This is a genomic window from Arthrobacter sp. efr-133-TYG-104, assembly GCF_030208915.1.
Lineage (GTDB): Bacteria > Actinomycetota > Actinomycetes > Actinomycetales > Micrococcaceae > Arthrobacter.
This window is the reverse complement of the sequence record NZ_JARVTA010000023.1, coordinates 1-55344: the sequence shown is the minus strand read 5'-3', so window position 1 is coordinate 55344 and position 55344 is coordinate 1. Positions and strand designations below refer to the sequence as shown.

The 55344-nt window shown below is 63.1% G+C and carries 55 protein-coding genes and 1 pseudogene (1 of these 56 only partly in view); 25 read left to right on the top strand and 31 right to left on the bottom strand.

What is annotated here, in order from left to right; all coding sequences use genetic code 11:
* Together QRN04_RS15410 and QRN04_RS15405 are read left to right on the top strand one after the other, a co-directional pair.
* Positions 1 to 253 carry the 3' portion of a hypothetical protein gene (locus QRN04_RS15410; RefSeq protein WP_284976903.1) on the top strand. Its footprint begins 53 nt before the window's first position, so 253 of the gene's 306 nt are visible here — the last part of the coding sequence; the start codon falls outside the window, past its left edge; its stop codon occupies positions 251 to 253.
* Between the two features lie 85 nt (positions 254 to 338).
* Positions 339 to 719, top strand: coding sequence for a VOC family protein (locus QRN04_RS15405; protein WP_284976902.1), 381 nt, complete (start codon positions 339 to 341; stop codon positions 717 to 719).
* Positions 720 to 776: 57 nt separating this feature from the next.
* Here the strand turns inward: QRN04_RS15405 and QRN04_RS15400 are convergent, their stop codons facing one another.
* Entirely contained in the window at positions 777 to 1226 is a 450-nt protein-coding gene (locus QRN04_RS15400; RefSeq protein ID WP_284976901.1) for a DUF5997 family protein, read from the bottom strand.
* Between the two features lie 33 nt (positions 1227 to 1259).
* Between QRN04_RS15400 and QRN04_RS15395 the strand changes: the two genes are divergently transcribed.
* From QRN04_RS15395 to QRN04_RS15385, 3 genes are all read left to right on the top strand, one after another.
* Positions 1260 to 1985: a LysR family transcriptional regulator substrate-binding protein gene (locus QRN04_RS15395; RefSeq protein WP_284976900.1), complete on the top strand. Its 726-nt coding sequence runs from the start codon at positions 1260 to 1262 to the stop codon at positions 1983 to 1985.
* A gap of 25 nt (positions 1986 to 2010) precedes the next feature.
* The gene (locus tag QRN04_RS15390) at positions 2011 to 3603 is read left to right on the top strand and encodes a 5-oxoprolinase subunit B/C family protein (RefSeq protein WP_284976899.1); all 1593 of its coding nucleotides are present in this window, start codon (positions 2011 to 2013) and stop codon (positions 3601 to 3603) included.
* A gap of 130 nt (positions 3604 to 3733) precedes the next feature.
* Positions 3734 to 5059, top strand: a complete 1326-nt coding sequence (locus tag QRN04_RS15385) for an amidohydrolase (RefSeq protein WP_502868807.1) — start codon at positions 3734 to 3736, stop codon at positions 5057 to 5059.
* A 9-nt stretch (positions 5060 to 5068) separates the two neighbouring features.
* Here the strand turns inward: QRN04_RS15385 and QRN04_RS15380 are convergent, their stop codons facing one another.
* From QRN04_RS15380 to QRN04_RS15370, 3 genes are all read right to left on the bottom strand, one after another.
* On the bottom strand, positions 5069 to 6310 hold the full coding sequence (locus QRN04_RS15380) for a D-arabinono-1,4-lactone oxidase (protein WP_284976898.1): 1242 nt from the start codon (positions 6308 to 6310) through the stop codon (positions 5069 to 5071).
* Positions 6311 to 6396: 86 nt separating this feature from the next.
* A complete protein-coding gene (locus tag QRN04_RS15375) occupies positions 6397 to 7407 on the bottom strand; it encodes a bile acid:sodium symporter family protein (RefSeq protein ID WP_284976897.1) in 1011 nt (336 codons plus the stop codon).
* 89 nt (positions 7408 to 7496) lie between these two features.
* Positions 7497 to 8603 (bottom strand): GTP pyrophosphokinase, encoded by a 1107-nt coding sequence (locus QRN04_RS15370; protein ID WP_284976896.1) that lies wholly within the window; start codon positions 8601 to 8603, stop codon positions 7497 to 7499.
* Between the two features lie 110 nt (positions 8604 to 8713).
* On the opposite strand from QRN04_RS15370, the gene QRN04_RS15365 reads away from it, so the two are divergent.
* Positions 8714 to 9541 carry an alpha/beta hydrolase fold domain-containing protein gene (locus QRN04_RS15365; RefSeq protein ID WP_284976895.1) on the top strand — a complete coding sequence of 276 codons (828 nt, stop codon included), beginning with the start codon at positions 8714 to 8716 and terminating at the stop codon, positions 9539 to 9541.
* Positions 9542 to 9581: 40 nt separating this feature from the next.
* On the top strand, positions 9582 to 10517 hold the full coding sequence (locus tag QRN04_RS15360) for a carbohydrate kinase family protein (RefSeq protein WP_284976894.1): 936 nt from the start codon (positions 9582 to 9584) through the stop codon (positions 10515 to 10517).
* A gap of 35 nt (positions 10518 to 10552) precedes the next feature.
* Here the strand turns inward: QRN04_RS15360 and QRN04_RS15355 are convergent, their stop codons facing one another.
* Positions 10553 to 11452 (bottom strand): LysR family transcriptional regulator, encoded by a 900-nt coding sequence (locus QRN04_RS15355; RefSeq protein WP_284976893.1) that lies wholly within the window; start codon positions 11450 to 11452, stop codon positions 10553 to 10555.
* 111 nt (positions 11453 to 11563) lie between these two features.
* On the opposite strand from QRN04_RS15355, the gene QRN04_RS15350 reads away from it, so the two are divergent.
* Both QRN04_RS15350 and dctA read left to right on the top strand, forming a co-directional pair.
* The gene (locus QRN04_RS15350) at positions 11564 to 12721 is read left to right on the top strand and encodes a PrpF domain-containing protein (protein ID WP_284976892.1); all 1158 of its coding nucleotides are present in this window, start codon (positions 11564 to 11566) and stop codon (positions 12719 to 12721) included.
* A 57-nt stretch (positions 12722 to 12778) separates the two neighbouring features.
* Entirely contained in the window at positions 12779 to 14089 is a 1311-nt protein-coding gene (gene dctA / locus QRN04_RS15345) for a C4-dicarboxylate transporter DctA (protein ID WP_284976891.1), read from the top strand.
* Between the two features lie 187 nt (positions 14090 to 14276).
* On the opposite strand, the gene QRN04_RS15340 is transcribed toward dctA, so the two are convergent.
* A complete protein-coding gene (locus QRN04_RS15340) occupies positions 14277 to 15338 on the bottom strand; it encodes a glutathione S-transferase family protein (RefSeq protein ID WP_284976890.1) in 1062 nt (353 codons plus the stop codon).
* 83 nt (positions 15339 to 15421) lie between these two features.
* Here QRN04_RS15340 and QRN04_RS15335 point away from each other — a divergent pair, with 83 nt between their 5' ends.
* Positions 15422 to 16231 carry an HAD family hydrolase gene (locus tag QRN04_RS15335; protein ID WP_284976889.1) on the top strand — a complete coding sequence of 270 codons (810 nt, stop codon included), beginning with the start codon at positions 15422 to 15424 and terminating at the stop codon, positions 16229 to 16231.
* 48 nt (positions 16232 to 16279) lie between these two features.
* Here the strand turns inward: QRN04_RS15335 and QRN04_RS15330 are convergent, their stop codons facing one another.
* Complete coding sequence (locus tag QRN04_RS15330) at positions 16280 to 16783, bottom strand: GNAT family N-acetyltransferase (protein WP_284976888.1); 504 nt, start codon at positions 16781 to 16783, stop codon at positions 16280 to 16282.
* 148 nt (positions 16784 to 16931) lie between these two features.
* On the opposite strand from QRN04_RS15330, the gene QRN04_RS15325 reads away from it, so the two are divergent.
* Positions 16932 to 17324: a low affinity iron permease family protein gene (locus tag QRN04_RS15325; RefSeq protein ID WP_284976887.1), complete on the top strand. Its 393-nt coding sequence runs from the start codon at positions 16932 to 16934 to the stop codon at positions 17322 to 17324.
* Positions 17325 to 17360: 36 nt separating this feature from the next.
* Here QRN04_RS15325 and QRN04_RS15320 read toward each other — a convergent pair whose 3' ends face one another.
* Complete coding sequence (locus QRN04_RS15320) at positions 17361 to 18251, bottom strand: SDR family oxidoreductase (RefSeq protein ID WP_284976886.1); 891 nt, start codon at positions 18249 to 18251, stop codon at positions 17361 to 17363.
* Between the two features lie 121 nt (positions 18252 to 18372).
* On the opposite strand from QRN04_RS15320, the gene QRN04_RS15315 reads away from it, so the two are divergent.
* Genes QRN04_RS15315 through QRN04_RS15305 form a run of 3 tightly spaced genes read left to right on the top strand, consistent with a single transcriptional unit; the run spans position 18373 to position 20641 of the window.
* Entirely contained in the window at positions 18373 to 18621 is a 249-nt protein-coding gene (locus tag QRN04_RS15315) for a hypothetical protein (protein ID WP_284976885.1), read from the top strand.
* A gap of 37 nt (positions 18622 to 18658) precedes the next feature.
* On the top strand, positions 18659 to 19438 hold the full coding sequence (locus QRN04_RS15310) for a glycerophosphodiester phosphodiesterase family protein (protein ID WP_284976884.1): 780 nt from the start codon (positions 18659 to 18661) through the stop codon (positions 19436 to 19438).
* A gap of 60 nt (positions 19439 to 19498) precedes the next feature.
* On the top strand, positions 19499 to 20641 hold the full coding sequence (locus QRN04_RS15305; protein WP_284976883.1) for a glycerate kinase: 1143 nt from the start codon (positions 19499 to 19501) through the stop codon (positions 20639 to 20641).
* A gap of 3 nt (positions 20642 to 20644) precedes the next feature.
* Here the strand turns inward: QRN04_RS15305 and QRN04_RS15300 are convergent, their stop codons facing one another.
* Positions 20645 to 20887: a DUF2630 family protein gene (locus QRN04_RS15300; RefSeq protein WP_284976882.1), complete on the bottom strand. Its 243-nt coding sequence runs from the start codon at positions 20885 to 20887 to the stop codon at positions 20645 to 20647.
* A gap of 89 nt (positions 20888 to 20976) precedes the next feature.
* On the opposite strand from QRN04_RS15300, the gene QRN04_RS15295 reads away from it, so the two are divergent.
* Positions 20977 to 21420 carry a YdeI/OmpD-associated family protein gene (locus tag QRN04_RS15295; protein ID WP_284976881.1) on the top strand — a complete coding sequence of 148 codons (444 nt, stop codon included), beginning with the start codon at positions 20977 to 20979 and terminating at the stop codon, positions 21418 to 21420.
* A gap of 5 nt (positions 21421 to 21425) precedes the next feature.
* On the opposite strand, the gene QRN04_RS15290 is transcribed toward QRN04_RS15295, so the two are convergent.
* From QRN04_RS15290 to QRN04_RS15275, 4 genes are all read right to left on the bottom strand, one after another.
* Positions 21426 to 22169 (bottom strand): MBL fold metallo-hydrolase, encoded by a 744-nt coding sequence (locus QRN04_RS15290; RefSeq protein WP_284976880.1) that lies wholly within the window; start codon positions 22167 to 22169, stop codon positions 21426 to 21428.
* Positions 22170 to 22175: 6 nt separating this feature from the next.
* Entirely contained in the window at positions 22176 to 22727 is a 552-nt protein-coding gene (locus tag QRN04_RS15285) for a dihydrofolate reductase family protein (protein ID WP_284976879.1), read from the bottom strand.
* Between the two features lie 13 nt (positions 22728 to 22740).
* Positions 22741 to 23067, bottom strand: coding sequence for a hypothetical protein (locus QRN04_RS15280; RefSeq protein ID WP_284976878.1), 327 nt, complete (start codon positions 23065 to 23067; stop codon positions 22741 to 22743).
* 139 nt (positions 23068 to 23206) lie between these two features.
* Complete coding sequence (locus tag QRN04_RS15275) at positions 23207 to 23785, bottom strand: type 1 glutamine amidotransferase domain-containing protein (RefSeq protein WP_284976877.1); 579 nt, start codon at positions 23783 to 23785, stop codon at positions 23207 to 23209.
* A gap of 230 nt (positions 23786 to 24015) precedes the next feature.
* Here QRN04_RS15275 and QRN04_RS15270 point away from each other — a divergent pair, with 230 nt between their 5' ends.
* Positions 24016 to 25047 (top strand): aldo/keto reductase, encoded by a 1032-nt coding sequence (locus QRN04_RS15270; protein ID WP_284976876.1) that lies wholly within the window; start codon positions 24016 to 24018, stop codon positions 25045 to 25047.
* Positions 25048 to 25060: 13 nt separating this feature from the next.
* On the opposite strand, the gene QRN04_RS15265 is transcribed toward QRN04_RS15270, so the two are convergent.
* Positions 25061 to 26416: a uracil-xanthine permease family protein gene (locus tag QRN04_RS15265; RefSeq protein WP_284976875.1), complete on the bottom strand. Its 1356-nt coding sequence runs from the start codon at positions 26414 to 26416 to the stop codon at positions 25061 to 25063.
* A gap of 237 nt (positions 26417 to 26653) precedes the next feature.
* On the opposite strand from QRN04_RS15265, the gene QRN04_RS15260 reads away from it, so the two are divergent.
* Entirely contained in the window at positions 26654 to 27259 is a 606-nt protein-coding gene (locus QRN04_RS15260; RefSeq protein WP_284976874.1) for a malonic semialdehyde reductase, read from the top strand.
* A gap of 101 nt (positions 27260 to 27360) precedes the next feature.
* On the opposite strand, the gene QRN04_RS15255 is transcribed toward QRN04_RS15260, so the two are convergent.
* The 3 genes from QRN04_RS15255 to QRN04_RS15245 form a co-directional block, all read right to left on the bottom strand.
* On the bottom strand, positions 27361 to 28845 hold the full coding sequence (locus QRN04_RS15255; protein WP_284976873.1) for an MFS transporter: 1485 nt from the start codon (positions 28843 to 28845) through the stop codon (positions 27361 to 27363).
* 150 nt (positions 28846 to 28995) lie between these two features.
* Entirely contained in the window at positions 28996 to 29847 is an 852-nt protein-coding gene (locus QRN04_RS15250) for an SDR family oxidoreductase (protein WP_284976872.1), read from the bottom strand.
* 79 nt (positions 29848 to 29926) lie between these two features.
* Positions 29927 to 30283, bottom strand: coding sequence for an LPXTG cell wall anchor domain-containing protein (locus QRN04_RS15245; protein ID WP_284976871.1), 357 nt, complete (start codon positions 30281 to 30283; stop codon positions 29927 to 29929).
* Between the two features lie 39 nt (positions 30284 to 30322).
* Between QRN04_RS15245 and QRN04_RS15240 the strand changes: the two genes are divergently transcribed.
* Positions 30323 to 30961: a TetR family transcriptional regulator gene (locus QRN04_RS15240; RefSeq protein ID WP_284976870.1), complete on the top strand. Its 639-nt coding sequence runs from the start codon at positions 30323 to 30325 to the stop codon at positions 30959 to 30961.
* Here QRN04_RS15240 and pgm read toward each other — a convergent pair.
* Positions 30951 to 32624: a phosphoglucomutase (alpha-D-glucose-1,6-bisphosphate-dependent) gene (gene pgm / locus QRN04_RS15235; RefSeq protein WP_284976869.1), complete on the bottom strand. Its 1674-nt coding sequence runs from the start codon at positions 32622 to 32624 to the stop codon at positions 30951 to 30953. The genes QRN04_RS15240 and pgm overlap by 11 nt on opposite strands.
* A gap of 101 nt (positions 32625 to 32725) precedes the next feature.
* Complete coding sequence (locus QRN04_RS15230; RefSeq protein ID WP_284976868.1) at positions 32726 to 33481, bottom strand: SDR family NAD(P)-dependent oxidoreductase; 756 nt, start codon at positions 33479 to 33481, stop codon at positions 32726 to 32728.
* Positions 33482 to 33697: 216 nt separating this feature from the next.
* On the opposite strand from QRN04_RS15230, the gene QRN04_RS15225 reads away from it, so the two are divergent.
* The gene (locus tag QRN04_RS15225; RefSeq protein ID WP_284976867.1) at positions 33698 to 34327 is read left to right on the top strand and encodes a DUF4190 domain-containing protein; all 630 of its coding nucleotides are present in this window, start codon (positions 33698 to 33700) and stop codon (positions 34325 to 34327) included.
* A 111-nt stretch (positions 34328 to 34438) separates the two neighbouring features.
* On the opposite strand, the gene QRN04_RS15220 is transcribed toward QRN04_RS15225, so the two are convergent.
* Positions 34439 to 35938, bottom strand: a complete 1500-nt coding sequence (locus QRN04_RS15220; protein ID WP_284977014.1) for a peptide MFS transporter — start codon at positions 35936 to 35938, stop codon at positions 34439 to 34441.
* A gap of 67 nt (positions 35939 to 36005) precedes the next feature.
* Complete coding sequence (locus QRN04_RS15215; RefSeq protein WP_284976866.1) at positions 36006 to 37454, bottom strand: amidase; 1449 nt, start codon at positions 37452 to 37454, stop codon at positions 36006 to 36008.
* A 157-nt stretch (positions 37455 to 37611) separates the two neighbouring features.
* Between QRN04_RS15215 and QRN04_RS15210 the strand changes: the two genes are divergently transcribed.
* From QRN04_RS15210 to QRN04_RS15200, 3 genes are all read left to right on the top strand, one after another.
* The gene (locus tag QRN04_RS15210) at positions 37612 to 37938 is read left to right on the top strand and encodes a rhodanese-like domain-containing protein (RefSeq protein WP_284976865.1); all 327 of its coding nucleotides are present in this window, start codon (positions 37612 to 37614) and stop codon (positions 37936 to 37938) included.
* A gap of 41 nt (positions 37939 to 37979) precedes the next feature.
* Positions 37980 to 38912, top strand: a complete 933-nt coding sequence (gene pheA / locus QRN04_RS15205) for a prephenate dehydratase (RefSeq protein ID WP_284976864.1) — start codon at positions 37980 to 37982, stop codon at positions 38910 to 38912.
* Between the two features lie 114 nt (positions 38913 to 39026).
* Positions 39027 to 39260, top strand: coding sequence for a hypothetical protein (locus tag QRN04_RS15200; protein WP_284976863.1), 234 nt, complete (start codon positions 39027 to 39029; stop codon positions 39258 to 39260).
* Positions 39261 to 39288: 28 nt separating this feature from the next.
* Here QRN04_RS15200 and QRN04_RS15195 read toward each other — a convergent pair whose 3' ends face one another.
* Positions 39289 to 40350, bottom strand: a complete 1062-nt coding sequence (locus QRN04_RS15195) for a diacylglycerol/lipid kinase family protein (RefSeq protein WP_284976862.1) — start codon at positions 40348 to 40350, stop codon at positions 39289 to 39291.
* Positions 40351 to 40469: 119 nt separating this feature from the next.
* Between QRN04_RS15195 and serS the strand changes: the two genes are divergently transcribed.
* Positions 40470 to 41750: a serine--tRNA ligase gene (gene serS / locus QRN04_RS15190; protein ID WP_284976861.1), complete on the top strand. Its 1281-nt coding sequence runs from the start codon at positions 40470 to 40472 to the stop codon at positions 41748 to 41750.
* Positions 41751 to 41785: 35 nt separating this feature from the next.
* Here serS and QRN04_RS15185 read toward each other — a convergent pair whose 3' ends face one another.
* The 9 genes from QRN04_RS15185 to purU all read right to left on the bottom strand — a co-directional run bounded on the left by QRN04_RS15185 (position 41786) and on the right by purU (position 54258).
* Positions 41786 to 42652, bottom strand: a complete 867-nt coding sequence (locus QRN04_RS15185; RefSeq protein WP_284976860.1) for an HAD family hydrolase — start codon at positions 42650 to 42652, stop codon at positions 41786 to 41788.
* Positions 42653 to 42746: 94 nt separating this feature from the next.
* A complete protein-coding gene (locus tag QRN04_RS15180; protein ID WP_284976859.1) occupies positions 42747 to 44243 on the bottom strand; it encodes an MFS transporter in 1497 nt (498 codons plus the stop codon).
* A gap of 180 nt (positions 44244 to 44423) precedes the next feature.
* A complete protein-coding gene (locus tag QRN04_RS15175; protein ID WP_284976858.1) occupies positions 44424 to 45236 on the bottom strand; it encodes an IclR family transcriptional regulator in 813 nt (270 codons plus the stop codon).
* Positions 45237 to 45496: 260 nt separating this feature from the next.
* A complete protein-coding gene (gene fdhA / locus QRN04_RS15170) occupies positions 45497 to 46714 on the bottom strand; it encodes a formaldehyde dehydrogenase, glutathione-independent (RefSeq protein ID WP_284976857.1) in 1218 nt (405 codons plus the stop codon).
* A gap of 58 nt (positions 46715 to 46772) precedes the next feature.
* A complete protein-coding gene (locus QRN04_RS15165; protein WP_284976856.1) occupies positions 46773 to 49115 on the bottom strand; it encodes an FdhF/YdeP family oxidoreductase in 2343 nt (780 codons plus the stop codon).
* Between the two features lie 13 nt (positions 49116 to 49128).
* Complete coding sequence (locus QRN04_RS15160) at positions 49129 to 50028, bottom strand: bifunctional 5,10-methylenetetrahydrofolate dehydrogenase/5,10-methenyltetrahydrofolate cyclohydrolase (RefSeq protein WP_284976855.1); 900 nt, start codon at positions 50026 to 50028, stop codon at positions 49129 to 49131.
* A complete protein-coding gene (locus QRN04_RS15155) occupies positions 50025 to 50651 on the bottom strand; it encodes a cyclodeaminase/cyclohydrolase family protein (protein ID WP_284976854.1) in 627 nt (208 codons plus the stop codon). Before QRN04_RS15155 ends, QRN04_RS15160 begins: the two co-directional genes overlap by 4 nt.
* Positions 50652 to 50783: 132 nt before the next feature.
* Positions 50784 to 53276 (bottom strand): GcvT family protein, encoded by a 2493-nt coding sequence (locus QRN04_RS15150; RefSeq protein ID WP_284976853.1) that lies wholly within the window; start codon positions 53274 to 53276, stop codon positions 50784 to 50786.
* 49 nt (positions 53277 to 53325) lie between these two features.
* A complete protein-coding gene (purU, locus tag QRN04_RS15145; protein ID WP_284976852.1) occupies positions 53326 to 54258 on the bottom strand; it encodes a formyltetrahydrofolate deformylase in 933 nt (310 codons plus the stop codon).
* Positions 54259 to 54378: 120 nt separating this feature from the next.
* Here purU and QRN04_RS15140 point away from each other — a divergent pair, with 120 nt between their 5' ends.
* Positions 54379 to 55059, top strand: coding sequence for a GntR family transcriptional regulator (locus QRN04_RS15140; protein WP_284976851.1), 681 nt, complete (start codon positions 54379 to 54381; stop codon positions 55057 to 55059).
* Between the two features lie 167 nt (positions 55060 to 55226).
* Positions 55227 to 55344 (top strand): annotated as a pseudogene (locus tag QRN04_RS18240) (pyridoxal 5'-phosphate synthase lyase subunit PdxS); the annotation flags it as partial.

Sequence of the window (55344 nt, the reverse complement as noted above, 5' to 3'; positions counted from 1 at the left end):
CCACCCGGACCGTGTGCCCGGCCGTCCAGGCGGCGAACCGGTGGGATTCGGTTTCAGCACCGGTGTCCGCAGTGCGAGAGTCGCCCTCGGATTCGCCGTGTATGCGCTGATTCTCGGGACCACGCTGGTGGTCACCGGCGCCGTTGTCTTCATCGCCCAGCGCCAGTGGCTGCTGCTGGGATTGATGGTGCTTGTCGAGGCAGTGTTCGTCTATGGCTTCATTCGGTTGGCCCGCCAGGCGCGTAATCGGTGATCCTCTCACTAGGATCGAGCGCGCGGCGTCACAACGGTTCGACGCCCGACCTCGGTCCACGCCCAATGCAACTAGCCTTGGCATCATGAGACTGAAAATGTGCAGCATCCACGTCAAGGACCCGGCCGCAGCCCACAAGTTCTACACGGAGACCCTGGGTTTCGACACACTAATGGCGATGCCCGAGTACAACCTCTTCATCATCAAGGATCCAGGCGCCGGTGCCGGCTCCACAGGCCTGTTGCTGGAACCGAGCGACAACCCGATTGGTGCGAACTACATGAACGCCGTGTACGACGCCGGAATGCCGGCTGTGGTGCTGGGCGTACCCGACGTCGAGGCCGAGTATCAGCGGTTGCTCGCCGCAGGGGTGACTTTCAAGGGCGCACCTGCCCAAGACCCGTCGGGTATCAGTGCCGTCTTCGATGACGGTTGCGGCAATTTCGTTCAACTCCACCAGGACTAGTCCGGGTTAAACAGCCGTGGCCGGGACTGGTGTCCCGGCCACAACGTGTGAAAGGTCCTACGCGTGGTTGCGCTTGGTCCCCTTGGGGGCTTCGCGTTTGGCTGCTGCGTTCTCCTTGGCTTCCTTGGTGGCGGCCTTCTTGTGTGCCTCGTCCTTGACGCGCTGCGCCTCAGCGCGGACAGCAGCGTGTGTTGCGCGCTCGATGACCAGCCACTGCGGCGGAGACTGCAGCAGTTCGGTGATTTCCGCCGTCGTGAGTGCTTCCTCGATGCCGCCGCGTGCGAGGCCGCTGATGGAGACGTTCAGCTTGTGGGCCACGACTGGGCGCGGGTGCGGCCCGTTGCGGCGCAGTTCAGCCAACCACTCCGGGGGGTTGGCCTGGAGTTCGGCGAATTCGTCGCGGGAGATGGATGAATCCTGGAACTCCTGGGGTGTAGCCGGCAGGTAGATGCCGAGTTTCTTGGCAACGGTGGCCGGCTTCATGGACTGGGAGTCTTTGGGAGTCATGCTTCAAGGGTATCTGGCCGGTACTGTGAGTGTGTGCCAGACGCTGAAGAATCACCCGAGTCACCCGAGCCCCAACCAGGGCTGCGCTTCGCATACGTTGCTGGAGTGACACCCGGGAAGTGGATCCGGCGTTGGGAGCAGCGTATGCCCGATGTGCCGTTGGAGGCGTTCATGTCCGACGACGGCGCGCAGCTTTCGGTGCTCCGGGACGGCTCGGCGGATCTTAGTTTTGTCCGCCTACCCGTGGACCGCGAAGGCTTGAACGTTATTCCGTTGTATGAAGAGCAGCCGGTGGTGGTTGCTCCCAAGGGGCACGAGATCTCGGTGTTCGAGGAAGTGGCACTGGCAGATCTCGCCGAAGAAAATTTCCTGGATGTGGACGAGATGGGCGGCCCGGACATGGCCCTCCAAGTGGTGGCCTCGGGTGCGGGCTTGGCGATCTTGCCGATGTCCGTGGCACGCCACCTGAACAACAAAGAAACCGTCATGCGGCCGCTGACCGGAGCTCCGGGTTCCCAGATTGCCCTCGCATGGCTTGTGGGCACGGAGGGCCCGGTGGTCGAGGAGTTCATCGGGATTGTCCGCGGCCGCACAGCCCAGAGCTCACGGCAACCCTCGGCCCAGCAAGAGAAGCCCAAGAAGGCGCCCAAGCCGGACCGTCGCGGAGGCGGCCCCAAGAAGCCCGCCGTCGCCCAGCGTTACGCCCCGAATCCGGACAAGGGCCGCGGCAAGGGTTCGCGGAAGAAGGGCAAGCGCTAACGTCCCGCGGAAGGCTGGAGGGGAGTTGGAAGTCGACACACAAGGCAGCAAGCCCAGGAGAATTCGCGCCCTCCGGCCAGTGGGTACGCGCGCAGTGTTGGCCGAGTTGGACGGCCTAAAGGACGTACTCGCCTTGCAGGACATGCTCACCCGGGCACCGTTGCCGGGGCAAGTGGACGTGGTGGCCGCGGCAGAAACGGTCATGGTGGTGGGCGAATCGGCGTCGGCAATCCGCGCGATCCGGACCCGGTTGCTTGAAATGGACATCGTTACGCCCGAGGTCACCGGGTCCGGCTTGGTGGTCATCGATACCGTCTACGACGGCGAGGACCTCACCGACATCGCCGGCATCACTGGACTGAGCCCGGACGCCGCCGTAGCCGCCCACACCGGACAGGTGTGGACCGTGGCCTTCGCCGGTTTCGCGCCTGGATTCGCCTATATGGTGGGCCAGAACGATGTCCTGACCGTTCCCCGCCGCCCTTTGCCCCGGACCGCTGTACCGGCTGGATCCGTGGCGCTTGGCGGCCCATACTCGGCCGTGTACCCCCGCAGTTCACCGGGAGGCTGGCACCTGATCGGCCGCACGGGCGCCCGGATGTGGGACTTGGAGCGAACGCAACCGGCGCTGGTGAGGCCCGGCGACCGCGTCCAGTACCGGGCGGTCCGCGAGGTAGTGAACGTCGCCGCTGTTTCCGCGCATCTTCCCGAATCCGAGCAGCATCTTGGGTCTGGCCTGTCCGGACTGCGTATCCTCAAACCCGGTGCGCAGAGCCTCGTGCAGGACCTCGGCCGCCGCGGCTACGGCCCTCTCGGTGTTTCCGCTGCCGGAGCCTTGGATCGGGCGTCCCTGCGCCGGGCCAACCGGCTCGTAGGGAACGCCGCTTCAGCTGCTGCCATCGAGTCCGTCAACGGTGGCCTCGTGGTGGAGGCTGTGGGGGACCAAGTGGTGGCGGTGACTGGAGCCCCGAGCAGCCTGACCGTCCGCTCGTCGTCGAACCGGACCGTTCCGATGGCGACCCCTTTTGTGTTGCTCGACGGCGAAGTGCTGACTGTCGGTCCTCCCGAATCCGGCTTCCGGAGCTACTTGGCCGTCCGTGGGGGAGTGGATGTTGTGGAGGTGCTGGGCAGCCGCTCGGCAGACACGATGTCCGGCATCGGGCCGGCGCCTTTGGTTCGCGGCCAAGTGCTGCCGGCTGGTGGCAACACGGTATCGGCTGCAGTGGGGAGCCCTGAGCTTCAACCTGATTTTCCGCGCACGGGGGTTACGGTCCTTGAGGTAGCGCCAGGACCGCGGGATGACTGGTTCGACTCGTCCGCCCTTGAATCGTTGACGAGCCAGGAATGGTTGGTGACCCCACAATCCAACCGGGTGGGGATGCGCCTTGACGGCACGCCCCTCCAGCGAACCCGGAAGGGCGAGCTGCCCAGTGAAGGAACTGTGGCAGGCGCACTCCAGATACCTCCCGCCGGTTTGCCCGTTCTCTTTCTGGCGGACCATCCCATCACCGGCGGCTATCCCGTGATCGGCGTGGTTCGCGAGGAAGATCTGGATTTGGCCGCCCAAGTGCCCATCGGGGGCCGGATCCGGTTTCGTCTGGCCACGTTCGCTCCGTAGGCACGCAGCCCAACCACTGATCTTTCGTTGCGTCTTTCGTTGCGCGCAACGACTGTATTGCGGTGCAGCGACGAGTGCGCCAAGTTTATGTAGGGATGGCAGGGACGACAGCCGCGCGGAAGGAATGGCTATGGACGGAACCGGGCAGGGTGGAGCGTTGGGCGGGGCGCATGCGAGCGTGCCGGACCAGGGCGGAGTTGCGATGGTCCTTGCCGGCCAAGAAGGCATGACCGGCTGGCAAGAGGAGCTGTACAAGGACCTTCATCAGCATCCTGAACTGGGCAACCAGGAGAGCAGAACGGCAGCCATAGCTTCCGGGCTCCTCCAGGAATTCGGCTACGAGGTGCACTCCAAGATCGGGTCCACCGGCGTGGTGGGCATCCTCAAGCACGGTGAAGGCCCCACCGTGCTGGTGCGGGCGGACATGGACGCGTTGCCTGTTGCCGAGGACACCGGCCTTCCGTACGCGAGTAAAGAGTCTGCGACCGACGACGACGGCGGGCAGGTCCCTGTTGCTCATGCCTGCGGGCACGATGTGCACGTGGCCTGCCTTCTCGGTGCGGCACGGTTGATGGCGGAGCGACCGTCCGGATGGTCCGGAACGTTCATCGCGTTGTTCCAACCGGCGGAGGAACTGGCCAATGGTGCACGGAAGATGCTCGACGGCGGTTTGGCCGCCTTGATCCCGAAGCCGGACGTCGCCATGGCGCAGCACGTCCTTGCATTTCCTTCCGGGCACCTGGGGACCCGGCCCGGCGCCTTTCTCTCCAGCGCTGACAGCATGCGGATCACGGTTTATGGTCGGGGCAGCCACGGCTCCATGCCGCAGCTCAGTATTGACCCCGTGGTCCTGGCTGCTTCGATCGTCCTGCGCTTGCAGACCGTAGTCTCCCGCGAGGTTGCCCCCGGGGAATTCGCGGTCCTGACCATCGGCCGGATGAGCGCTGGGACCAAGAGCAATATCATCTCCGACCGAGCCGTGCTGGAGCTGAACATCCGTACCTTCGACGACCGAACGCGGACCCTGCTTTTGGATGCAATCAGGCGGATTGTGGTCGGAGAATGCAGCGCCGCCGGTTCGCCGAAGGATCCGGAGTTCGAGCTTTACGATCACTACCCGCTGACCCAGAACGATCCGGAAGTCACGGCCCGGGTCGACGCGGCCTTCCGCAACCACTTCGGCGAAAGGGCTTCCACCCTTGACCGGCAACCTGCCAGTGAGGATTTCAGCGAGCTACCGGACTCGTTCGGCATTCCTTACACCTACTGGGGACTCGGCGGGACCGACCACACGCTGTACGCGAAAGCCGAGGCCGCTGGAGCTGTCTCCAGCGAAATCCCGGCCAACCATTCGCCGCACTTCGCTCCGGTCATCAGCCCAACGCTGGAGACCGGCACCGCCGCCGTCGTCGTTGCCGCCTTGGCGTGGCTGGGACGCCCGGCGAGTTCGCGGTAGAGCGGGACTTCAGGAGTCGCGCTGCAGAATCCCGTCCAGCAAAGCGTTGCTGAACTTGCCCGAAGGATCGTGGGCGAGCACCAGCTTCCGGAAATCCTCGAACCGTGGGTAGAGGGCGGCGAAGTCGTACTGGTCCGGGGTGAAGAGCTTGCCCCAGTGCGGGCGGGTCCCGAAGGGTCGGAGCGCGTCCTCAAGTTCGGGGAGGATCTCCTCAACCTCGGACTGCAGCGGCTTCCAGGTGAAGTGGAGTGCCACGCTCTGTTGCTCGTAGAAGGGGCTCAACCAGAAGTCGTCGGCAGCAATGGTGCGGATTTCGGAGATGAAGAGCAAGGGTGCCAGTTTGCCTGCCAGGTTCCGGACGGCGCGGAGCGCTGCCGGCGCCTGGTCGAGGGAGAGCAGGAATTCGCTCTGCAGTTCTTCGCCGTTACTGGGAGTGAACTCATGGCGGAAATGGGGCAACCGGTCCAGCCAAGGGCCAGCCACGTCCAACTGTTCCGTGCAGTTCTCTGCCGACATGTCCGGGAGGGGATGCATCGCCACGGTGGCCGGGATCGCTCCGAACATGTCAGCAAGGGGCGCATCAGTATCGAGCGCTTTGATCCACACCTGGGGGATGGTCTCGCCTGTGAAGTTGGTGAAGAAGCTGACGCTGTATGCGCTCGAGGCGATCTCTTGGAAATTGGCCAGCGCCTCGTTCCAGGACAAGCCTGTCAGTACCCGCTGCCGGACTTGGAAGGTCGGCTGTATGGCCAACTCAAGCCCAGTGACGATACCGAGGGCGCCGATTCCCACCACGCTGGCGCGGAACTCGTCGTCGTCGGCGGTGAGCGTTACCAACTCGCCGGAGGCGCGCACCAGATCGATACTGACGACGGCGCCGGCCAAGGAGGGGTTGTTGACCCCGCTGCCGTGCGTGCCTGTTTGGATCGCGCCCGCGACGGAGATGTGCGGAAGCGAGGCAAGGTTATGGATGGCATAACCCTGGTCCTCAAGTGCTCGTCCAAGGGCGCCGTAGCTGATGCCCCCACTTACCTTGACCGTGCCTTTTTCCTTGTTGAGGACTATTTCCTGCGGCAGCGCATCAAGGAGCAGGTGGGTGCCGTCCGTGTCGGCAACAGTGTTGAAGGAGTGTCGCGAACCGAGGGCCTTGACCTTCGCGGCGCTGGCCACGAGCTCCTGCAACGCGACCACCGAGGTGGGGCGGTGGACCTCTGCCGAGGAGTACTCAAGGTTGCCTGCCCAGTTCTTCATTCAACTTCTCCCCGCGATGTAAACGTCTGTCCCAGAAATTGTGAACGCTCACAAGACCTGCGTCAAGGAAACTATCCACAGGAGAGCTAGCCTCGGGCGGCCTTGTCCCTCAATGGGCGGCGAGCCAGGAAAGCAGCCACGATCGCGCCGGAGACGTTGTGCCACAGGGAAAACACTGCTGAGGGCAATGCGGCAAGCGGGCTGAAGTGTGCAGTGGCCAGCGTGGCGGCGAGGCCGGAATTCTGCATACCCACTTCGAATGCGAGGGCACGGCGTGCTTTGTCGTCCAAGCGGCCGAGCTTGCCGGCCAAGTAACCCAGGCCGAGCCCGAAGCCGTTGTGGAGGACGACTGCCAAGAACACGATGCCGCCTGCGGCGACGATCTTGCCCGCGCTCCCGGCCACAACAATCGCCACAATCAGGGAAATCACGACGGCGGATGCCCAAGGAAGTGCCGGAAGAACCTTCGCGACGAGCTTCGAGAGGAAAAGCCGTGCTAGCACACCCGCCACCACGGGAACCAAGACGGTCTTGACGATGTCCAGGAACATGCCACCGGCGTCGATGTGGAGGAACGACCCGGCCAGGAAGAGCGTCAACGCAGGGGTGACCAACGGCGCGATCAGCGTTGATACCGAGGCGACGGCCACGGACAAAGCCACATCACCCTTGGCGAGGAAGGCCATGACATTGGAAGCGGTGCCCGAGGGTGCGCAACCAACCAAAATGACTCCCACCGCAAGTTCGGGAGGGAGCTGAAGAAGGACCGCGATCAGCCATCCCGCACCGGGCATGATGACGTAATGCGCAATGATGCCCAAGGCAACGGCCCACGGTCGGCGGGCAACCGACGCGAAATCCGGTGGGGTCAACGTGAGGCCCATGCAGAACATGATGATGCCCAGCAAATACGGAACAGACGTTCCCATGGGTTTGAACAGCTCCGGAATAAGGAATCCGAGGATGCCCGCAAGGACCACCAGAAGCGGAAAGACCGTGACAGCGATGCGGGCGATGCGTGCCTCGGCGGCAAGGGCCGCATTCAGCGGTTCCGCGGATTTTCCAGCAGTGGACGGTGTGTTGGTTGCCTCAAGCATCCATCCATGCTCACACCTGGCCCGCACAAGGGTCGACTTCGTTACATCCGCAGCGGTGTATATGTCAGCTGCCTTACCGCGGCGTCGTGTTACATCAGCGTCTGGCGGTAGCGCTCAATCTGTTTGAGGCGTCGTTGGAGGCTGTCGCGCCGCGGGTGCGGGACGACGTCGGGCCCCTCCGCGGTGAGGTCGATGTGCTCGGTTCCGTACTGCCACAACAGGAGGTCATCGAGCAGGCGGTCCGGGCCGGGGGAGTAGCGGTGGTCCAAGGCCTTGCGCACCTCGGTGATGCGGTTGGCGCTGAGTAGCCCCGCAAGCTCCACTGTTTTGGTCAGTCCGTGGGCGGCGAGCAGTTCAGCGGCCCACCCCCAGTCATCGTCAACTTTGCGGTCTACGTGGGGCAAAAGCGTACGCCAGACGTCACGCACCCGGTTGGGAGTGAGCGGCATGCTTCCGTCACCCTCAAGGTCCCAATAGGCGCGGACTTCCTCGTAGCGTTCGTGAAGATCGGAAAAGGCACTCTCCACCGTCTCCAACATGGCTGCCGTGGCGGTGAACTGGCGATCGAAGTGGGGCGTCCACGCGCGCGGGTCTTCGGCTTTGAAGCGGATGTCGTGCTCGATCTCGCTCCAAGCATGCGCAAACACGGTCCGGATCTGGCACTCGAAGAAATAGCTGCCGTTGGCAGGCATGTCCGGATTGAAGACGTGCTGGTATTCCTTCACGGTCTCATTCTGGATGGTTCGAAGGATGAGGTGCCGGCTGGAGTATCCGTACGTTCCGGACTCGATGGAACCAATGTCCTTCTCGCGGTCTCCCCGGCAATCAAAGAGCTGCCGTTGGCGCTTGATGATGTTGGCAACCGCCGCATTCTCCGCAGGCAGCTTGGTAATCACACGGATACCCACCATGTCATTCAAGGTGCGGAAGGGGTCCGGGAACTTCAGGAGCCGGGGTCCGCCCGGTTCCAAGGGCTCATCAGTGCGGGAAATCTTCTCCCTGAAAGACTCGACAGTCTTGGTCCGGCCGGTGACGAACAACGGGGTTACCTCGGCGTCGTTCAGCATGTCCCTCAAGGTCAGCAGGACATCGCGCGTGACCTGCTTGAGGGCAGGGCGAACACGCTCATACAGCGCCACGTTCGCGTCCACTGCTTCGCGCTGGTCCTGGTCCAGGCTGTCCCGATTGCTTGCCATGCCCCCAGCTTACGGTGCGCCCCCGACACTAAACCGGGCCGCGCGCCGTCGGGGTGCCTCTAGCCAAACCTGCAGACCGTCACGATAGGCTCGGTACAAAGGAGGGCCCAATGTTGCGGCATAAGTACAGCTACGGCGAACACCCCAGTCAGTGGGGCGAGCTCTTTACGCCCGAACCGAACAACGGAAACCACCACCACCGCGGTACCTCGGCCGTCGCGGGCGGAGTAGCGGTGGTTATCCATGGCGGCTACTGGCGATCGCAGTACGGAGCCGAGCTCGGTGAGCCTTTGGCCCGCGACCTCGCTGCCCATGGCATCACTGCATGGAACCTGGAGTATCGGCGTGCCGGCAACGGTGGTGGTTGGCCGCATACGTTCGAGGACATCCTGGCTGGCATCGACCACCTTTCCCAGATCGCCGGAGACCACGATCTGCAGCTTGGCAAAGTGGTGGCGCTCGGCCATTCCGCTGGCGGCCACTTGGCGGTATGGGCTGCGGGCCGCCAGCGCCTTTCAGCGATTGGAACGCCCGACGCCGATCGCCAACTCGTCCGCACCCTGGAGGCTAACGCCGTGCACCTCACCGGCGTCGTCAGTCAGTCCGGCCTCCTCAACCTGGCTGCGGCGGAGAAACTCAACCTCAGCAACGGCGCGGTGTGCAACCTGATGGGCGGAGATTCAGCCAGGTTCCCCAAGCGGCATAAATACGCCGACCCCATGAGCTTGCTGCCGATCGACGTGCCGGTGTACGCCGTGCATGCCAGCAACGACGAGGACGTTCCCGCCAGCCAGTCGGAGGCGTACGTCGCCGCCGCCACAGCCGCGGGAACTCCGGCCCAGTTGTTGCGCGTCCCGGGCGACCATTTTGACCTGATCGATCCCAGGGCCGTGGCATACAAAAAGTGCCGTGAGTTGGTGCAGCGACTCCTCTCGTAATTGTTGGTCTGTGGCGCCTGTCCTCTGGCAGAGTGTTCCCATGCTGACTGTTATTGGTGAGGCCCTGGTTGACGTGGTTCAAAGTTCCTCCGGCATTGAGGCACATGTCGGCGGGAGCCCGCTCAATGTGGCCGTTGGGCTTGCCCGGCTGGATCATCCGGTGCAGTTCATTGGCCGATACGGCAGGGATCCCTACGGGGACTCGGTGGCCGCGCACTTGCGCTCAAGTTCGGTGATGGTCCCGCTTCCCCCGGACGACAAGCCAACCAGTATTGCCACTGCCCGGATCGACGACGACGGCGCCGCCACCTACGCATTCGACCTCACTTGGGAACTGCCTGGCCTTGGGGCCCGCCTGCCGCTCATGTTGCAGGGCGCCACTTTGCTGCACACAGGTTCGATTGCCACAGCCTTGGAGCCGGGTGCCGCGGAGGTCCTTGCCGCCGTCGAGCATGCACACCCGAGCAGCACCATCAGCTTCGATCCCAACTGCCGTCCCAGCATCATCACCGACGTCGAGTACGCGCGGAACCAAACCGAACGCTTTGTGGTGCTTGCCGACGTCGTGAAGGCCTCCGACGAGGACCTTCAGTGGCTGTATCCCGGTGTGGACCCGCTGGAGTCGGCACGACGCTGGCTGACGTTAGGTGGCTCGGCAGGACCCGCCCTGGTGGTGGTTACGCGCGGCGCGGAAGGCCCGTGGGGGGTTACCAGGGCTGGTGAAGCCGGGATCACCGCACCGGCGGTGGACGTTGTGGACACCGTGGGCGCCGGCGATTCGTTCATGGCAGGGTTGCTGTCCGCTCTTGTGGATCGCGGGCTTGACGGTGCGCAGAACCGCGAGACGCTGCGGGGGATGCCTGCCGAAACCCTGGCCGCAATCATGGAGCACGCCGCCCGCGCAGCTTCTATCACCGTGTCCCGCGCCGGAGCGAACCCGCCCACTCGCGCCGAACTGAACGACTGGATGAGCTGAACGCGGGATGAGCGGGCCTCTGCTCCTGTGTCCCGCTACTTCCCTACCGCCGTCGATCCAAACACCGCCATGGCCTGCTGTGCGGGTGGGCTGAGCCGGCGGTTGGCGAGGTGGGCAAGGAGGATCCTGCGCTTGGGGGCGCCGGCGAGGGGGACTGCGACGACGTCAGGCCTCAGCGCGCTGAGGGCCAGCTGCGGGGCCAAAGCGATACCGATGCCCGCGGCGACCATGCCTTGCGTCTCCTGGTAATCGTTGGCGGCGAAGGCGATCCGTGGCTCGAAGCCCGCGTCGCGGCAGACGCGGCGGAGGACGTCGGCCACGGGGTGTTCGTCGCGGACAATCCATTCATGGTCCCTCAACGTATCGATGCGGACGGATCGGCGTCCCGCGACGGGGTGATCGCGCTGTACCAGAAGCATCGTTGGGTCGTTCATCAGCGTCACCAAGGTTAGGTCTTCATCCTCGATCGGTTGCCACGGGTAGTCCCATAGCAGCGTCAGTTCGATGTCCCGCCGACGCAGCCGTTCCAGCAGCCCCTCCCGCCGTGCACTGATAACTGTGACGGTGACGTCCGGGTGGCGCGCCCTGAAGGCGAGAACGACGTCGGGCATGAGGGAAGCACCCACGGTGGGAAATGTTCCCATCCGCAACTGGCCCCGGCGCATGCCGGCGAACTCTGCCATCTCGGCGTGGGCGGCTTCGATCGTTCTGTCGATCTCGTCGGCGTAGCCCAGGAGGGCCTGCCCTGCTTCGGTGAGCACCACGCCCCTGGGATGCCGATCCACCAGCGCGACGCCCACCTCATGTTCGAGCTTCGCTATCTGTTGCGAAACCGCTGACGTAGTGAAGGAGAGGGCCGTCGCTGCCGATGTCAGTGAACCGGAACGGCTTACCTCGCGGAGCACATGGAGCCGGTGAAGATCGAGATGGGCCATGCTGAGAGTTTAGCAAAAGTATATGGGCATAGAGAATCTTTCGATTGTGCTGAAGTGTTGGATCGCGGATCGTAGAACCAGAGGCGCTGTGAAGCGCAAGATCTACGAGACATGATGGAGAAAACAATGGGACTCCTAGGCCATTGGTACCGGGGCGGCACGAGCAAGTGCTGGCTCTTTGACGCTGAAGACGTCACTCCGCATGCCGGGAACCGCGAGGAGATCCGCTCGCTGCTGGCCGCCGCTTTCGGGGCAGCGGACGCGCGCCAGCTCGACGGCGTTGGCGGCGGGACCTCCACGACGTCGAAGGCCGCCGTCGTCTGGGCCACGCCGAACGGGGAAGCGGATCTTGACTACCTCTTCGCCCAAGTCGGCATCGGAGATCCGACAGTGGAGCTGGGCTCCAACTGCGGTAACTGCGCCACTGCCATTGCCCTATTCGCCGTCCAGTCAGGCATTGTTCCTCCCCGGGAGCGCATCACCCGGGTCCGCATGCGCAATCTCAATACGGGAGCGGTGCTAAGCGGGACGGTTCCAACCCCAGGCGGCACCGTTCCGAGGTCCGGGCTGGCCAGGGTTCCGGGCAGCAGCGCTGCGGGTGTTCCGGTCAGCCTGTCATTCCACGCACCTTGGGGCCGGACCACCGGTGCAGTCTTGCCCACCGGGAACGTGGCCGACCAAATTTGGACGGGCGACAGCAGGCTGACGGCAACGCTGGTTGATGCAGGCGCACCGGCTGCGCTCATACCGGCGGAGGAGATTGGCATCGATCTGTCGTCCATGACCGGCAACCTCTCGGAGCACCTGCCAACGCTTGTCGCCGCACGGGCTTCTGCGGGTCTAGCCATGGGGCTGCGGAAGCCTGAAGACCCTCCGCAGAATGCAGTACCGAAGGTCGGGGTGGTGGCAGCGCCCGGTGATTACATCGCCGCGGACGGAACGGTTATCGCCGAGGACAGCCACGACCTACGAGTGCGCCTGCTCTCGATGCTTGCACCGCACCCCGCCATCGGCCTGACCTCAGCTGTGGCCGTGTCCCTCGCGGCCGCGCTGCCGGGGTCGGTAGTGGCCAACGTGGCGCAACCGGCCCACTCCGCCATTCCGGGAGCCCCACGCTTGCTGCGGATCGGGACACCTGCCGGCGTGATCGTCACCGAAGTCACCACAGATGACAACGGCAACGTCATCGAAGTGGCCCTCCACAGGGCTGCCCGGCACCTTGCTACCGCCGACATCGACGTCGCCCAGACGGCCGACCTGACGGCCTAGCCCCTCAACCGTTGCCCTGCCATCATTGACAGGGCCGCACACCCAGGAAGTTGTTCAATGAAGATCAAATCCATCCTCGGACATCTCTATGTCCAGGTACTCATCGGCGTCGCGTTAGGCGTTCTCATCGGTTCCCTGTGGCCGAACCTCGGTTCCGCCCTGCAGCCGATCGGCGATGGCTTCGTCAAGCTCGTGAAATTCATGATCGCGCCGATCGTGTTCTGCACCATCGTCGGAGGCATCACATCGCTGACCGACACGAAGAAGGTCGGTCCCACCCTGGTTCGCTCGCTCGGCCTGTTCTATGTGCTCACGGCGCTGGCGCTTGCTTTCGGTCTGGCCGCCGTCATGCTGTTCCAGCCGGGCGCCGGCTTGCACATCAACCCGGCACACTTGGATTCCTCGGTCGCCGCAAAGTACACGGGTCAACTGCCCAGCAGCAATCCGGTGGACTTCATTCTCAGCATCATCCCCAGTTCCTTCGTCGGCGCCTTTGCCAACGGCGAGGTCCTGCCAGTGCTTGTCATCGCGCTCTTGTGCGGCTTCGGTTTCAGCAAGCTCGGCGCGCCAGGCCAACAGGCCCTTAGCGTGGTTAGCAGCTTCAACAAGCTCCTGTTCGTCATCTTCGGCTACATCATGAAGGTGGCTCCCTTGGGGGCCTTTGGCGCCATGGCCTTCACAGTCGGCAAGTACGGAGCCCACTCCATCGGCAACCTGGGCATGCTCATCCTTGCCTTCTACGCCGCCTGCATCGCCTTCGTTGCCGTCGGCCTGGGAATCCTGGCCAAGCTCACCGGCTTCAGCCTGTGGCGGATCCTGCGCTACTTCAAGGATGAATTCCTGATCGTCCTCGCTACGTCTTCCAGCGAACCGGTACTACCGCGCCTCCTGACCAAGCTCGAACGGCTTGGCTGTGACCGGAGCGTCGTGGGGCTGGTGGTCCCTACCGGCTACTCCTTCAACCTCACCGGCACAGCTATTTACCTCACCCTCGCCTCGATGTTCATCGCCCAGGCCTGCGATATTCACCTCGGGTGGGACCAGATCCTTCTCATGCTAGGAATGATGCTTCTGACTTCGAAGGGTGCTGCTGGCGTGACAGGCAGCGGTTTCGTGGCCCTCGTCGCGACCCTGACCGTGATGCCGACCCTGCCGGTCGCAGGTGTGGCCCTCATCGTTGGAATTGACCGCTTCATGAGCGAGGCGCGTGCCCTCACGAGCACCGTCTGCAACATTGTTTCCTGCGTTGCGGTGGCCAAATGGCAGGGGGCGCTGAACCTGGAGAAACTTCGTACCGAGCTCCAGGCCGGCTACAAGCCCACCGAACGTGACACGATCCCGCTCGCCGACCCCGTATTAGCTCACTGAGCTGACGGGAATCGGCCCATAGATGTGAGCCCCCCGCTGCATTCCATCGCAACAGGAAACCCGAAGGACGGGCGCGGTGAGGGGGCGCACAAGCAGAGGAGGCAGGCGGTCAAAGAACCGCCGGCCTCCTCTATCAGTTACGTCCTCTACCTGCGTTGTGAGGTACGTTCCGAACTGACAACAAGGGTCAGGCGGCCCCGTGCCCGGCATCCACTTCCTCCCCGGCTTTCACGGGCCCTGGCGGAGTCCCTTCTCCAAAGGGACTGCCGCCGAGTGAGTCCCGCCCGTGCTCGGTCAACCAGCCCGACAGGTCCGGTCCCATCGGTACGATCTGCGTGGGATTGATGTCCTCATGGACGATGTAATAGTGCTGTTTGATCTGCACAAAATCGATGGTGTCCCCGAAGCCAGGCGTCTGGAAGAGGTCCCGGGCATAGCCCCACAATGCCGGCATCTCGCTGAGTTTGTTGCGGTTGCACTTGAAGTGCCCGTGATAGACGGCGTCGAAGCGCGCGAGGGTGGTGAACAGCCGGACATCCGCCTCAGTGATGGAATCTCCCACCAGGTAGCGCTGCCGTGAAAGCCGTTCCTCCAGCCGGTCCATGGCATTCCACAGCCGGGTGTACGCGGCGTCGTAGGCTTCTTGGGACCCAGCGAATCCGCACCTGTAGACGCCGTTGTTAACCTCAGTGAAAACCCGCTTGTTCACTTGGTCGATCTCTTCCCGCAGATGCTCGGGATAGAGGTTTGGGGCGCCGGGGCGGTGGAACTCCGTCCACTCCGTAGAGAAATCCAGCGTGATTTGGGGGAAGTTGTTGGTCACAACTCCGCCCGTGGGGATGTCAACGATGGCCGGGACGGTGATCCCGCGCGGGTATTCGGGGAAACGGCGGAAGAACGCCTCCTGCAAGCGCTCGATCCCGAGCACGGGATCTTTACCGCCGGGGTCAAGATCGAAGGTCCAGGACCGGGCATCGTGGGTGGGGCCGGGCTGGCCGAGGCTGATGACGTCCTCCAGGCCAAGGAGCCTCCGGACGATGACGGTGCGATTGGCCCACGGGCATGCCCGCGCCGCTACAAGCCGGTACCGCCCCGGTTCCACAGGCCAGCCGGGTTCACCGTTGGCACCAGGTCTACCGTCGCGGGTGATTCGATCCTCGATGTAGTTTGTGTCCCGGTTGAACTCGGCACCAGTGACGTACGCGCCGCGGGTGCTGTGCTGTTCGGCTGTGCTGGTGATGTCAGTCATTACCTCAGACTATGCTCTCGATTTGCCCGTGTGCGGGGTCGCGAGGGCAAATTCTCAAATGTGCACCAAAGTAGACTGGCAAGATGCGGCTCATAGCAAGTGATATTGACGGCACCATACTCGGCCATGATGGCAAAATCAGTGACCGGACCATTAAGGCGTTTCAGGCCTGCCGCGAGGCAGGGGTGGAGCTGGTTTTCGTCACGGGCCGTCCGCCGCGGTGGCTGTTCCCCCTCCAGGAACAGCTCGGCCACAGCGGCATCGTCATTTGTTCAAACGGTGCCGTGGTGTGGGATCTTCATACAGGGACGGCACTGTCCTCATCCGCACTGGATGTCCCGTCCGTTCTCGAAGCCCGTCGCATCATCAAATCCCTGCGGCCGGACGCGCTCTTCGCAGTGGAAACGCTGACCGGCTTCCAGCTGGAGCCCGGCTTCATCGAGAACGGGACCAGCGAGCTCCTTTCCGAGTTCACACCCGCCCCCCTCGCCGAGACGCTCGCTGCAGATGACGCCGTCGTGAAGTTCCTGGCCGTTACGCGCAATGGCACGCCGGATGCGTTCCTGGCCGAAGTGCAGCCAGCGGTCGCCCACTTGGTGAGTACCACGCATTCGGCTCCCCGCACAGCGCTGCTCGAGATGTCCGTTCCCGGCATTAACAAGGCCGTCACCCTGGCTCAGTACGCAGAGTCGCTGGGGATCGACGCTGCGGATGTGGTGGCATTCGGGGATATGCCCAACGATATCGAGATGCTCCGCTGGGCCGGTCATGGGTACGCGATGGCCAGTGGGCACCCGGACGCCATCACCGCCGCGGGGCAGCAGGCTCCGCACTTCGACGACGACGGCGTGGCCCAGATCCTCGAGGCAAAGTTGACGGAGCAGCGGGTCTAGCAAGCATCTAATGCGCGACGGCGGATGTTGGGGCATTGCCCGCGCGGCCTAGTGCAGGAGTACCTGGTACAGGTTGTGGTCTTGCCATTTTCCCGCAATGTGGAGGTAGCGGGGCGCCATCCCGATTTGCTGGAAGCCCGCCTTCAGCAGTACCCGCTGCGAGCTGACGTTATGCAAGAGGGTGCCCGCCTCGATGCGGTGCAGCCCGAGTTCCTCGCGGGCCGCGTCTACCATGACCCGGACCGCAGCTGACGCCAGCCCACGCCCCGCGTAAGCGCTATCCATCCAGTAGCCAAGACCCGCGCTTTGGAAGGGACCGCGCACTATTCCCACTAGGTTGAATCGGCCCACCAGGGCGTCGCCCGCGAACAAGCCCAAGGAATAACCCGTCCCAGCTTCTGCCGCCGCCAGTCGGGTGGCAATGTCGGCAGCCTGCCAAGCTTCTGAGTAGAACTCTTCCGGGCGAACCGGTTCCCAGTGGGCAAGGTGCTCCCGGTTCCGCAGATAGGCGGCGGCAAGCGCTGCCGCATCGCTTGGGCGCAATAAGCGCATGGAGACATCTTCAGAAAGCTGACGCGGCTCGAACACCAGTCAACAGTAATGCTTGCCGTCCTCATTTTCCGTCCGGAGAACTCCTGAGGCAGACCGGTCAGCACTAGGCTGAGCTGAAGTGAGCGACTGGATTTCCTAAGGAGCTAGCATGCCAAAGAAAAAAGACCGTCCCGATATCTTTACCCGTTTCACCACCAAGGTGGCCACGGTTCTTGGACATGCGTGGGTTTTTGCGATCGCCGTCGCTGTCCTGATTCTGTGGGGCTTTTCCGGACCGCTGCTTGGATTCTCTGATACCTGGCAACTCATCATCAATACCAGTACTACGATCATCACGTTCTTGATGGTGTTCATCATCCAGAACACCCAGAACCGCGACAGCGAAGCGTTGCACGTCAAACTGGACGCGATCATGTTGGAGCTGCAAGTCAGTAACACCAAGCTTTATAACGCCGAGCACGAAGGCGAAAAGGAATTGGAACGTCAACGCCAGCGCTTGAAAGAAGAAGGCGAATCGCGTTCCGGTTCCGGGCGGTCGTAGTACCGGCCTGACGTTGATCCGGCCCGGAGGCACGGATCACGGATGCCGGACGCCCTCCCCGGCCAGCAGGGCTCGGTACCCCTCAATGTAGGTGGGGTAAGTGAACTCGAAGCCGGTCGAGCGGACGCGTTTGTTCGAGCACCGTTTGTCGCCGGGGCCAGTGCCGGGGCCAGCGCCGAGACCGCCGTCGGGCCCGCTGTCCGGGGCCGCCGTCGAGGGTTCGGGGCATCCCATCTCCGCGGCAAGGAATCGCAGCACCTCGCCCAACTCTGCCGCATGATCGTCCACCCCCACATACACCGGCTCAGGCGCCGCTTCCATAGTGGTGAGGTGAACGATCAGGGCCGCGGCGTCATCCCTGTGGATGCGGTTGGTGTGCCGGGGCTGGGCTGGAATGACGGCTTGGCCGCTGCGCACCTGGTCAATGAGGCGGGTCCGGCCGGGACCGTAAATACCCCCGAGCCGGAGGGAGATGGGTTGTGTTCTGGTGCCTTGTGTCCGGGCGAACAGCAGTTCCTCGGCTTCCACGAGGACCTGCCCGCTGAATCGTGTTGGCTCCGTGGGCGTCGATTCATCAACCACCGCGCCACCGGAGTCCTTGTACACGGCGGTAGAGGAGACGAACAAGACGCTCCGGGGTTCCACGTCGGCCCGTTCGATGGCATCCATAACGTTCCTCACGCCGTCCAGGTACGCCGCCCGGTAGGCCGCCTCGGTTGAGGCATCGGCGGCGACGGACACTACAACAATGTCCACATCCGCGGGAAGGTCCGGCACGCTCACCGAGAGGTCCGCGTAAACGCCGCGAATTTCCGGGGGCAGCTTCTCCGGTGACCGTCGCAAGCCAACTACGTCATGGCCGGCAGCGGCGAATCGCAGTCCGGCTTCGGTTCCAAGGTCGCCGCATCCGGCGATCAACACAGTCATGACCCCAGTGTGTCAGGACCGGGCTGTCACCGTGCTCCCAGCCTCCATACAACCGCCGTTCATGTGGCACCCGTAGGCTGCCAGCCACACCCGTTTGATTGCTGAATGTGTAGGGGAAATCATGGCCAAGCGCAGGATTAACGACTTCACGACGACGCCGGTGCGGCGCATCGAACCGGATCACCACTGGCTTTCGCTACGGCAGGGGGACCGTGTCAGCGTGACCCTCACTCCCGGTTACGAATCACCGGGGGTTGTGGACGCCGTCACGGGTGACGCCACGGCGGTCTGGGTAGAGCTCGACGGCGGTCGCGGCCGGACGTTGGTGCACATCAGCGACGGCGTGGAGATCGTACCGCAGGAGTCCTGACGGTCCGGGATGTGGGCTGGTCGGCTACGCTACGGGTGTGACGCTGCCCTATTTCCTCCGCAAAGACGGCTCGGTGGGCCCACTGGCCTTGGCGCATAGGGGCTTTTCCCTGAACGGCCTCGAGAATTCAATGTCGGCTTTCCGGGCAGCGGAAGACCTCGGTACAGTCCACCTGGAAACTGACGTGCACGCCACCGCGGACGGCGTCCTGGTGGTATTCCATGATGCATCCCTGGACCGCGTCACGGATTCGGCCGGCCGGATCGCGGAGTTGACCGCAGCTGACGTGGCAGAGGCGAGAATCGGCGGCGTCGAACATGTCCCCACATTCGATGAACTGGTGACCGCGCTGCCGGATGTCAGGTTGAACCTGGACGTCAAAGCCTGGAACGCAGTTGGCCCCATGGCTGCAGCCATTGAAAAACACGGGATCCATGAGCGTGTCTTGGTCACGAGTTTCTCGGATCGGCGACGCCGGGCAGTCCTCAGGCTGCTGTCCCGTCGGGTGGCGACATCGGCTGGGAGCACTTCGACCGCCCTCTTCGTCTTCCTTGGTGCCGTAATTCCGCTACCTTGGATGACCAATTTGCTTGCCGGCGTCGACGCTTTTCAGGTGCCTGTCCGGTACGGACGGTTTCGGGTGGTCACGCCGGGGTTCATCCGGCGAGCCCACCGGGCGGGGTTGCAGGTGCATGTGTGGACCGTCAATGACCCTGCCGAGATGGAGCGACTCCTGGATCTTGGCGTGGATGGCATCGTGTCCGACAGGCTGGACCTGCTCAAGGAGGTCCTCATACGCCGCAGTGCCTGGGCCTGATTGCCCCCACCCGGGCGGGAGTGTGGCCAGCCTGTCTGTCGCGGCTGGCAAGATGGGTCCATGCGTATCCTCATCGCCCCGGACAAGTTCAAGGGATCCCTGACCGCGGCTGAGGCCGCCTCAGCCATGGCCGAAGGCGCCCTCCGCGTCTACCCCGATGCTGTGACCACCCAATTTCCCGTGGCCGACGGCGGTGAAGGTACGCTCGACGCCGCCATCGCCGCAGGGTACGAGGAGCGGAACAACGCCGTGGTGGGACCGATCCTCAAACCGGTGGGTGCGTCTTGGGCCATTCGCAAGGACGCCTTCGGCGGAGCGACGGCCGTGATCGAAACGGCGCAGGCGTCCGGCCTGGCGCACATGGAACCGACCGCAGAGAACTCGCTCCGGGCACATAGTTACGGTTGTGGCCAGCTCATTGCCGCCGCGTTGGACGCGGGGGCCACCGAGATCGTGTTGGGCCTTGGCGGCTCCGCAATGTCCGACGCCGGCAGCGGCGCCCTTCGCGCCCTGGGGCTCAAACCCCTTGACGCGGCCGGGAACGTGGTGCCTCTGGGGGGAGGCTCGCTGGCCGACGTCGTCACCTTGGATGTTTCCGCGCTGGACCCGCGGCTGTCCAGCGTGAAGTTCCGCATTGCCGTGGACGTGCAAAACCCGCTGTACGGCGTTGACGGTGCCGCGCATGTGTTCGGCCCCCAAAAGGGTGCGGATGCGGACGCCGTGGAGAAGCTCGACGCCGGCCTCCGCAACTGGGCATCACTCCTTCGGGAATCGACTGGCCGTGACGTGAACGTTCCCGGAGCCGGAGCGGCAGGTGGTTTCCCGGCGTCGTTCCTTGCATTCACTGACGCAGCGCTGGAAGGCGGCTTCGCGCTGGTCGCGGGCTTGACCGGACTGGCACAGCACTTGGGCGATGCCGACCTGGTCATCACCGGCGAGGGTTCCATGGACGAGCAATCGCTCACGGGCAAGGCCCCCATTGCGCTCGCCGATGCTGCAAGCGTGCATGGGATCCCCGTGGTGGCCGTTGCTGGCCGCATCACCGTGACCCCCGAGGACCTGGCCCGGCACGGCATCGTGGCCGCGGCCCAGCTGCTTGACATCGCTCAGCGGAAAGACGGCGTTCCGGACGTGTCCGACGCCGTTGCTAACGCCGCCAAATACCTGGCATGGGCCACGAGCCAGGTACTGGAGGGGGCTTAGCGGCTACTGCCGGTACCCCTCAACTTCGCTGACGGGCCGTGGCTCTGCTTCATCGGGATTTTCGCCGGCGTCCCTCTTTGCCCGGCGTTGGCGGAGCAGGTCCCAGCACTGGTCGAGCTGGGCTTCCAGCTGGGCGAGGCGGGAGCTGTTGTCACCGCTGTCGTCGTCGGAACCTGCCGTGTCGCGAAGGCGGTGCTCCTCTTCGACGAGTGACTGGATGCGCTCCAGAAGGTCTTGGTTGTCCATGGTCTGTCTCCTTGCTGGGTGGGCGTTATGTTCGAAGGTAGCCCAGCAGTAGAGGTGCGTCTACTGGCTGTCAGCGGCATACTTGGGTCATGAAATTCACCACCACCATCGTTGGCGATGGCAACAAAGCAGGCATCGAAATCCCCTCCCACGTGGTTGATGGGCTGGCGGCCGGAAAGCGGCCGCCAGTGGTGGTGACTATCAACGGACAGAGCTATCGCAGCAGTATCGCCGTGATGGGTGGCAAGTACATGGTGGGCGTGAGTTCCGCCAACCGCGAGCTGACCGGTGCCGAAGCGGGCCACACAGTGGAGGTCGGGCTTGAGGTGGATACAGAGCCCAGGGTGATTGAGGTGCCGGACGATCTCGCTGCTGCGCTGGATGCAGAGCCGGACGCGAAGGCTTTCTATGGAACGCTCAATTACAGCAGCCAGCGCCGGTACGTCGAACCGATCGGTGACGCCAAGACCGAGGAGACCCGCGCCCGACGGATCGCCAAAGTTGTCGCAGACCTCAAAGCGGGCAAAAAGTAGCGCGATTATGCGGGGCCGTTGGCCTTCGCGATCGCAACGGCGTCCTCAATGCCCCTGGTCCAAGGTTCGCCATGCCCCGGGAGCACCAAGCTTGCTTTCGTGGCGGCGAGTTGCTTCAGGGATGCGAGGTTCAAGGCGCTATCGGCCGTGGCGGCCCCAGCCACGATCCGGGGACCGGTCCGCATGGTGTACGGGTCCATCGTCACCAAAGCGTCACCGCTGAAAAGTATGCCGCGGTCGCGGAGGAACAGCCCGCAGTGTCCGCTGGTGTGACCTGGGGAGAAGACGGCTTCGGGGCTTCCCGGGACCGGCAGCTTGCCGGTGCCTGGGAAATAACTCAGATCGTCAACGCCCTGGACGTTCAGTGCGCCGGCCCTGGTCATGCTTGCCATGACAGGAAGGCCTTTGGGGTGGGTGAGGGCAAAAACGAAGCGCGAACGTTCGTGCCGGTAGCGGTACGGGTGCTTGGCGATAAAGGAGTCCTCGGTGTGAACCCACACTGGAACGTTCAGTGATTCGTGGAGTCTCCGGGCGAGCCCAAGGTGATCGAAGTGGGCGTGCGTAAGGACCAGTGCCCGGATGTCCCGGAGGGTGTGGCCCACAGCTCGGAGCGATTTCTCCAGCGGAAGCCACATGGAGGGAAGGCCCGAATCGATGAGGGTGAGGCCGTCGTCGCCCTCAATGATGTAGAAGTTCACGTAGGCATCGGAAAAGCGGTAAACACCATCGGCGACCTCCGCCATTGCCATGGCTGCTCAGTCTTTCCGAACGCTGTACGTGGTTACCACGTTGCCCTTGCTTGTCGCGAACTGGTCCTCCAAGACCAGCCGGTTCAGGGGATCGCCGTCCTCGAAAAGGCGCCGTCCACTGCCGGCAATCACCGGGTGGGTCATCAGCGTCAATTCGTCAAGGACGCCCGCGAACAGGAGTTGGCGTACCAGGGAGATGCTGCCGCACACTGCGATCTCGCCGCCGTCGCGGGTTTTCAGCTCGCTGACGAACTGTTCGACGTCGCCCTTGATCAGGTGCGAGTTTTCCCATTCGAGGGGCTCGGTGAGCGTCCTGGAGGCGACGAACTTCTCCACAGGGTTGATGAAGGCCGCGAAACCCTCATCTTGGGACGCGGTGGGCCAGTACCCTGCCCATTCCTCGTAGCTGACCCGGCCCAGGACCACCGTGTCCACCGTGTTGATCATCTTGGTCAGGCCTTTGCCCAAGTCCTCGTCGAAGCTGTCGAACTGGAAGTTGAACGGGTCCTGCACCACGCCATCAACGGAGTGGAACAATCCGGCGGTCACTTTGCGCATCAATGCCTCCTGTTTATGCGGCTTGGCTTGCTACCTGGAGTCTACGTGCCGGCAGTGCGGTGACCGCCTGGCGCTCCGGGGTGAACCGGACCGGGACCTCGTGGAGCTCAGCATAAATCGTAAGTTGGTCGAGGGCATCCGGATCAACCGTCGCTTCGGAAAGATCCATCTCCACTCCGAGGCCGCCGCCCAGGCTCTTGGTGCGCTGGACTACCGGGTAGAGCCCTTGCAGGCTCGATGCCGTGACGCGTCCTGTTGCTGCGATCTGGATCTGTTCGCCGTCAACGTCGACGCGAACAACTACGGAGAGTTTGTCGCTGGCCAATTTAGTGCCTTTCATCGGTGCTGCCACGCTGCAGCTTCCCCAGCCTAGGGATGGAATGTGACCTGCGCAACATGCGTGGCGAGTGCCGCCGTCGTACCTCTTGTGAAAGTACGACGGCGGCACTCGCCGGGGGTTAGGGTGTGGGCTAAGGCCGCTATGCGGTCTGGCCAGCGTGCTGGCCTTCCGAGATTTCCTCGACCAGCTTGGCGTTGAAGGCCGGAAGGTCGTCCGGGTTCCGGCTGGTGACCAGTCCCTGATCGACGACGACTTCCTCATCCGTCCAGTTGGCGCCCGCGTTCTTTAGGTCCGTCTGGAGCGTGTGGTACGAGGTGACGTTGCGGCCCTTGATCACGCCGGCCTCGATCAGGAGCCACGGTCCGTGGCAGATCGACGCGACGGGCTTGTGCTGCTCGAAGAAAGTCCGTGCGAAGTTCTGGGCATCCTTGTCGACCCGCAGGTGGTCGGAGTTGACCACGCCGCCTGGGATGACCAAGGCGTCGAAGTCTGAGGCTTTGGCGTCCGCTACTGCGAGGGTTGCGTCGAAGGTGTCACCCGGTTCTGTGCCGTTGTAACCCTGGACCTTGCCTGTGGATGGGGCTACGAGGGTAGGCTCTCCACCTGCATCCTTCACGGCTTGCCATGGACTGGTGAGCTCCACTTGCTCTACGCCGTCCGTCAGTAGGAATGCGACTTTCTTTCCCGCGATATTGCCGGTGATGTTGTGCTCTGACATAGTTCCTCCTCGTTGCCGTGACCTTTTTTGGGGCGTGCCGCTGCTGTGAGAGTTGTTTGTCTGACCTGTTCCAGCGTAGGGAAGTCCGCTTTAGTAAGCAAGCTGACCAATTTCCGGTTGTGGCGGAGGGTAGGACTCCCAAACCTAGGAAAAACAGGGATACGTAAGGCTGCTGACAATGCAGCGCAACCTGTGTAGCGTCCCATAGGTACCGAGACCTAAGGAGCACCATGCACTTCCGCACATTGGGCAACAGTGGCGCAGTAGTTTCAACCTACGCGCTGGGAACCATGACGTTTGGAGCCGAGGCAACCGAGGAAACGTCCCACGCCATCCTGGACGCCTACGTTGCCAGCGGTGGTAACTTCATCGACACAGCGGACGTCTATTCCGCTGGCGTATCGGAGGAAATCATCGGGCGTTGGCTCGCCCGTCGGCCAGATGCGAAAGACCGTTTGGTGTTGGCCACCAAGGGCCGTTTCCCGATGGGTGAAACGCCCAACGACGTCGGCACCTCGCGCAAGCACCTGACGCGGGCGCTGGATGATTCCCTTCGCCGCCTGGGTGTGGAGCAGATCGATCTGTACCAAATGCACGCTTGGGACCCCATCACGCCGTTGGAAGAGACACTCCGTTTCCTGCACGACGCCGTCAGCGCCGGCAAGATCGCTTACTACGGATTCTCCAACTTCCTGGGCTGGCAGTTGACCAAGGCGGTTCACGTGGCCAAGGCTCACGGCTGGAGTGCCCCGGTCACCCTGCAACCCCAGTACAACCTGCTGGTCCGTGAGATTGAGTCCGAGATTGTCCCTGCTTCCTTGGACGCGAACATTGGGCTGCTGCCTTGGTCGCCCTTGGGCGGAGGGTGGCTCTCCGGCAAGTACAAGCGCGACGAGGCTCCTGTGGGTGCCACCCGGCTCGGTGAGAACCCGAGCCGAGGCATGGAAGCGTGGCAGGCGCGCAACGAGGATCCCCGCACATGGGACGTCATCGAAACAGTGGAGAAAATTGCCGAGGACCACGGTGTCAGCGCATCGCAGGTGTCACTGGCTTGGCTGGCGGACCGGCCAGCAGTCACCTCGGTCATCCTGGGTGCCCGGAACCTTGAGCAACTGGCTGATAACCTCGCTGCTGCCGACCTGGAACTGACGCCGGAGGAAACCGAGCGGCTAACCGTTGCCAGCGAACCGCGCGTCGGCGTTTACCCGTACGGCCCCATGGCCATTCAGCAGCGGAGCCGCAAGATGGAAGGCGGCCGGTAAGCGCCCGAGGGGGTTATCTCCCCGTTTTTCCGCCCCGCCGTGCCGCAGCGTTCATTGCCGACTTCACCGCAGGCGGCAGCCCCGCCGTCTCGGTTTCGGGTTCAGCGACGGTCCCGCGCCAGCGGGCCAGGCCTTTCATGCCGTGGTAGATCACCAGGGCGGCGGCTGAGCCAAGTGCGATCCCCGTGAACTTCAGATCGCCAATGGTCCACGTGTAATCAGCGATGCCGATGATGAGGGCAACAGCGGCCGTGGTCAGGTTGATGGGGTTGGAGAAGTTGATCTTGTTCTGCACCCAGATCTTCACGCCGAGCACACCGATCATGCCGTACAACATGGTGGCGGCGCCGCCAAGGACGCCCGGCGGGACCGTCGCGATCAGTTCACCGAATTTCGGCGAGAAGCTCAGCAAAATGGCGAAGATACCCGCCACCCAGTAGGCCGCCGTCGAATAGACCTTGGTGGCGGCCATGACCCCGATGTTCTCGGCGTACGTCGTGGTGCCGGAACCGCCGCCCAAACCGGCAAGGACCGTGGCGGCGCCGTCGGCCATCAGCGCGCGGCCGGAGACGGCGTCGAGGTTCTGGCCTGTCATGGCAGCTACCGACTTCACGTGCCCCACGTTTTCAGCCACGAGTACCAGCACGACGGGCACGAACAGGCCGACGACGCCGATGTGGAACTCGGGCGTCTGGAAGTGCGGCAGGCCGATCCATGCGGCGGCGTCCATCTTGCCGTAGGAGACCTCGCCGCGCATCATCGCCACGAGATACCCCACCACAACGCCCACCAGGATGCTCAGCCGTCCCAGGATTCCGCGGAACAAAACAGAAACCAGGATGATCGTGACCAGCGTGGCCAACGCGGTCACGGGCGCGAGGTCGAAGTTGTTCTTCGCAGCCGGGGCCAGGTTGAGGCCGATCAGCGCCACGATCGCGCCGGTAACGATCGGCGGCATGAGCCGATTGATCCATTCGGCGCCAAACTTCTGGACGATCGCACCAATGAGCGCCAGTACGACGCCGGCGAGCACCACGCCGCCCAAGGCGCCGGCAACGCCGTACTGCTGCTGGGATGCCATGATCGGGGCGATGAACGCGAAGCTCGAACCCAAGTAGCTGGGAATGCGGCCCTTGGTGATCACCAGGAACAGCAGCGTGCCGATGCCCGAGAAAAACAGCGTGGTGGCCGGTGGCATGCCTGTGATGATGGGGACCAGGAACGTCGCGCCGAACATTGCCACCACGTGCTGCATGCCGATGCCGATGGTCAGTGGCCATGCCAGCCGCTCGTCGGGAGCCACCACCTGTCCGGGGCGGATGGACTTGCCGTTGCCGTGGAGCTTCCATTTGGTGCCGAGCATGCTCATGGCAGGCCTTCCTCAGAAGAGTGTTGGGATTCGGTGCAACAATACCGGCAATGCGGGGCCCGCTCTACATCCCTCAAGCCCTGGTGAGCCTGCAGAACGGGCCTCACAACGAGAATGGGGACTGTGCCCAACATCACTGGCCGCCACGGGAAGAGGACAGCGCGCAGTCAGGTTGCAACCATGGAAAGCAGACGTGCCCGGCTGATTCAGGGTCAGGGCCCATGGAAAGGTTCACGCATGACGATCGCCCACGAAGAAGCAGTCATTGACGCCGCAGCAGTCGACGCCATTTTCGCCGAAGCCCGCACCGCCAACAGTTTCGCCGGTGAGGTCACCGACGAGCAGGCCCGCGCCATCTACGAGCTCACCAAGTTCGGCCCCACCGCCTTCAACTCCCAGCCGCTCCGCGTGACCTACGTCCGCTCTGCGGAGGCCCGCGCCAAGCTGGTTGACGCGCTCGCCCGCGGAAACCAGGCCAAGACCGCCTCAGCTCCGCTGGTCGCGATCTTGTCTTACGACACCAACTGGCACGGACAGTGGGACAAGTTCCTCCCCGAATACGGCGCACCCAAGGCCATGTACGACGCCGATCCCGCCGTTGCTGCCTCCACCGGCAACAACAACGCCCACCTGCAGGCAGGGTATTTCATCCTGGCCGTCCGCTCGCTCGGTTTTGCGGCCGGCCCGATGACCGGCGCTGATTTCGCCGCGATCGACGCCGAATTCTTCCCCGCCGGTGACCAGAAGAGCTTCCTCGTGGTCAACATCGGCCAGCCCGGCCCAGACGCGTGGGGCGAGGCCAAGCCCAAGTTCGCTTACGACGACGTGGTCCGCACTGTCTAAGCTTCGACACCGAAAACGCCCGCCCGGAAAATCCGGGCGGGCGTTTTTTGCGTCCTTGGACATGCACTGGACATGCGCTGGCCGTGGCCTTGGCCGGTAGCTCAGCGCTTGGCGTGTTCCAGTTCGTCGAAGTCATCCACTCCAGCGGCTTCCGCGTCCCGTCGGCGTTGCCGCCGGGATGGAACCACCAGCGCTGCCACCAGCGCCACGACGCCGACGCCGGCACACGCCCAGAATCCTACGGTGAACGCATGGTCGGTTGGCGCGCCCTGGGCTGCGACATTGGACGAGATGAGGGCTGCGATCACAGCCGTGCCAATGCTGCTGCCGATGGTACGCAGCACCGTGTTGGCGCTGATCGCTTCTCCGGTTTGCGTGGCGGGTACGCTTTCCACGATCGCGTTCGACGTCGCCGCCAAGGCCATTCCGATGCCTATGCCGGTGAGGATTCCGGACAGCACGATCTGCCATTCTTCCCCGTGCCCGAGGGCCGGGATGACGAACGCGACGGTGACTGACACCGCGCCAAGAATCATAGGAATCTTGGGCCCCACTTTACGGATCAAAGCACCGGCGATCACCCCGGAAATGACCATGGCGATGACGGTGGGCAGCAGGTAGAGTCCGGCCTCGCTGACGCTCTTGCCAAAGCCGTAACCCAGGACTGTAGGCAACTGAAGGATGGTGGGGACCAGCACGAACGTGCCGAACATCGCGAAGCCGAATGCCAGGGCCACAATATGAGCGGTCCACACGCCCCGGTGGCGGAAGAGCCGTACATCGATCAGCGGTTCAGCGACGCGCAGTTCCACCACTACGAACCCAATGAGCGCAACGCCGCCCCCGATGAGCAGGCTGACGGTCTTGCCGTCGCCCCATCCCCATGCCTGGCCCTCGCTGATGGCGAGTAACACCGCAACCAAACCCACGGAGACGATCGCTGTGCCGAGCCAGTCAAGCTTCCCAGGCGTCCTGACGGGTGACTCGGGCATGCCGAAGATCGCGCCTAGCAGCGCGATGACAACAAGGCCCGCTGGGAGCCAAAACAGCCAATGCCAGGACAGGGATTCAACGATCGGACCCGCTGCGACGATTCCGACGCCGGCTCCGATGCCGAAGATGGCGGACAGCAGCCCGATGGTCACACTGACGCGTTCCTTCGGGAGTTCATCGCGGACGATCCCGATGGAGAGCGGCATCACGGCACCGGCTGCGCCTTGAAGAACGCGCCCGACGATCAGTACGGTCAGGTTCGGAGCGAGGGCTGCGATGACTGCGCCTGCCAAGAGTAGGACGAGGACAACGATCAGGACCTTGCGCTTGCCCACCATGTCACCCAGGCGCCCCAGGATCGGCGTCAGCACAGAAGCGGATAGCAGGTAGGCAGTGAGCACCCAGCTTGCATCGCTGGTGGCAACACCCAGGTCTTTCCCGATGGTGCCGAGTGCGGGCGCCACCAGCGACTGGAGCACTGCGAAGGACAGGCCGCCAAGGGAGAGGTAGGTGATGATGCCAGCACCGCGCGGGCGTTGCCCTTCTCGGCCGGGCAGGGGACCGGGCACGGGGCCTTCAGCTGTGATGGACATGGCGCTCCTCGGCATGTAAACGATTGATTACTTAGAGGATATGATGTGTCATCACGCTAAGTCAACACACGTTTACTACTGCGGGCGGGATTGGGGATCTGGGCGTTCGGAGTGGGGAATGCCGGTTTGCGCGTCCAGCTGCTGCTGCGCCTAGCGCGGATTTGTGGTGAGGTACTCCTCGAGGTTCATCGGTGCGTTACCGGTGATGGTTTCGATGTCTTGGCTGACGGGGGCCATGATGTTGCTGGCGATAGCTGTGTAGGTGCTGACCCAGGCTTCGAGTTGCCAGTCCGGTGCCCCGTAGCCGGCACGGGAGCCGTAGGCCTCATCGAGGGTTTCGTTGTGGAAGGTGATGTGGCGGCCGCGGATGCGGCTGATGGTGGCAGCCACCTCATCCAGCGTGAGGGCTTCAGGGCCGGTGAGGTTGTATGTTTGGGCGGCATGGTCCCCGGGGTTTGCAAGGATTGCAGCTGCTGTGCGGGCCACGTCGGCGCGGGCGACAAAGGAGGCGCGTCCGTCCTTTGCCGGGCCGCGGATAACGCCGTCTTCGCCGACCAGGGCTTCCATGAAGTCCAGGTAAAAGCCGTCACGAAGGAACGTCCATTTCATTCCTGAGGCTTTGATGTATTCCTCGGTGACGTAGTGGTCCCGTGCGAGGGTAAAGGTGGCGTCCGGGGCTGCGGCTGCGAAGGATGTGTAAACGACGTGCTTGACACCCGCAGACGCGGCGGCGTCAACGAAGGTGCGGTGCTGGTCCAGGCGTTCCGGGCTTTCGTGCGCGGAAACCATAAAAAGGGTTTCAACGCCGCGCAATGCCGTAATCGCGGCTTCCTGGTCTGAGTAGCTGAACCGGTGGATTGTGCTTTCGGATAAGGACGGTGCTTTCGCTGGGGTGCGGACGAGCAACCGCTGGGCGATCCCGCGCTCGGCCAAGTAATGGGCGACAAAGGCGCCGAGCACGCCTGTGGCACCTGTAACCGCGAGGGTAGGAGTGACTTTCATGCGAGTTCTCTTTCGCTGGTTAGATGTGAAGAAAAGGGCGATGATGCTAATGCTTCACCGCCCCTTGGCTGCCGTGCAACTATCCGAGGGTGGTGCCTTTCATCTCCGGAGTCTTGGCCATGTTCTTGAAGACGAAGATCAGCAGGAGCGCTCCCAGCAAGAGCAGGAGGCCAACGATCAACATAGCGATCTGGGAGGATCCCGTCGCATCAAGCAGCCATCCGGTCAGGTATGGTCCGATGAGGCCGGAAGTGGCGCCGATGGTGTTGACCCCCGCACGAGCGAGTGGTCCGACCACATGCCAGAGGCGCTCACCTGAGCGGTCGTCATGACGCGCCCAGAAGAACATTGCAACAGCACCGACTGCGAAGGGGGTCCCGGAGACCACGCCTGTTTGGAAGTCATTGGGGGGCGAGCCTGATGGCAACCAAGTCAACCCACGTTTACTAGTGCCAGCCGCGGCTACAGTAGGGGAGTGACAAACGAGCCAGCGCTGCCCCCGGCCGCCTCACTGGATGAAGAACTTGTCCGTTCAGGGCGGGACGCGGACATAACGCGCAGGGCGCTGGTGCGTGCTGCTCGACGACGGTTTGCCACCGAGGGTTACCGGGCCACCACGGTGCGGCACATCGCAGCGGACGTCGGTGTCAACGTAGCCCTGATCAGCCGCTACTTTGGCTCGAAAGAGGGCCTCTTTGAGGCCTGCATGAACCGCACCTTTGATGAGTTGGATCCGCGGACCCGGCCTGCCGGCGTCGACGAGGTCATTGCCAGGCTCATCAGCCACGTTGCAGAAGCCCCCAACCCGGACGACCCGCTGCAGCTCCTGCTCCTGCTGCGCTCGTCCGGCGATGAGAGCGCTGATGCGATCCGCCGCAAGACCTTGGAGGCTTACACGGAGAAGCTCGCCGAGGCGGCAGGATGGAGTGCGGACGATCCCGCCTCGCAACCGCTGCTTCTCCGTGCCCAAATGGCGATCGCCACGATGCTTGGACTCGTGATGCTTCGCACGTCCACGGAGGTGCAACCGCTCACCACCGCGTCGGCAGCGGAGCTTGCCGAACCCCTCGAGCAAGTCCTACGGGCGCTGCTGGACGGCGTTGCTAAGCAATAACCCCATCCACCAGCGCCTTGGCCTCCTGCTGGACCTGGGCAAGGTGGTCGGCGCCCTTGAAGGACTCGGCGTAAATCTTGTACACGTCCTCGGTGCCAGAGGGGCGGGCTGCGAACCAGGCATTTTCGGTGACAACCTTCAGGCCGCCAATTGACGCGCCGTTGCCCGGGGCCTCAGTGAGCTTGGCTGTGATTTCCTCGCCAGCCAGCGACGTGGCGGATACATCCGATGCCGAGAGCTTGCCCAGCTTGGATTTCTGCTCCCGGGTGGCGGCGGCGTCGATCCGGGCGTAAACGGGTGCACCGAACTTATCCGTGAGCCCCTTGTACAACTGGGATGGAGACGAGCCGGTGACTGCGGTGATCTCCGAGGCCAGCAGGGCCAGCAAGATGCCGTCCTTGTCCGTGGTCCACACAGAGCCGTCCAGCTTGTTGAAGGATGCGCCGGCCGATTCCTCGCCACCGAATGCGCCTTCGCCGGAGAGCAGACCGGGGACGAACCACTTGAAACCAACCGGAACCTCAACCAGCTTCCGGCCCAAGCCGCCTGCAACGCGGTCGATGATCGAGGACGAAACCAACGTTTTGCCCACTACTGATTCCGGGTTCCAACCGCTGCGGTTCCGGTACAGGTAATCGATGGCGACGGCGAGGTAGTGGTTCGGGTTCATGAGCCCGCCCACTCCATCAACAAGAGGCGTGACGATGCCGTGCCGGTCGGCGTCGGCGTCGTTACCCGTCGCGATGTCGTAGGGCGCAGTACCGTCGGCGCCGGGCGTCATGCGCTGGATCAGGGACGCCATGGCCGACGGTGACGAGCAGTCCATGCGGATCTTCTCGTCCCAGTCAAGGGTCATGAACGCCCACTGGGGATCGACGGTGGGGTTCACAACCGTCAGGTTGAGCTGGTGGCGCTCGCCGATCTCGCCCCAGTAGTCCACCGAAGCGCCGCCCATGGGGTCGGCGCCGATGCGGACACCGGCGTCGCGAATGGCGTTGAGGTTCAGCACGGAAGGCAGATCGTCAACGTAGCTGCTGAGGAAGTCGAACTTCCCGGTCGTCTCCGCTGCCAAAGCATCATTGAGGGGCATGCGCTTGACGCCGCGAAGCCCGTTCTCGAGGAGCTGGTTGGCGCGATCGGCAATCCAGCCGGTGGCGTCAGTGTCTGCCGGGCCGCCGTGCGGAGGGTTGTACTTGAAGCCGCCGTCGCCGGGCGGGTTGTGGCTGGGGGTGACCACAATGCCGTCGGCCTGGGGGCTGCCGGGCGCGGCTTCGCGGTTGTACTTGAGGATCGCGTGGCTCAGTGCTGGCGTGGGCGTGTAGGCGTGCCGGGCATCAACGAGCACGTTCACACCGTTGGCCGCCAGCACTTCCAAGGCGGAGTTCTGGGCCGGCTCGCTGAGGGCGTGCGTATCGCGGCCAATGAAGAGTGGTCCTGTGATGCCCTGGCGCCCACGATACTCAACGATCGCCTGCGTAATGGCGAGGATATGGGCCTCGTTAAACGAGGACTTCAAGCTGGATCCACGGTGGCCCGAGGTTCCAAACGCCACACGCTGCGCGGGATCGTCCAAGTCCGGAGCGACGTCGAAATACGCGTCCAGCAGGGCTGTGATGTCAACAAGGTCCTGGGGAAGGGCAACTGTGCCCGCTCGGCTAGCCATGGGGTCCAGCATGCCAGACCATCACGCCTGCATACAGGAAATGACCCTGAAACGCGCCCTGTGACGCATAATTGCGGCCACAGGGCGAAGTTCCGGTCAGGTTAGACGGCCGTGTAGCCGCCGTCGACCAACACGTAGGAGCCGGTCATGAAGCTGGCTTTGTCCGAGAGCAGGAACGTGGTGAGGTTGGCAACTTCCTCCGGGCGTCCCAGGCGGCCCAGCGGGTGCTTGGCCTCAAGGCCGGAAACGACCTCCTTGGGCGCGCTCGCCAGCAAGGGGGTGTCGATGTAGCCGGGACCCACGGCGTTGATGCGGAGCCCCTGCGCGCCGTATTCGACCGCAGCGTTCTTGGTCATGCCAACCACGCCGTGCTTGGCTGCCGTGTACGCGGCGTTTCCGGGAGCAGCAACGGTGCCGTGAATGGAGGCCATGTTCACGATGGCACCCTCGGAGGCGCCTGCGGCAAGGATGGCAGGAATTTGGTAGCGCATGCCGTAAAGGACGCCACTCAAATTGATCGCGATAACCCTGTCCCAGTCGGCGATATCGAGTTCGCCAACAGGAGCGTTGGCGCCGCCGATACCGGCATTGTTGACGGCGTAGTTAAGGCCGCCGTAGGTCTCGACGGCGAAGTCGACGGCGCGCTTACTGTCATCAGCAACGGCTGTGTTGCCTTGGAATGGAACCGCGGTACCGCCGTCGGCCTTGATCTCGTCGGCAACGCGCGTTGCGGCGTCCAGGTTCAGGTCGACGACAACGACGTTGACGCCGTTCTTCGCGAGGTCCTTGCTGATTGCTTCCCCGAGGCCGGAGCCTCCGCCGGTCACGAGTGCGGTTTTTCCTTGGAAGTTAGCCATGATTTCTCCTTCGCGGGACGGGTCCCGCTATTTCTCGTAGTGGGCGCTGCTTAAGTCGCCGGTAAGTACAACCGGGGCCGGCCGCTGAATATTCCATGCATATGCATTTATTTACGCGTTCGGGATCAACGTGACGCGGCCAGATCGCCCGTCGCCTTATGCGCGGGACCACGCGGCGGTAGTGTTGGCAACAAAGACCACAACAGGGGGACACTCATGTCAGACCAACCGTTCAAAGGCAACGAAGACAAACCCGAGGGTAGCCAGCCGCCACGATATGTTCCGCCGGCCCAGCCCGGCGCCCCAGAACAAGGCGCAACGGAACAGGGCGCAGCCGGTCACGGCGCAACGGAACCGCAGTTCAACCAAGCGCCTCACTCCCAGCCCCAGCAGCCTGCCGGCCAAGGCACCTACACGCCCGGCGATTACAGCCAGCAGCCACCGTCCCCGTACGGCCAGCCGCCCAGCCCGTACCAGCAGCCGTTCGGCCAGAACAGCCCGTATGGACAGCCAAACCAATATGGCCAAAACACCCCTTATGGCGAGGTGAGCCAGACAAGTCCGTACGGCCAGCCGTCGTACTACGGCATGCCTTCCCAGCCCAAGGTCCTGAGCATTGCCAGCATGTGCTGCGGCATCGCCATCTTTGTGGGCTTCGGATTCTTCATCCTGCCGCAGATCGCCGCCGTCGTCCTTGGCCACTTGGCGCTCAAGCGCGAGCCGGCCGGCAGGGGCATGGCGATAGCGGGCCTGGTGATGGGCTACCTCGGGCTGGCGCTGACGGTGATCCTCGGCATCGTCTTCTTCGCCGCAATCGCCTCGTCGAGCAGCCGGTACAACTACTAACCAACAATTCGACAAAACGGACGACGGCGGCCCTCGCCTCCGGTGGGATTCCCACCGGCCACGAGGGCCGCCGTCGTCGTTAAAAGTGCTGTCCGCGGCTGGCGGCAGGACTTACCGGACCCCGCCCATAAGCTTTTTGATCGCCGGCGAAGCAGCGGCCAAAGCGATGGCCAGGACCACGGCCACGCCACCGATGCCGAGGAAGTACGGGAGCTCATCCTTGGGGTTGTAGAGGCCCGCAAGAATGCCCGCCAGCGTGGTCCCGAGCGAGACCGAAAGGAAGAACAGCGCCACCATCTGGGTGTGGAACGCCGCCGGGGCGAGCTTGGTGCTCACGGACAATCCGATGGGGGAGAGGAAGAGTTCGGCCAAGGTGAAGAGGAACAGGATCCCAACCAGCGCAAGCAGGGGTGTTTTGCCGTCGCCGGCCAGCGGGATAAACGCCAGGAAAGCCAGGCCCATAATGAGCAGGCCGGCCGAGAACTTCAGCGGGGAACTCGGTTGCCGTGAACCCAACTTTGTCCACAAGGCTGCCATCACGCCGGCAAAAATGATGATGAAGACAGGGTTGATGGACTGGACCCAAGCCGCCGGCATCTCCCAGCCGAACAGGTTCCGGTCCAGCTTCTCCTCCGAATACACGGCAATGAACGTGAACTGCTGCTGGAACAGGGCCCAAAACGCGGCAGAAGCCACGTACAGCGGAATGAATGCCAGCACGCGTTTGCGCTCCACGGCGTTGACCAAGGGGCTGCGGAAGATCAGGACCAGGTAGATGACCGAGGCCCCAATGGCCGCGTAGGCCATGCTCCGCGCGAGGTTGTTGGCGTTGACAACGCCTGTACCGAGCAGCACGCCGATGACGATCAGGATGCCAAGGAAGATCAGGCCATATTTGGTGCGGTCAGCGGCGGGGAGCGGGTTGGGGACGCGGTGCGCTTCGGCAGGGAGGCGCTTGCGTCCCAACGAGTAGATGACCAAGCCGATGGCCATGCCCACGGCCGCGGCGCCGAAGCCGAGGTGGAAGCCGTAGCTTGCCTGCAGCCAGCCGGTCACCAGCGGGCCAATGAGGCCGCCGATGTTGATGCCCATATAGAAGATGGAGAAGCCCGCATCGCGGCGCTCATCCTTCTCGCCGTACAGGCTGCCCACCAGCGCTGTCGCGTTGGCTTTCAGCCCACCGGAGCCGATGCCCACGAGCACCAGGCCGGCCACCAGGCCCGGAATGCCCGGGATGAGGGCCAAAGCGATGTGGCCGCACATGATCATGATCGCCGCGCCGAAAAGGACCTTTTCGGAACCGAAGAGCCTATCGGCCAACCATGCGCCGAGGATCGTGGAGAGGTAGACGCCCCCGCCGTATGCACCGACCAATCCGGCCGCGAGACCCTTGTCGATGGAGAGGCCGCCTTGCTCGGCGGTGAAGTACATGTAATAGAGCAGGATTCCCTGCATGCCGTAGAAGGAGAATCGCTCCCACATTTCCACGGAGAAGAGGCTGGCCAGCATCTTTGGGTGGCCGAAGAATGACGTATCGCTCGATGGCACCGCGGACGTGGCCGTGGTTTGACGTGTGCTCATTTCTTCAATGCTGACATCGACTGCGGGCATTGTCACATCGATGAATGCTTGGGGCAAGCACTCTCCACATGTTAGACGCGTGTTTGGAGGTGGGCGCTCAGTGGTCCCCCGACGTCCCCAGAGCAGCCGCCAGCTGGAGAAGCTGCAGCTCAGAGCCACTTCTGCCGATCAGCTGGATCCCCATGGGCAACCCGTCAGCTGTAACGTGCACGGGAACGCTGACGGCAGGCAAACCGCACACGTTCACCATGGAGGACCAGGGAGCATACTCGCATTGCCGTTTGTAGTCCTCGTCCGCGTCACCCGCCCACTGGTGCGGCCATGATTCACCGCTATGGCCACCACCGGTGAACCAGCCGATGGGGCGCGGCGTCTGTGCCAACGTCGGGGTAGCTATGACATCCCAGTGTGAATACTGCGCAATCGTGTCATGCTCAAACTGCCGCAGGAGGCTTAGTGCCTCGTTGACCTTGGACGCGCTGCGTTGTTGCGCCCGACGCCGGAAAGTGCGGGTCAGTGGAGTCAGCAGCGCCTCGCGTTGGGGTGCTATCCGAGCGCTCCCGACGCCGGCAGTCCAGGCGGCGGTGAAAGCGTCCGGGTAACGGTTGTCATAGCGGATCTGAGCCTCACTCACCGCATGCCCGGCGGCGGTGAGCAACTCCGTCCCCTTGGTAAGGGCGTCCATGGCGTCCTGCTCGATGTCGAACGGGTAGATGCCGGCCCATGGACTGTCCAGGCTCAGGCCTATGCGCAATGGTCCCGGCACCCGCCCCACGTTGGCGAGATATCCGCCGTCGGGGGCTTGATCCCGCGGAACCAGCGCATCCATGAGCAACGCAGCGTCCTCGGCGGTGCGCGCGAGCGGCCCCGCAACCACCAGTTTGGCGGCGTCTCCCGAACTGCTTCCAGACGGCACCACGCCCCGACCTGGTTTCAGCCCGACGAGGCCGCAAGCACCGGCGGGAATGCGAATGGATCCGCCGCCGTCGGTTCCCGGAGCGAACGGGATGAGGCCCGCGGCCACCGCGGCAGCGCTGCCGCCCGAGGAGCCACCGGAGCTCCGCCCCAAGGAGTACGGATTGCGCGACGGCGGTGCCACCCGGTTTTCGCTGTAGGCGGTCAGCCCGAATTCCGGCACCTGCGTCTTGCCCAGCGAAAGGGCGCCGTGCGCTTTCAAAGCTGCTGCCAAGGCGCCGTCCTCGGGCGCTCGCTTGTGCTCAAGGGCGGCGCTCCCGTGTGTGGTGGGGACGCCGGCCACGTCAGTGAGGTCCTTGAAAGCGATCGGCATGCCGTGCAGCATGGGCAGCTGCTCCACGTTGTGCCCACGGGCGTGTTTGGCACGAAGGTTGTCAGCGGCGTGGGCATCGTCCATGGCTTGTTCGGCCGTGACGGTGATAAAGGCGCCCAGCTGCTTATTCTTCGCCTCAATGGTGGAGAGGAAATGGGCTGTCACCTCACGGCTGGAGAGCGCTCCTGACATCAACGCCCCACGCAGTTCCACGGCAGTCAGCCGTGAAATCTTCCCTTCGGATTGCCCGGTGGCCATGGGTACTCCTAAAGGGGTTCGTGAACTTGGGTGCAAGTCTTGGCTTTCCAAGTCTTGGCGTCCTGGACCAGCGAAGCAAATGCGGGGAGCGCTATCAGGGCCGGGTCACCCAAGCAGTAGGCTGGATGCTGACCTGATTCAACGGGAAGGGATGACTGTGAGCGACTTTGAAACGGTGCCTGTCGGCGGCATTCCTGCCGAGGCGAGCATCCTGGACGTCCGGGAGGACTACGAATGGGTGGCAGGTCACGCCGAGGGCGCCCGCCACATTCCCTTGGACCAGCTGCCCGCGCGCTTGGACGAGTTGGATCCGGATGACGATCTCTTCGTGATCTGCCGCACCGGTGGCCGCTCCTTCCGCGCTGTGCAGTGGCTAGTGGGGCTGGGCTACTCGGCCGTCAACGTCGCCGGTGGCATGGATATGTGGTTCGAGGCAGGGAAGCCGATGGTCTCGGATAACGGCCTCAAGCCCGTGGTCCTCTAACTTCAGGCCACTTCAGGTATATAACCCATAAGGAATATTGAATGCCGCCAGCCACCTACGCTTTCCTTGGCCCGGAAGGGACCTTCACGGAGGCGGCCCTCCTCCAGGTGCCGGGTGCCGCTGAGGCGACCAGGATTCCCTGCACCAACGTCAACGCGGCGCTGGACCTGGTGCGGTCGGGCCATGCGGACGCCGCCATGGTTCCCATCGAAAACTCTGTTGAGGGCGGTGTGACGGCCACGTTGGACGCGATTGCCACGGGCGCGGAACTCCGGATTATTCGTGAGGCACTGGTTCCCATCACGTTCGTGCTGGTGGCGAAGCCCGGCGTCGGGCTCTCCGACGTCAAACGCATCTCCACGCACGGCCACGCGTGGGCGCAGTGCAGGCGATGGCTGGATGCGCACCTTCCGGACGTGGATTACGTCCCGGGGTCCTCGACGGCGGCGGCCGCGATGGGCCTGCTTGGCGCCGATGCGCACTATGACGCGGCCATCTGCGCCCCGCTGGTCGCCGCTGAACAGCCAGGGCTGAGCGTCCTCGCGGAGAACATTGGTGATAATTTCGACGCCGTCACCCGGTTTATCCTGGTTGGCCGCCCCGGCGTCCTTCCGGAGCGAACCGGAGCGGACAAGACAACCGTGGTGGTTCCTCTGCCGCAGGACCGCCCTGGTGCCCTCATGGACATCCTGGACCAGTTCGCCTCGCGCGGAGTGAACTTGAGCCGCATCGAATCACGCCCCACGGGACAGTACCTTGGGCACTATTTCTTCAGCATCGACGCGGACGGCCACGCAGCGGACGCGCGCGTGGGCGATGCCTTGGCCGCCCTCCACAGAATCAGCCCGGCAACCCGCTTCCTGGGCTCCTACCCCCGGGTGGACAAGGAAATTGCGGAGATTGCCCCGCACACTTCCGACGCTGCTTTTGCTTCAGCACAGGCGTGGGTCGAGGCGATTCTGCAGGGTGAATAGCGACTCCAAAACGTTGTCCACAACGGGAGTTTGAAGCTCTTTCGCGGGGGTACAAGTGTGCGTATGCTTGCTTGATCCATAAACGATGGATGAATTTCGATGAAAGGAGCGGTCATGTCTGTACACAGCGACGACAAAGACGGCCAAGGCATGATCGTCAACCCCAAGCCCTCCAGTGACAGCAACGCGGACGACTGGGACGGGGACGAGGCGGACCGGGCGGACCGCCTGCGTTTCGAAGAAGAGCAGGCCATGATCAAGGAACAGTCCGAGGCCCGCGCGGCGGCCAAGGCAGCGGCGGAACAAGCCGACGGAAACGCGGCACAGCCGGACGTCGGCGCCATCTGACACACGGCTTTCGTTAGGGGGACCGCGGCTAGGTGGTCGCGGTCCTCGGCACGCGCACCAGCAGTGACCCTGGTTCTACCTGAACGGTGACCTCCGTGGCCTCGCCCGAGGGATCGCCGTCGAGCTGGGTGGCCATGGGTTCCTGGCTGCGGATGGTGACTTTGCCGGAACGGTAGAAGCTCATCATGGGCAGGTTTGCGTTGTGCTTGAACAGAATCTTGGCGTACATGGCGAGCCATCCGAACGCGCTGCGCGGGCTCATGACCACGATGTCCAGCATGCCGTCGTCGATCATTGCCTGGGGGATGAAGTCGATCCCGCCCGGGATCAGTCCGCAATTGGCAAACAAAACGCTGCGGATCTTCCGTGACTGCTCAGTTTCATCATCCATGGTGATGGTGACCCGCTTGCGCCGGCCGGGGAGGTGGCGGACGCCGGCCTCGGTGTAGGCCAGCCAGCCCACGGACTTCTTGAGGTCCTCCTTGGTGTCGCCCAGCACCTCGGCGTCCAGGCCCATACCCGCGATGACCAAGAAGGTGTGGCTGGAGGATTTGCCGGTGATGTTGTTGCTGATACCCATGGTCGCGGTGTCGATGAACCGTTGATGCCCGAACAAAGCGGTTTGGATGCAGCCTGAAAGATCGGTGACATCCAGGTCAAGGTTGCGGGCCAACAAGTTTCCGGTGCCTACCGGCACCAAGCCCATGGCCACGTTCTTATGCGCCAGCGACTCGGCCACTACGCGGACTGTTCCGTCGCCACCGCAGGCCACAACGACGTCGGCCCCGTAGGCCAGTGCCTGGCGGGACTGTCCGTAGCCGGGGTCCTCACGGGTGGTTTCGAAAAAGCGGGGTGGGTCCCAGCCAGCCAAGTCGCATGCCTCGGTAATCGAGTGCCGGGCAAGGTGGGCGTTGTTCTTGACCGGGTTCAGGATCACGGCCACCCGTTGGCCTCCAGGGTTGGGCTTGTGGGAGTCCTCCCGTACGGCGCTTCTGACATGGCGGGCCCGCAATCGGCGCACGCCCCACCAACTGGAGACGGCAAAGGCCACGCCCCCAGCGAGAATCACGTACAGGATCCAGTCGCTCATGGTGCTTCAACACTATCGCCCTGCACGCTTGCCTTTTGCCGGGGCAGGCGGGGTGGAGGGCTGGCGACCGGTTAAGGTAATGGGCCGGAGATGCGCGAGCGATTCGATACTCTTATCTGGTGATCGACGTAAAAGACCTCAGCGAAAACCCGGACAAGTTCCGTGCCAGCCAGCGTGCCCGCGGCGCCGACGAGTCCGTGGTGGACGCGATCATCTCTGCCGACTCCGATCGCCGGGCGGCCTTGATCCGCTACGAAAGCCTCCGCGCCGAGCAAAACGTCTATGGCAAGAAGGTCGCGAAGGCCAAGGGCGAGGAGAAGCAGGCCCTGCTGGCTGAGGTCAAGGAACTGGCCAACTCCGTGAAGGCAGCCTCGGTGGAGGCCGATGCCGCGCAGGCCAAGCAGGACGAACTCCTGCGCGTTGTCCCCAACCTCATCGTGGATGGGGTGCCCGAGGGCGGCGAGGATGACTACGTAGTGGTTAAGACGGTCGGTAGCCCTCGCGAATTCACGGATTTCGAGCCCAAGGACCACTTGGAGATTGGTGAACTCATCGGTGCCATCGACATGGAACGGGGCGCCAAGGTTTCCGGCTCGCGCTTCTACTTCCTACGCGGGGTTGGTGCGCGGCTGGAAATGGCGCTGCTGCAAATGGCCATGGACCAGGCCATCGAGGCGGGCTTCGTGCCGATGATCACCCCCACTTTGGTGCGCCCCGAGACCATGCAGGGTACCGGTTTCGATGTAAAGCACGACGCCGAGATCTACCGTCTCGCTGAGGACGACCTTTACCTTGTGGGAACCTCGGAGGTGGCCCTCGCGGGTTACCACGCCGACGAGATCCTGGACCTTTCCGCCGGACCAATCCGCTATGCGGGCCAAAGCTCCTGCTACCGCCGCGAGGCCGGTTCGCACGGCAAGGACACCCGTGGAATCATCCGGGTACACCAGTTCAACAAGGTGGAAATGTTCATCTACACCACCGTTGAGGAAGCCGCCGCCGAACACGAGCGCCTGCTGGCTTGGGAAGAGGAAATGCTGGCCAAGTGCGAGCTGCCTTACCGCGTGATCGACACCGCCGCGGGCGACCTGGGAATGTCCGCGGCCCGGAAGTTCGACTGCGAAGCCTGGGTCCCCACGCAGAACGCCTACCGCGAGCTCACCTCGACATCCAACTGCACTACCTTCCAGGCACGCCGCCTTAACATCCGCGAACGCGTGATCAATGATGAAGGTGTTGCCAAGGGAACCCGGGCGGTGGCTACGCTCAACGGCACCTTGGCCACTACTCGTTGGATCGTGGCTATCCTCGAGCACCACCAGAACCCTGATGGTTCGGTCAACGTCCCCAAGGCGCTCCAGAAGTACCTCGGCGGCCTTGAGGTCCTGCCCGTCCTTTAGCTGGGGCTGGCTGGTCCCGCTGGGGCGAGCGGCAGTTACAGGAGGCCGCGCAAAACCAAGGCGGCGCCGTCGTCGAGCACTGATGCGGTGACCTCGTCCGCAGCGGCGATGACTTCATCTGCGGCTTGGCCCATGGCGACACCACGGGCCGCCCACGTGAGCATCTCGATGTCGTTCCGGCCATCGCCCACGGCAACCGTGTTGGCCGGATCTGTCCCGAGCTTCCGGCGCAAGGCCTCCAAAGCGCTGGCTTTGGTGACGCCCTCGGCTGCGATGTCCAGCCACGCCGTCCAACCCACGGAGTAGGTCACGCCGGACAGCCCGATGTGCCGGATGGCTTCATTAAATTCGTCCGAAGTGTTGTCGCTGCTGAACACCACCACGCGGACTGCGGTGGAGTCCAGCATGGTCTGGAAGTCGACGCCGATGGACTCCACGCCGAAACTTGCGTCCTGGAAACGTTCGGTGGAGAGGAAAGCTCCGTCTTCGTCCTCCAGCGCATACTTGGCGTTGGGCAGCCGCTCCCGCAAAGCCTTCAAAGCGGGTGCTGGGTCAAACGTGGCTTTATGGATGATCTGGTATCCGGCCTCCAGCGCCGGATCGAGGCGGAGTGTCACGCCGCCGTTGCAGCACACTGCGTACCCGCGTTCGAGTCCGATTTGTTCAATGATCGGCAGGGTCGCGTTGAGTGAGCGGCCTGTGGCGATCATGACGTCGTGCCCGCTGGCAACCACGGCTTGGGCGGCGGAGCGGACCTCCGGTGACATGTGCCCGTCGTGGTCGACCAAAGTGCCGTCCACGTCCAGTGCGATCATGAGTGCGTTGTTGGTGTTGTTGGTGTTGTTGTCGTTGTTCGGCTGGTCCTCGATGCCAGCAACTGCAATATCAGTCAGAATAGTCATGTTTCAAGTAGAACAGACACCTCCGACGCTGAACTAGGACGGGCGCCACAGCGCGTCGTTAACTGTGGGTGAACACTCATTCCAGCCAATGTGGTCAGAGCGTCTCTTTCTGGGCGGCCACCAGCTCCCGTGCCTCATCAATGGTGTCCACGCTTGGCATGGAGCCAGGGAGCGCGCGGCGAGCAGACTCAGGCAGGAAGTAGATGGCGATTGCGCCTATCACTGAGGTACCGATCAAATAATAGGCGGGTGCCATATCATCGCGGGTTGCATTGATGAGTCCCTGCACAATGAAGGGTGTTGTCCCGCCGAAGATCGCCACGGAGAAGTTATAGGCAATACCCATGCAGCTGTAGCGGCCCGCGGTGGGGAAGAGCGCAGGGAGCGCCGAAGCGAGGTTGGCCACGTAAAAGGTCACGGGGAAGGCGACCAGTGCCAGGCCACCCAAGGTAGACCAGATGTCCCCCAAGCCAATCAAGAGGAATGCCGGGACGGCGAAGAGGATGGTACTGCCGGCACCGATCCAGAGGACCGGCCTGCGGCCGATACGGTCGGACAGCTTGCCCGTCAAGGGAATGCAGAGCGACATCACCACAAGCACCGGAATGGTCAGCAGGGTTCCGTGGACGGCATCATAGCCTTTGGAATCGGTCAGATACGTCGGCATGTAGGACGTCAGGGCATAACCCACCGTGTTGGCCGCAGCGGCAAGGATCATAGCCAGGACGATGTGGCGCCAGTAGGCCTTGAGGGTCGCCAAGGGGCCCTTGGCGACGGCGTTGTCCGTGGCGTCGGCGGTAACGGCCACCTGGGCATCCAGGGTTGCTTGGAACTGCGGCGATTCCTCAATTTTGTTCCGGAAGTAGACGGCAATCGCACCGAGCGGTCCAGCGATCAGGAAGGGCAAACGCCAGCCCCATTCCTCCATGGCTCCCTGCCCCAGGGTCAGTTGAAGCACGGACACTACCGCCGCTCCCAGCGCGAAGCCGAGATATGAGCCCATGTCCAGGAAGCTCGCGAAGAAGCCACGCCGCTTGTCGGGTGCGTATTCGCAAACGAAGGTGGTAGCACCTGCGTACTCGCCGCCGGTGGAAAAGCCTTGGATGAGTTTCAGCACCACAAGAAGTGCCGCCGACCATATACCAATTTGGGCGTACCCCGGGAGGAGCCCGACGACGAAAGTACTTGCCGCCATCAGCATCAGTGTTGCTGCGAGAACCTTCTGGCGGCCCACCTTATCGCCGAGCCAACCGAAGACGACGCCACCCAGCGGCCGGGCAACGAACGTTGCAGCAAACGTGCCAAGCAGGAAGAGCGTCTGCACCGACTTGTCAGCTTCCGGAAGGAAGACCGGACCCATGGTGGTGATCAGGTAGCCGAACACCCCGACGTCGTACCATTCCATGGTGTTGCCCACGATCGTCCCCCCGAGGGCTTTCTTGAGCATCGGCCTGTCGACAATGTTGATGTCGGAAACTTTGAGGAGACGACGCAGTGGGTTTGGTTTGTCCGCATGCTTGGGAGCGGCGGACCTTGCAAAGGCGCTGCTTTCGCCTGCCGGGGAGCTGGTCAGGCTTCTGTGCGTAGACATCGTGGCCCTCTCGGGGTAGGTTTGGTGGCCTCTATTTGCCGGGGGGACGCTGCAGCGGGATGGGCAATAGCCACACAGCCGCTGTTCCGCAGTGATCAACGCACTGCACTCTATGCAACAGAGTGCGCTGGACCACATTGGGTTGTCAAGGTTTTTTTGCTCGTTACGTGACGGCAGTTGCTACCTGGGGCGGTAGCCCATCTTGGCGCTAATGGTCAGCCCGGCCTCCCGGAGGCCTTCAATGAGCCCCGGATGGTCTTCAGGAACGAACCGGAAGGCTGGACCGGAAATGCTTATTGCCGCGATGACTGTTCCGGCATGGTTGAAGATGGGAGCTGCGACGGCCGTGAGACCAATTTCAAACTCGCCATGAACTATCGCAAAACCGTTCTTGGCAACCTCCAGCAACTCCTTTTCCAGTTCCCCCCGATTGGTTACGGTACGGGGTGTGCGGGCAGGTAGACCCACAGCTTTGAGGACCTGGCTTCTTTCATCGGTCGTCAACGCAGCCAGCAGCACCTTGCCGCTGGAGGTGGCATGCAGGGGCGTTAAGCTGCCCACCCAGTCGTACGTGGCAAGGGTGGAGGGCCCCATGGCCTGGTCCACGTTCACGGCGTAGTTGGAGCGCAGCACAGCAAGGTTGACAGTCTCTTTGTACTCGGCCGCCAGGGCTTCCAAGACGGTCCGCGCCTCATGAACCACGCTGAGCCGGCCAGGGATGGACGACGCCAAGCGCAGGATTCCGAAGCCCAGCTGGTACTTGCCTCTTTCGCTGTTCTGGCGGACCAGTTCCCGGTTTACCAGAGAGCCAACCAGCCTTGACGCAGTGGACTTGTGCACGCCCATTTCCTCGGCGATCTCACTCACGCCGGCATCGCCCTCCCGGGCCAGGATTTCCAGGATTTGGAGGGCGCGGTCCACCGACTGGACGCCACCACCGTGGGCGTCGGCGTCGGCGTCGTTGTCGATGTCCGGGTTGTTGCGTGCGGCCATGATGCCTCGTGTCGTTGTCCTGGTAGGCACCCGGCTAAAAGCGACGCCCACCTGCTCCCTCGTCTTTTCCTCATCCTAGACCGAGTTCTCCACGGACCCTTTCACACTTGACCACCGGCTCAATAAGTTGTCACAACGGCAAACGAAGGGGCATGATGCCCCACTTCCTTGGTGGTGGTGGAGCTGGGAAGTGCGGATACCGGCCCGACAGGGCCTTCCCGTCGTGCTTGCCGTGCCGGCCCGGTATCCGCTGTTGCGCGCTAAGCCTTGACGTAACCGTTGGGGTTCAGCACGAACTTTGTTGCCGCTCCGGCGTCGAACTCTGCGTAGCCCCGGGGAGCGTCTTCGAGCGGGATGGCCTGGGCATTGACGGCCTTGGCGATCTGGACCTTGTCATGGAGGATCGCCATCATCAGCTGGCGGTTGTACTTCATGACGGGGCATTGTCCGGTGGTAAACGACAGCGACTTCGCCCACCCCGTACCCAGCGAGAGGGAGAGGGAGCCGTGCTTGGCGGCCTCATCGATTCCGCCCGGGTCGCCGGTGACGTACAGGCCGGGGATGCCCAAGGAGCCGCCGGCTGCGGTGATGTCCATGAGGGAGTTCAGCACGGTGGCCGGCGCTTCGTGGGAGGCATCCTTGCCGTGTCCGCGTGCTTCAAAGCCCACGGCATCAACACCGCAGTCCACTTCAGGCACTCCGAGGAGTTGTTCGATTTGGTCTTTGGGATCGCCCTTGGACACGTTGACGGTCTCGCAACCAAAGGAGCGGGCTTGGGCGAGGCGGTCTTCGTTCATGTCGCCCACAATCACGACGGCGGCACCCAGCAGTTGGGCGCCGACGGCAGCGGCGATGCCAACGGGTCCGGCCCCTGCAACGTACACGGTGGACCCCACGCCGACTCCGGCCGTGACTGCGCCGTGGAAGCCGGTCGGGAAGATGTCCGAGAGCATGGTCAGGTCCATGATCTTTTCCAAGGCCTGGTCCCGGTCCGGGAAGCGCAGCAGGTTCCAGTCCGCGTAAGGGACCAGGACGTACTCGGCTTGTCCGCCCACCCAGCCTCCCATGTCCACGTAGCCGTAAGCGCTGCCGGGCCGGTCCGGGTTGACGTTGAGGCAGATCCCGGTTTTTTGCTCTTTGCAGTTCCGGCACCGGCCACAGGAGATATTGAACGGAACGGAGACGATGTCTCCCACCTTGATGAATTCGACGTCGGGCCCTACCTCGATCACTTCTCCCGTGATTTCGTGGCCGAGCACCAGGTCCTTGGGTGCGGTAGTGCGCCCCCGTACCATGTGCTGGTCCGAACCACAGATGTTGGTGGTCACAGTGCGCAAGATGGCGCCGTGGGGCACCTTCCTGCCGACGTTGGCCGGGTTGACTCCGGGTCCGTCCTTAAGCTCAAACGTGGGGTATTCGGTATCGATGATTTCGACGACACCGGGTTCCTTGTAGGCGACTGCTCTGTTTCCTGACATGACACTCCTTAGGGTGTTTGGTGGTGCGGACATGAGGGTGGATAACTTTGTTCCGGCTTTAGGCAGCGTCCTTGCGGTTGAGGGTCGCAGGTTCGAGCCGGATGATGACGGACTTGGATGTAGGGGTCCCACTGGTGTCGGCAACCGAGTCCAGGGGTACCAGGACGTTGGTTTCCGGGTAGTACGCAGCTGCGCAGCCCTTGGGTGTGGAGTAAGTGACGATCCGGAAGTCTTCTGCCCGGCGCTCGGTTCCCTGGAATTCGGAGATGAGATGGACCATGTCGCCGTCAGCGAAGCCCAGCTCCGAAACGTCGTCGGCATTGATAAGGACTACGCGGCGTCCACCGTGGATCCCGCGGTACCTGTCGTCCTTGCCGTAGATGGTGGTGTTGTACTGGTCGTGGGAACGGAGGGTTTGCAGTACTAACCGGCCGGACGGGACCTTGATGTATTCCAACTGATTTCCCGTGAAGTGGGCTTTTCCCGAGGCAGTATCGAACTTCCGCGCATCGCGCGGCGGGTGCGGAAGTACGAAGCCGCCGGGGTGCTGAATGCGTTCTTCGAAGTTCTCGAAGCCGTCAAACACTGCTTCGATGTGTTTGCGGATCAGGGAATAGTCGTCCCGCATGGACAGCCACGCGGCCTTGGGGGCGTTGGGCAGGCGTACCCGGCCATCTGTGAAGATCCTGTGGGCGAGATTGCACACGATGGCCACTTCTGAGTGCAGGTGTTCGCTTGCGGGTTTGAGGCGTCCCCGGGATGCGTGCACTGCACTCATGGAGTCCTCCACAGTGACGCGTTGGTCGCCTGTCACCTGGTTGTCTTTCTCGGTTCGGCCCAAGGTGGGCAGAATCAATGCGCGCTGCCCTGTTGCCAGGTGCGAGTGGTTCAGCTTCGTGGAGATCTGGACGCTCAGGCGCGTATTCGCCAAAGCTTGTTCCGTCACCTCAGAGTCGGGGGCGGCGCGAACGAAGTTTCCACCCATCCCCATGAAGAACCGGACCTTGCCGTCCCGCATGGCCCGGATCGCCGCGACAGTGTCATAGCCGTGGTCCCGGGGAGAGAGGAATTCGAACTCGTGGTCCAACCGGTCATGGAACTTCTCCGGCATTTTCTCGAAGATGCCCATAGTGCGGTCACCTTGGACATTGGAATGGCCCCGTACCGGGCAAACACCAGCGCCTGGCTTGCCGATGTTCCCTTGCAGAAGCAGGACGTTGACTACGTCGCGAAGGGTAGGGACAGAGTGCTTATGCTGGGTCAATCCCATGGCCCAGCACACAATGGTGGAGCTGGATGCGAGCAGCCGTTCACCGGTCGCGTGGATCTGCTCCAAGGACAGGCCCGTGGCTTCCACGATCTGGTCCCACTGAACTTCTTCCAAGTACTGAAGGTAGTCCTGGATGCCCACGGTGTGGTTATTGATGAAGTCGTGGTCCAGGACGCTCTGGAGACCTGGAGTCTTACGTCCGGAGGCTTCAGCTTCAAGCAGGTACTTGCCCAGGCCCTGGAAGAGGGCTTGGTCGCCACCGGCACGGATTTGCAGGAAATCGTCCGTCAACCGGGTGCCCGTAACCACGCCGCCCAAGTGTTGTGGATTCTCAAAATGCAGGAGGCCCGCCTCCGGCAAAGGATTCACAGACACAATGACAGCGCCGTTTTTCTTGGCTTTCTCCAAGGCGCTGAGCATGCGGGGGTGGTTGGTACCCGGATTTTGGCCGGCAACGAAAATCAGTGACGCTGTTTCCAAGTCCGTGAGGCTCACCGAGCCTTTGCCGATGCCGATGGTTTCCACCAGAGCGGACCCCGAGGATTCGTGGCACATGTTGGAGCAGTCAGGAAGGTTATTGGTTCCGAGCCCCCGCACCAGGAGCTGGTAGACGAACGCTGCCTCGTTGGAGGTGCGCCCGGAGGTGTAGAAGACGGACTGGTCGGGATGATCCATGGCCCGGAGTTCCTCAGCCATCAGGCCATACGCTTGGTCCCACCCGATGGGCTCGTAGTGGGTTGCACCCTCATCAAGGAACATCGGGTGGGTCAGCCTGCCTTGCTGGCCCAGCCAGTAATCATCGCGCGTCTTCAGCTCGGCCACCGAGTGCTGGGCGAAAAACGCGGGTGTCACCCGTCGTCGGGTGCCTTCTTCGGCAACGGCTTTGGCGCCATTCTCACAAAACTCCGCGGCGTTGCGCTTTTCATGCTCAGGCCACGCGCAGCCCATACAGTCGAATCCATCGAGCTGGTTCACCGCCAACAGAGTCTGGACGCTGCGTACCGGCCCCATCTGTTCCAAGGAGATCTTCAGGGCGTTCACGACCGCCGGGATGCCCACAGCCTTGGTCTTGGGTTTGGTGACCGTCAGTTGCGACTCGTCAATGTTGTTGCGGGGGGCCTTGGAAGCCATATGGTGCATCCCTTCAGTTCCGGACAGAAGAAGCCGCCATCAGCGGTATGCGTGCTTGCAGTCCTGCGGCCTCAGCGGTGTGCAGCAGCAGCAAGGCTGTAGTGACGGAGCCCACGCCCCCGGGGACCGGCGACAAGGCAGCGGCGACGCCCGTGACGCTGGCTTCATCCACGTCCCCCACAAGGGAACCGTCCGGCAGGACGTTTGTGCCGACGTCGACCACTACTGAATCGGGCGAGACATGGGAACCTGTCAAAAGTCCGGTCCGCCCCGCGGCGACGACCACAACGTCGGCAGCCCGCGTATAGCGCGTCAGCTCACCCGATTTGGAATGGCAGATGGTCACAGTGGCGTCCTTTTCGAGGAGCAGCAAGGACAGCGGCTTGCCCACTACGGCTGAACGCCCGACGACGGCCACGTTCTTACCCGCGACCGGGACCTCGTAGTGGTCCAGCAATTCAACAACGGCTCGCGCCGTAGCGGGAGCGAAGGCAGGCTGCCCAACAGCCAAGCGGCCCAGGCTGAGCGGATTGGCGCCGTCGATGTCCTTCTCGGGAGCTATAAGGCCAACCAGGTCCTCCGCCCGGACGGCGCCCGGCAGGGGAGTCTGCAGGATGATGCCACTGACGGAAGGCTCCACGCTGAGATCCCGCAAAACGCTTGCCAGCGACTCTTCGGTGGCGTCATGCCCGAGATCGAGGATTCGGCAATCAATCCCAACACGTTCTGCCGCACGTTCGATGGAGCGGACGTACCAGTGCGTTGACTGATCCGAGGTTGCCACCACGACGGCGAGCACTGGGCGCACGCCGTCCGCTCCAAGTGCCCGGATCCTGTCCCGGGCCTGTTCCTGGATGAGTCCTGCAAGTCCCTTGCCGGAGAGTACCCTTGCCTGCGGGCGTGCGGTGTTCACGCGAGGATCCTTTCGCGGACCCTCGCGGCCAGCGAATCGGCTGCCAGGACCACTTTGTCCTCAAGGCCGTTGGTTTGTTCAGCCAAGGCGGACCGGGCGTCGCCATCCTTGATGGCCGCGAGGTTGATATCGATGTTGACCCGTGCGGTGGTGGCCGCAGCCCGGGCGGCGTCTGCTGCTGCCGCGACGTCGCTGATGACGTTGGGGTTTGCCACGTCAAAGAGCTCAGTGGCAAGTTCCACCACCTCACCGGCGAGTTGGATCAGTTGCGCAGGTGTCCGGGCTGCGTTGACGAGGGCGCCTTGGATCCCTGCAGCACGGGCCGCTTTGAGTTCCTCGGTTCCTGACGGGAGTTTGTACGAATCAATGACCCCCTGGAAGGCTTGCTCGTCAGCATCGGCAAGGCGCAGTGCTTCTGTGATCAAATGATCGGCCGTGCCGGTGATGCGGGTGATGAGTTCCTTGTGCTGGCCATACTTTTCGCCCGTGGTGTACCGGGCCACCATAGCCACCAGGGCCGCGCCTTGGGCAGCGTGAAGGGCTGCTGCGGCGCCACCTCCAGGGGTGGGTTGTCGGGAAGCGAGCCGGGCAAGGTAATCGTTGAGGGTTTCTGAACTGATCATGTGACTTCCTGGACTGGCAAAGAAAGGCTGGGCTGGCAAAGAAAGGCTGGGCTGGAAATGCGTTAGTCAGCGGCCCGGATCCGATTGCGAGGAGATGGGTCCGGGCCGCTGGCCTAACCGCGGGCGCCGAGCTTAGCCGCGGAGCCTGCTCATGGTGGGGTCGTACAGGGGATCTTCAGTAACGGTGGCCTGGATACGCCGCCCGAAGTACTCAATTTCCACGGAATCACCCAGGGAAACAGCAGCGGGCAGGTATGCGTAGGCGATCGGTTTCTTGACCGTGTAACCGTAAGCGGCGCTCGTGACGTAACCAACGGCTTGGTCCTTGTAGAAGACAGGTTCCTTGCCGAGGACCAGGCTCCTGCCGTCGTCGACCGTCAAGCAGCGCAAGCGGCGCGCCGAGCTTTCCTCGCTCCGCCCTTCAAGGGCTGCCTTGCCGACGAAGTTTTCCTTCGCCATCTTCACGGCGAACCCCAGGCCCGCTTCGAACGGGTCGTGCTCGGTGGTCATATCAGAGCCCCAGGAGCGGTATCCCTTTTCCAGCCGCAGCGAGCTGAAGGCGGCGCGTCCGGCGGCGATCACTCCGAACGGCTGGCCGGCCTTCCACAGTGCATCCCAGAGACGCTGGCCGTTATCCGCGCTGGTGTACAGCTCCCAGCCGAGCTCGCCCACGTAGGACAGGCGCATGGCCGTCACGGTGACGCCACCGATGGTGACCTTCTTCGACCGGAAATACTTCAGCCCGTCATTGGTGAAATCGTCGCTGCTGGCGTTGCTCATAAGATCGCGGGCCAGCGGGCCCCAGAGGCCGATGCAGCACGTGCCGCCGGTTGTGTCGCGAACCTGGACCCAATCACTGGCCGTTCCGTTTTCGGTCTGGTGCCGGGCCGCCCGCTCGAAGTAGGCGGTGTCAATGTTGCCGTTGGCGCCCAGTTGGAACGTGTCTTCGCTCAGGCGGGCCACAGTGATGTCACTTCGGATTCCCCCGGAGTGGTCCAACAGCAGGGTGTAAGTGACGGCTCCCGGCTTCTTGGCCAGGTCTCCGGTGGTCAGTTCCTGCAGCAACTTCAAGGCGCCCGGACCCGAGACCTCAAGACGCTTCAGCGGAGTCATGTCGTACATCGCCACGGCCGTGCGGGTCTTCCAGGCTTCGGCGGCCGCGATCGGAGAGCTGAACATCCCGGACCAGGCATCGCGGGCCGGAGGCTGCCATTCGTCGGGCATCTCCTTGAGAAGTTCAGCGTTGGCCTCGAACCAGTACGGACGCTCCCAGCCGCCACCCTCGAGGAAGTAGCCGCCCAGCTGCTTGTGCCGGGCATGGAAGGGGCTGACGCGGAGGTTGCGCGGGGAGAGCTTGGGCTGGAGCGGGTGCATCACATCGTAGATTTCCACGAAGTTCTGCTGGGACGTTTCGCTCACGTACTCGGGCGTCAGCTGGACCTCTTCAAAGCGGTGGATATCGCAATCGCCAAGATCGATGCTGGACTTTCCGGTGGTCAGCAATTCGGCAACGGCCCGCGCAATGCCGGCGGAGTGAGTCACCCACACGGCCTCGGCCACAAAGAAGCCATCCAGTTCCTTGGACTCACCAACCAAGGAGCCGCCATCCGGGGTGAAGGAGAAGATGCCGTTGAAGCCATCCTCGATATCACTTTCGCGGAGGGCCGGAAGCAACTGCTTGGTGGCTTCCCAAGCCGGGAGGAAGTCTTCCAGCGTGAAGTCCAGGCGGGAGGGCATGTTGTGTTCGCTGATGCTGCTGGGCTCGTAACTCCCAAGTTCATCCAGGTCCACCGGCATGGGGCGGTGGGCGTAGGAGCCGATGCCGTAGCGCTCGCCGTGCTCGCGGTAGTAGAGGTCCTGGTCCTGGTGACGGAGGATGGGCAGTGAAGCGCCGTTGGGCAGTTCGTTCTTGCCCTTCTGCGCCGGCACCGGGGTGGTTTTGACGTACTGGTGCGCCAGCGGGAGGAGCGGGACGGACATCCCGATCATCTCTCCGATTTTTGCGCCCCAGAAACCGGCGCACGAAACGACGATATCCGCAGGGATGACGCCGTCGGTGGTCTCGACGCCGGTGACGCGGCGGTTCGCCTGCTCGATCCCGGTGACGGTGGTGTTGCCCAGGTACGTGACGCCCGCGGCTTCAGTGCGCTTGATCAGCAACTGGACTGCGCGTGCTGCCAAGGCCAGGCCATCGGTGGGGACGTGGAGGCCACCAAGGATGTCCTCTTCATTAATGAGGGGATAGAGCTCCTTGCATTCCTCGCGGGAGAGGATCTTGCCCTCGATGCCCCACGAAGCTGCGTAACCCAGCTTGCGCTTCAGGTCAGCCAGACGGGTCTCAGTGGTGGCGACCTCGAGGCCACCGACCTGGTTGAAGCAGCTCTGGCCATCTTCAGTGAGCGAAAGGAGCTTCTCCACGGTGTATTTGGCAAAGAGCGCCATGGTCTTTGAAGGGTTGGTCTGGAACACGAGGCCCGGCGCGTGGGACGTCGAGCCCCCGGGCATGTTCAACGGTCCTTGGTCCAGTACGGTGATGTTGTTCCAACCGCGGGTGACCAGTTCGTCGGCGAGGTTGGTGCCAACGATCCCGGCTCCAATAATGACGATGCGGGGCGTCGATGCCATGTGGATTCTCCTGCTGAAGTTCGAGTGGGGCGTGCTGTTGGGGGTTGGATTAGCGGAACACAACGGTGCTGGTGCGGTCCAGCAATACGCGGTGTTCGCAATGCCAGCGCACGGCGCGGGACAAGGCCAGCGCTTCTGCGTCCTGGCCGATGGTGGAAAGGGTTGCAGGACCGTAGCTGTGATCCACGCGGATGACTTCCTGCTCGATGATCGGGCCTTCGTCCAGGTCGGCCGTCACGTAGTGGGCGGTAGCACCCACCAGCTTCACGCCACGGTTGTAGGCCTGGTGGTAGGGGCGCGCCCCCTTGAAGCCGGGCAGGAACGAGTGGTGGATGTTGATGGCCCGTCCCTCCAAGGCGCGGCACAGGTCATCGGAGAGCACTTGCATATAGCGGGCGAGGACTACGAGGTCCACGTTGTACTCGTCCACCAGATCCAGCAATTTCTGCTCCGCCTCGGCCTTGGTGTCAGGGGTGACCGGGATGTAGACGAAAGGCAGTCCGGCAGCCTCGGCCATGGCCCTGTGGGTTTCGTGGTTGGAGGCGACTACTACGAGGTCTCCGCCGAGGCTTCCTCCGCGCCACCGGAAAATGAGGTCGTTGAGGCAATGACCAAACTTGGACACCATGACCAGTACGCGCTTTTTGGTCAGGTCATGGAATTCGAATTTCATTTCGAAGCGATCGGCAATGGAGCTGAATTCCTCTTCGAGCCGTTCGGCGGTGTAGTCCGGAGAGCCGGAGAACGCGGTGCGCAGGTGCAGTGTCTGGCGGATGCCGTCGTCGAACTGCTGGTGCTCGTCAATGTTGAAACCGCGGTCAAACAGGAAGGTAGTGACTGCCTGAACGATTCCGGCGCGCTCGACACACGACAAGGTGAGGACGAACTTCGTTGACTGTGCGTCCAGGTTGCTTTGCTCGTCATTGAGCTCTGCTGACCGCGACGGGGTGGGGGCTGGTGAGTCTGTCGCCACTAGGGTCATGGCTCCTCCTTTAGATATATTCCTGAGTCCCGTACTGATATATTAGGATTGGGATTCAGTGTATACTGGTCACTGGGAGAGGTCAATAGATCTTCGGGACCTGCGGAAAGGGTCGGCACCATGGCACTCGAAACTCTGGCAATCGCGGACAGCACCAGCAGGAAATCGCTGGCTGATACGGCTTACGAGCGCCTCCGCGACCGGCTCTTGATGCTGGAGATCAAACCGGGCGATCTCCTCAATGACGATCAGTTGGCCAAGGATCTGGGGATCGGCCGCACCCCCGTGCGGGAGGCCCTGAAGCGACTCGAGCTGGACCGCTTGGTGGTGGCCTACCCGCGCCGTGGCACCTTTGCCACGCGGGTCGAGGTGACGGACCTGGCGTATATCTCGGAGATACGGACTCAGTTGGAGCCACTGGCGGCCGGTCGTGCCGCTCGTTTGGCTTCGCCGGCAACCAAGGAACATCTGAAGGACATCATGCGGGCCGTGGAGGCCTTTGATGTCGCTGGCGCGTCGGTGGTGGAAACTCTCCGCCTGGACGCACGCGTCCACCAAGGGATCTACGCAGCGGCCGGTAATCCGCATCTAGAGGACGTCCTGATCCGCTATGACAACCTGGCTACCCGCATTTGGTGCATGGTTCTGGATCGCCTTCCCGACTTGGAGCACCATGTCCGTGAGCACGTGGACCTTCTCCGGGCAGTTCTCGACGGCGATGAAGAGAAAGCAACTGCATTGGCCCGGGACCACGTCACCGGCTTTGAGCACGCGGTGCGTCAGGCGCTGTTCGCGGCCTGAGTTTCGTGGCATTCACGGCGGGTTGTTGACTCCCTGCCCCGACGCTTGCATACTGGATACTCCCACTAATATATCACCCGGATATCAGCCGTTACTCCTCGACGCAGGGAACGGCCTCCGGGCGGGCTTGTGATGCAATCGCAGGCTTCAGTCCTTTGGAGTACCACGTGACCGCAAGACTTCACACTTTTGAACACATAGCACTCACGGGCAGCAGCCGTGTGAAGCGCGGTATGGCGGAGATGCTCAAGGGCGGCGTCATCATGGACGTCGTTAACGTCGAGC

What these genes read in the sequence shown, in the direction of transcription:
- QRN04_RS15405 (WP_284976902.1), top strand. Translation starts at nt 339, where the DNA reads ATGAGACTGAAAATGTGCAGCATCCACGTCAAGGACCCGGCCGCAGCC.
- QRN04_RS15400 (WP_284976901.1), bottom strand. Translation starts at nt 1,226, where the DNA reads ATGACTCCCAAAGACTCCCAGTCCATGAAGCCGGCCACCGTTGCCAAG.
- QRN04_RS15385 (WP_502868807.1), top strand. Translation starts at nt 3,734, where the DNA reads ATGGACGGAACCGGGCAGGGTGGAGCGTTGGGCGGGGCGCATGCGAGC.
- QRN04_RS15380 (WP_284976898.1), bottom strand. Translation starts at nt 6,310, where the DNA reads ATGAAGAACTGGGCAGGCAACCTTGAGTACTCCTCGGCAGAGGTCCAC.
- QRN04_RS15375 (WP_284976897.1), bottom strand. Translation starts at nt 7,407, where the DNA reads ATGCTTGAGGCAACCAACACACCGTCCACTGCTGGAAAATCCGCGGAA.
- QRN04_RS15370 (WP_284976896.1), bottom strand. Translation starts at nt 8,603, where the DNA reads ATGGCAAGCAATCGGGACAGCCTGGACCAGGACCAGCGCGAAGCAGTG.
- QRN04_RS15365 (WP_284976895.1), top strand. Translation starts at nt 8,714, where the DNA reads ATGTTGCGGCATAAGTACAGCTACGGCGAACACCCCAGTCAGTGGGGC.
- QRN04_RS15360 (WP_284976894.1), top strand. Translation starts at nt 9,582, where the DNA reads ATGCTGACTGTTATTGGTGAGGCCCTGGTTGACGTGGTTCAAAGTTCC.
- QRN04_RS15355 (WP_284976893.1), bottom strand. Translation starts at nt 11,452, where the DNA reads ATGGCCCATCTCGATCTTCACCGGCTCCATGTGCTCCGCGAGGTAAGC.
- QRN04_RS15350 (WP_284976892.1), top strand. Translation starts at nt 11,564, where the DNA reads ATGATGGAGAAAACAATGGGACTCCTAGGCCATTGGTACCGGGGCGGC.
- dctA (WP_284976891.1), top strand. Translation starts at nt 12,779, where the DNA reads ATGAAGATCAAATCCATCCTCGGACATCTCTATGTCCAGGTACTCATC.
- QRN04_RS15340 (WP_284976890.1), bottom strand. Translation starts at nt 15,338, where the DNA reads ATGACTGACATCACCAGCACAGCCGAACAGCACAGCACCCGCGGCGCG.
- QRN04_RS15335 (WP_284976889.1), top strand. Translation starts at nt 15,422, where the DNA reads ATGCGGCTCATAGCAAGTGATATTGACGGCACCATACTCGGCCATGAT.
- QRN04_RS15330 (WP_284976888.1), bottom strand. Translation starts at nt 16,783, where the DNA reads ATGCGCTTATTGCGCCCAAGCGATGCGGCAGCGCTTGCCGCCGCCTAT.
- QRN04_RS15325 (WP_284976887.1), top strand. Translation starts at nt 16,932, where the DNA reads ATGCCAAAGAAAAAAGACCGTCCCGATATCTTTACCCGTTTCACCACC.
- QRN04_RS15320 (WP_284976886.1), bottom strand. Translation starts at nt 18,251, where the DNA reads ATGACTGTGTTGATCGCCGGATGCGGCGACCTTGGAACCGAAGCCGGA.
- QRN04_RS15315 (WP_284976885.1), top strand. Translation starts at nt 18,373, where the DNA reads ATGGCCAAGCGCAGGATTAACGACTTCACGACGACGCCGGTGCGGCGC.
- QRN04_RS15305 (WP_284976883.1), top strand. Translation starts at nt 19,499, where the DNA reads ATGCGTATCCTCATCGCCCCGGACAAGTTCAAGGGATCCCTGACCGCG.
- QRN04_RS15300 (WP_284976882.1), bottom strand. Translation starts at nt 20,887, where the DNA reads ATGGACAACCAAGACCTTCTGGAGCGCATCCAGTCACTCGTCGAAGAG.
- QRN04_RS15295 (WP_284976881.1), top strand. Translation starts at nt 20,977, where the DNA reads ATGAAATTCACCACCACCATCGTTGGCGATGGCAACAAAGCAGGCATC.
- QRN04_RS15290 (WP_284976880.1), bottom strand. Translation starts at nt 22,169, where the DNA reads ATGGCAATGGCGGAGGTCGCCGATGGTGTTTACCGCTTTTCCGATGCC.
- QRN04_RS15285 (WP_284976879.1), bottom strand. Translation starts at nt 22,727, where the DNA reads ATGCGCAAAGTGACCGCCGGATTGTTCCACTCCGTTGATGGCGTGGTG.
- QRN04_RS15280 (WP_284976878.1), bottom strand. Translation starts at nt 23,067, where the DNA reads ATGAAAGGCACTAAATTGGCCAGCGACAAACTCTCCGTAGTTGTTCGC.
- QRN04_RS15275 (WP_284976877.1), bottom strand. Translation starts at nt 23,785, where the DNA reads ATGTCAGAGCACAACATCACCGGCAATATCGCGGGAAAGAAAGTCGCA.
- QRN04_RS15270 (WP_284976876.1), top strand. Translation starts at nt 24,016, where the DNA reads ATGCACTTCCGCACATTGGGCAACAGTGGCGCAGTAGTTTCAACCTAC.
- QRN04_RS15265 (WP_284976875.1), bottom strand. Translation starts at nt 26,416, where the DNA reads ATGAGCATGCTCGGCACCAAATGGAAGCTCCACGGCAACGGCAAGTCC.
- QRN04_RS15260 (WP_284976874.1), top strand. Translation starts at nt 26,654, where the DNA reads ATGACGATCGCCCACGAAGAAGCAGTCATTGACGCCGCAGCAGTCGAC.
- QRN04_RS15255 (WP_284976873.1), bottom strand. Translation starts at nt 28,845, where the DNA reads ATGTCCATCACAGCTGAAGGCCCCGTGCCCGGTCCCCTGCCCGGCCGA.
- QRN04_RS15250 (WP_284976872.1), bottom strand. Translation starts at nt 29,847, where the DNA reads ATGAAAGTCACTCCTACCCTCGCGGTTACAGGTGCCACAGGCGTGCTC.
- pgm (WP_284976869.1), bottom strand. Translation starts at nt 32,624, where the DNA reads ATGGCTAGCCGAGCGGGCACAGTTGCCCTTCCCCAGGACCTTGTTGAC.
- QRN04_RS15230 (WP_284976868.1), bottom strand. Translation starts at nt 33,481, where the DNA reads ATGGCTAACTTCCAAGGAAAAACCGCACTCGTGACCGGCGGAGGCTCC.
- QRN04_RS15225 (WP_284976867.1), top strand. Translation starts at nt 33,698, where the DNA reads ATGTCAGACCAACCGTTCAAAGGCAACGAAGACAAACCCGAGGGTAGC.
- QRN04_RS15220 (WP_284977014.1), bottom strand. Translation starts at nt 35,938, where the DNA reads ATGCCCGCAGTCGATGTCAGCATTGAAGAAATGAGCACACGTCAAACC.
- QRN04_RS15215 (WP_284976866.1), bottom strand. Translation starts at nt 37,454, where the DNA reads ATGGCCACCGGGCAATCCGAAGGGAAGATTTCACGGCTGACTGCCGTG.
- pheA (WP_284976864.1), top strand. Translation starts at nt 37,980, where the DNA reads ATGCCGCCAGCCACCTACGCTTTCCTTGGCCCGGAAGGGACCTTCACG.
- QRN04_RS15200 (WP_284976863.1), top strand. Translation starts at nt 39,027, where the DNA reads ATGTCTGTACACAGCGACGACAAAGACGGCCAAGGCATGATCGTCAAC.
- QRN04_RS15195 (WP_284976862.1), bottom strand. Translation starts at nt 40,350, where the DNA reads ATGAGCGACTGGATCCTGTACGTGATTCTCGCTGGGGGCGTGGCCTTT.
- QRN04_RS15185 (WP_284976860.1), bottom strand. Translation starts at nt 42,652, where the DNA reads ATGACTATTCTGACTGATATTGCAGTTGCTGGCATCGAGGACCAGCCG.
- QRN04_RS15180 (WP_284976859.1), bottom strand. Translation starts at nt 44,243, where the DNA reads ATGTCTACGCACAGAAGCCTGACCAGCTCCCCGGCAGGCGAAAGCAGC.
- QRN04_RS15175 (WP_284976858.1), bottom strand. Translation starts at nt 45,236, where the DNA reads ATGGCCGCACGCAACAACCCGGACATCGACAACGACGCCGACGCCGAC.
- fdhA (WP_284976857.1), bottom strand. Translation starts at nt 46,714, where the DNA reads ATGTCAGGAAACAGAGCAGTCGCCTACAAGGAACCCGGTGTCGTCGAA.
- QRN04_RS15165 (WP_284976856.1), bottom strand. Translation starts at nt 49,115, where the DNA reads ATGGCTTCCAAGGCCCCCCGCAACAACATTGACGAGTCGCAACTGACG.
- QRN04_RS15155 (WP_284976854.1), bottom strand. Translation starts at nt 50,651, where the DNA reads ATGATCAGTTCAGAAACCCTCAACGATTACCTTGCCCGGCTCGCTTCC.
- QRN04_RS15150 (WP_284976853.1), bottom strand. Translation starts at nt 53,276, where the DNA reads ATGGCATCGACGCCCCGCATCGTCATTATTGGAGCCGGGATCGTTGGC.
- purU (WP_284976852.1), bottom strand. Translation starts at nt 54,258, where the DNA reads ATGACCCTAGTGGCGACAGACTCACCAGCCCCCACCCCGTCGCGGTCA.
- QRN04_RS15140 (WP_284976851.1), top strand. Translation starts at nt 54,379, where the DNA reads ATGGCACTCGAAACTCTGGCAATCGCGGACAGCACCAGCAGGAAATCG.